This window comes from Arenibacter sp. F26102 (genome assembly GCF_023015865.1).
In the GTDB taxonomy this organism is placed as follows: domain Bacteria; phylum Bacteroidota; class Bacteroidia; order Flavobacteriales; family Flavobacteriaceae; genus Arenibacter.
This window is the reverse complement of record NZ_JALKBC010000003.1, coordinates 346029-403699: the sequence shown is the minus strand read 5'-3', so window position 1 is coordinate 403699 and position 57671 is coordinate 346029. Positions and strand designations below refer to the sequence as shown.

Sequence of the window (57671 nt, the reverse complement as noted above, 5' to 3'; positions counted from 1 at the left end):
GAATAGAAAACCACTCTTTATACTAAATCCTGAAAATACCTCCAGGACCGATGATAAAGGCTATTTCTATGGAAATAGTTTTCAGGTGTTTTATGATGATGTTAAAACATTGGGAGTTTTTGGGGAATTAAATGTAGATGTAAATCGTAATTTTAGCTTGGGTATTAATGTGCAAGTGAACGATTACGATACAGAAACCGATAATCCAGCATGGAACCTGCCCGGTCTTACCGCTTCCACTTTTATGGATTATCAAATAGGGGAGAAGTGGTTCTTGGGTGCCAATCTATTTTACGTAGGGGAACGCGATGATCTATACACTGTGGCGTCTCCTGGAACCCTGCCAGAAAATTTTACCATGGAGGCGAAGACTTTGGACAGCTATTTTGATGCCAATGCACATATAGGCTATCGGGTAAATAATCAATTATCCGTGTTTGCAAAGGCCAATAATATAGCCAACCAGAACTATATGCGTTGGAACAATTATCGGGTACAAGGTTTTCAGGTATTGGCCGGAGCCACGTACAAGTTTGATCTTTAGTATAAAAATGATACTTGGAATTAGCGGTTGGTCATGATTTGCCAAAAACCCCGTGGTATATTGTGGTCGCCGTAAATGTACCTTCTGCCTTTCTGCCTCCTTTTTGGGAAGGTAAAAGGCAGTAAGGTATTTTTATTATCAGTATAGCCTAGTCAATATTTATTGTACTACAACGAATTGGCAGGTCTTGTTTAATGTTGCATTCCCTTTATTTGCTACTTTAGAGGTACTTAAACATATTTAATGGTTCTCGCCATTACCATAAAACGATTTTTAAATGTTGTGTGCATGGGCTGCGCCCTGATTCTTATGTCCCAAAATTTGGTGGAAAACCCCAGTTTTGAATCTTTTTTGGAATGCCCAGATCGTTTAGGGAATTTTGGGCAAGACCTTAAATATTGGTCCGTACCCACTCTCGGTAGCACCGATTATTTTAATGCCTGTAGTCTTAGTATGGGGGTACCCAACAATTTCATGGGAAAACAGATGGGAAAATTTGGGGAGGGTTATTTGGGCTTTTATATGTACGCCCCTGAAGATTATCGGGAATATATACAAGGTGAACTAAGGCATCCTTTGCAAAAAGATCTTACCTATACGCTTTCCTTTTATATTAATTTGGCCGAGAATTCTGACTATGCCGTACGTGATTTTGATATTTTATTGTCTGCCAAACCATTGGAGATCAAAATAAAGAAGGGACTCTCCAAATGGCAACTTTCTAAAATTGAGGGCAACAATTTTACCTTTATTGAGATTTTGGGCGACCAATTCATTATCGATGAGATTTCTTGGACCAAAGTGTCCACTACCTTTGTTGCCAATGGTGGTGAGCAGTTTATTACGGTTGGTAATTTTAAGGACAATGCCTCTACAAGGCGACAGAAATTGGTGAAGGAAAAAAATGTGAAGGGGGCCTATTATTACTTGGATATGATATATGTTGGCGAGGGCATCCAGTCCTATGCCTTGGACGAGGCCCATGTTTTTGAGAACGTATTTTTCAATTTTGATGAGTTTGAACTCGGGAATAATGGCGCACAGGAGATAAAGCGCGTATTCAATTATTTGCAATCCGATAGTACTTTGCAGATCGTTATCAATGGATATACTGATAGTTTGGGCACCAATTCCTACAATATGGAACTTTCCAATAAACGTGCAACTGCTGTTGCCAATAGGTTGATCCAGTTGGGTTTGGCAAGCAAAAGAATTACTTGGAAAGGTTTTGGAGCTGCCAGACCACTTGGAAATAATGTTGATGAGGGGGGAAGGGCGCAAAATAGGAGGGTGGAATTTATAATCTCCAAAACCCTTGAATAGTGAGTATTTTAAAGGGTGGGCGAATTTTTTTTAGTTTCTTGTTAAAATTCTTGGCTTTAAATGATTGTGGTTCAAACTTTTGGAACTATATTTGATTTATAATTAGTAATTAATTTAAATTTTAGTAATGAGTAGAGGAACAGTAAAATTTTTCAACGATGCCAAAGGATTTGGGTTCATCACGGAAGAAGGTTCTAACAAAGAACATTTTGTACACATCTCTGGTTTAATCGACGAAGTTCGCGAAGGCGACGAAGTTGAGTTTGAACTTAAAGAAGGAAAAAAAGGATTAAACGCAGTAAACGTTAAAGTTATTTAATAAATACTTTTTCATTTCTTAAGACCCAAAGCCTATCAGACGATAGGCTTTTTTTATTCGTGAGACCCGTATTTCAAAAGCCGCAGGCGCATTGGAATAGGATAGTCGAACGAACCCCGCCTTTTGACGTGGTTTTCGGTTTAATACCCAGATCTTGACGGTTTAATGCGCCGAGCTTCGGGTACGTCCCTTATAGGAGTCCAGTATTGGGTTTAGGTTTTAATGCCATTTATTAAGTTATGAAGTTGGAAATTGTTGCTCCGCGATGTGCTGATGTGACTATATCCTTTATACCTTCGGGTGGCTATGTTTTTATTCTTTATATTGGATTTTGGAAACATTGGTAGACGTACTGGCACATCCCAATATTAATACGTTTGGTTTCCTTTATTAACTAAATGTAATTGTTCCTATGTTTGAATATTTGGATAAAATAAAATTACTGATAGACAAAATGTCTGTTGATCAACAGAATCAATTGGTCACTGCCTCAAAAATGGTAGCGAAGGTTATTGAGAACGATGGCATAATTCACACTATCGGTACTGGTCATTCCCAAATGATTGGCATGGAAATGTTCGGTAGAGCGTCCAATCTGGCCAATGTAAATGCCATTATGGACGACATGGTACTTATGGCAAGCGGGGCAAGGAGATCTGCAGAAATGGAGCAAGTAAGTGGTCTTGCCCAAATTCTTTGGAACAAATATCAATTTAATAGGGGAGACGTATTGATCGTTGTATCAAACTCTGGTAGAAATGCACTGCCATTGGAGATGGCCATGAAGGCCAAGAAGAAAGGTTTAAGGACGATAGCGATCACTTCTTTGGAACAATCTAGAAAGTATGCTTCTAGGCATGAAAGTGGAAAGAAACTGTATCAGATCGCAGATTTGGTTATTGATAATTGTGTTCCGTCAGGGGATGGGGTTATTTCAACTAAAGATCTTCTGATCGGTCCGGCTTCATCCGTACTTGGAATGATCATTGTCAATATTATTTCAACCGAAGCCATAAAAATTAATCTGGACAAAGGTGTGGATGTCGCTGTTTTTCAAAGTCAGAACATAGATGAGGCGGACAATGAAGCACTCTATCAAAAATATGAATCTCGGGTTAAACACCTTTAACATTCAATTGGGGTTTCTAAAAGAAGTCCAAAAGGGCTACAATTCCATTGTAGGAAATTATAATTGAAAAAAGAAAAGCAGCATATAATCCTATATTTAAGAAGTTATTGGCTTTGTATTGGCCCATTAGCTTTTTGTTATTGATCAGTAAAATAATCCCTAGTATTACCAAGGGCAGTACAAATACATTAAATACTTGGGATAAAATCTGCATTTCTATTGGATTGGCTCCAAAAACAGGGACAATTAGGGCAAAAAGACATGCAACGGCCGTAATTATCTTAAATTGTTTGGAACTGGTGTCCAATTCCCCGGACTGGTAATCGGCCAATAGGATGGGGGCGATCAATAGGCAGGGAAATATAGAGGACAGACCAGCACTTAAGGTTCCGAAGAAAAACAGTGTCAACGCGAATTTTCCTGCGACGGGTTCCAAGGTATTTACCATATCCAATACTTTAGTGACCGGTTGACCTTGATGAAATAGGGCGCCACTGGCTACGGCCATAACCGATGCACTAATGACGAAGACCAGACAGGCGGCTATTATCGAATCCTTTTTTTGTTGCTTAAGGTTGTTGATATTCCATCCTTTACCCTTAACAAATAACGGTCTGGATAAAAAAGTAGCAGCGGCCATGGTGGTACCCACAAAGGCGGCTACCATCATTTTACCACCTTCCACCTCGGGGATGGACGGTATTAACCCTTTAGCAACCTCAATAGGCAAGGGGTAGACCATAAAAAGTGATATAAAAAAGGAAAGTCCCATAATGGTAACGAAAATCACCAATATCTTTTCAAAGAAGGCATATTTTCCCACTAAGAGGAATCCATACATGACTATAATGACCACAATAGCAATTAATAAAACTGCCTCATATTGATAGCCTTGTAAATTGGGAAAATAGATTAGGAATATCTCAAAGATAATGTTCGCAGAAATCCCTAAAATACCCATTAAGGAATTCCATTGTCCAAAAGAGATTCCTATAATAATCATTATGGCAATAATCTTGCCCCATTTCAGGTGCTTCTTAAAAGCGTACAAGGCTGTTTCCCCGGTAACCAGTGCAAAATTGCCATATGCAAACATCAAGATTCCTGAGAACACACAACTTAATAGCAAAACCCATAACAATTGCATACCGTAAGTGCTTCCTGCAACGATCATTGAGGTTACACTCCCCGTACCAATAGTATATCCAATGGCGAATATTCCAGGACCAAAGGCCAATACTAAAGCTAAAATCTTTTTTAGTAATGATTTCTTTTTGGTCGAAGTTGGCATAGCTTTAGTTTCTTAATTTTATGATGGACCCTAAGGTGAGGCGAACGGTATTCTCCAATCCTACAAAATCTTTTTTGTTCAATATATCCTTGCTGATAAGTTGGGAACCCAGTCCTACGCAGGTTACGCCGGCATCAAACCAGCCCTTTAGGTTGGAAACTTCTGTAGTTACTCCTCCAGTAGGCATAATACTTGTCCAAGGTTGTGGTCCTTTAATGGCCTTTACAAAAGAGGGGCCGTAGGTGGATCCAGGAAATAATTTTACGATTTCGCAACCCATTTCCTCGGCTGTATTAATTTCGGTCAGTGAACCGCAGCCCGGTGACCAAAGTACTTTTCTTCGGTTGCAGGCAATGGCAATATCCTCCCTTAGGGAAGGGGTTACAATAAAATTGGCACCCATTTGCATATATAGTGATGCCGCGGCAGCATCTGTTATTGAACCAACTCCCATAATCATGCCCGGCAGTTCTTTAATGGCAAATTTGTTCATTTCAGAAAAGACTTCGTATGCGAAGTCGCCACGTGCGGTAAATTCCATCAACCTGGCACCACCGTCGTAGCAGGCTTGCAACACTTTTTTGCCAAGTTCTATATCTGGATCGTAGAATAAGGGCACCATACCTGATTCCTTCATTGCCGTTGCTACTTCTAATCTTGAATATTGTGCCATTCGCTTTTTATACTTTGTTTAATATCTTGTTGAAATCATAATCCGAGGGATTATCCAAATAAACCTTTGCGCGGTCATAATCTTTTTCCTCCAAATAGTGTAGATTTTGAAAACAAAGTCGGATAAATTCCGAATCGATATCCACCAATCTAGGTGCTATCTTTCCATCCTTATCCTGAAGGTCTTTCAAAAAAAGTGGTGATACTTCTCCTCTCGAATTGGCGGTAACAATACATCCACTAAGGCCTTCATCGAATAATTTCTTGACTCCCAGACCCAAAAGGGTACATAATGTTAGGTCAAAACCAATGGGACGGCAACATCGGAGTTCATAGCCCAGTTCAACGGGCCTACTTTTAATTTGGATATCCAGTTCTTTCAATCTCCGCTGCACCAGCATGTTAAAAATGTGGGATTTACTAACATTGCCCAATTCGGGATGACCGTGATCGTCGTATGTAAAATTTATTCCGCAATGTTTAATTTCAGAATCTGGCATTATATGGAATATGCCTTCACTTACTAGGGCAACGCCATAATTTATATTTTCTATTTTTCTTTTGACCATCGAGGAGATGATCATTCGGACTACCTTATCGAAAGTAATATTGGTCTTATTGAACATTTCAGGAATAATCATCATTGGAAAATGACAGCTAGCTGCAATTCCAAGAGCCAAATGTCCTGCAGACCTTCCCATGGTGGACATAACGAACCAGTTTTCACTGGTACGAGCGTCTTCATAGGTAGTAGTGCCAATTCGCACTCCCTCGTCCTTTGCGGAATGAAAGCCAAAAGTTGGATTCCTGTCCGGTAATGGAAGATCGTTGTCTATGGTCTTGGGAACATGAATATTGGATATGACAATGTTTTCTTCCTTCAAATAACCCGTAATTCTATTGGCAGTAGAGGCTGTGTCATCACCACCAATACTCACCAATAGTTTTACATTATTTTCAGAAAAAAGGGTAGTATTCAATTTTTCATTGCCGGGTTTGAATCGACTCATGATCAAGGTGGACCCTCCTCTGCTAAAAATTCGATCGGCATGGGGGAAATCGAATTCTTTTATTTTGGGATGTTCTGAAAAGATGCCTTTAAAGCCCTCATGTAATCCAATTACCCTATAACCATCCTTTAGAAAAATCTTTGCCACAGTGCCTATTACGGCATTGATACCGGGCGCAGGACCTCCTCCGCAAATAATTAATATGGATTTTTTTTTGGACATTTTTGTTTTTTGGAACATCACTTCAATTACAGAGCTATTGCCACCCTACAATTTTTTTGAAATTGATACTACCCTTTTTAATTTGTTTAATGAATTAAGTGTTAGCTAAATACCAACGCATCATTATTATTAACCTTGCTTACCACAAGGAATGAAATCTCAACGGAATCAAGCTATGCCACCAAGTCCACAACTTCCGTTGCACTACCTTAATCTTATTAGGGGTGTTCCGGAAGCCACTTTGATGTTTGTTAAATCATCGTGAAACCTGGAGGCAATCTTTTCTGTTCTCTATGTTTTTAGATTCCTAAACCTTGTCCTCCACCAATTTGGATAGTTTCGGCTGTAAGGAAAGCAGCATCTTTTCCTGCCAAAAATGAAATTACAGAAGCTACTTCTTCAGGTTGCCCCAATCTTCCCAATAAAATATTGTTTTTCCAAGAAGCGAAAACTTCAGGTTTGGTAGATTTAATTTCAGTATGGAAAGGCGTGTCTATAGTACCTGGAGATACGGCGTTTACTCTAATTCCGTATTCGGCAAGGTCTTTAGCCAATGCCCTGGTTATTGCATGAACACCCGCTTTGGACGTTCCATAAATTCCAGCTCCAGGTCCTCCGGCATTCCAACCGGCAATGGATGTATAGTTAATTATGGTAGGAAGATCTCCCTTTTTAAGATAAGGTATGGCAGCTCTTGAAGCGAAAAACACTGAATCCAGATTTAAAGCCATTACAAATCTGTAAAAATCTGTTGTCATTTCTTCAAACCTAGATCTTCCGCCAAGTCCACCAGCATTATTTACAAGAACATCAATCTTTCCGTATTTCTTGCCAATTTTATTAATGTTTGCTGTTACTTCTTCTTCTTTTGTAACGTCAAATCCATAATATTCAGCGGTGATGCCTTCCGTAGTAAGCTCTTTAATTCTTTGAACTCCTGCTTCATTATCAATACCGTTTAATACCACGGTATATCCGTCTTTACCCAATCTTTTTGCTACTTCGAAACCAATTCCACCGGTAGCTCCGGTTATTACTGCTACTTTTCCGTTTAAATTACTCATATCTCTAATTGTTATTATATTTTAATTAAATTATTCTACTGACTTTATATCTTTTGCGAAATAATAGATAGATCCTATTCCTAGCGGAACAAAAATGGCTATGGCTATAAATACAGGTGTGTATGACACTTTTGCAATTATGGGAACTAAAAAGTTCATAATAATTACAGAAAATACTCCTACCATCCCGCCTAAACCAGCCAATGATCCTACAGATTTACCACTGAAAAAGTCGCTCGGGAGTGTTTGGATATTTCCTATGGCAAATTGAAATCCGAATAAAACTATGAATACAATCGCTACAAATTTTTCTGGTGTGTCCGCAAATAATATTGTGGCAATAAGACCTAACACCATAAGGATGCCACCTATGAAAATAGTGGTTTTCCTACCTTTATTTATTGAATTGGTTTTGGCAATTATAACACCGGATACGTAGCCACCTGCAATACTTCCAATGGCTGCACCTACATAGGGAACCCAGGCAAACATTCCCACCTCTTTTACATTAAAGCCATACACATCAAATAAATATATGGGCATCCAGCCTACAAATAGCCACCAGATAGGTTCTAAAAAAAATCTACTCGCAACAATGGACCATGATTCTTTATGGGAAAGTAATTCTTTAAGGCTTAGTCCTTTTTGGTCTTCAGTGGCATTTTGATCGGCTATACTTTGACCTTCCGAAATAAATTTTTGCTCTTCCTCGGTTATCCAAGGATGCTTTTTAGGTCCTGCCTTGTTAATTAAAAGCCAAGGAATAATCCACAAAAGCCCAATGGCCCCCACTATTATAAACGTAACTTCCCAACCATAGGCCACAAAAAGAAGGGCTATAAGGGGTGGTGCTATAACCGACCCAATTGAAGCCCCGGCATTAAACAACCCTTGGGCTATGGCACGTTCTTTGATCGGAAACCATTCTGCATTACTTTTTACGGCACCTGGCCAGTTTCCAGCTTCAGATAAACCTAATGTTGTTCTAAAAAATGCCAAGGATAAAAAACCTCTAACGGTTGAGTGCAATAAGGTGGACAAACTCCAAATACCAATGCTTATTACATACCCAATTCTAGTGCCAACTTTATCGAACAATTTGCCGGAGAATAATTGTCCCAAGGCATATGCCACCATGAAAATGTTCAGTATATAACTATAGTGTTCTTTGGTTAGGCCCAATGAATGCGATATGGATCCTTCAACATTTTCATTACCCCACATAATGGAAAGAGCACTTCGGTCTATGTAATTAATAACAGTTGCTAAAAAGATAAGACCTATAATGAACCAACGTAATCCTTTAATTTTCATAGTATTTTGCTTTGGTTTGTTATTATTGTTGCTATGTTGTGTATTGGCAATAAAAAGTAGGTAAACGAGTTGCCTGTGCTTATCCAAATACTTGAATTATAACTATAATTTTTATGTCGTATTTAATGGGGTCTTTTAAATACGACAAAAATTTAAATTATTATTCTAAGCATTATTTCCCTTCAGTTATATGTCGAAAGCGATAAAACTGTGCAATTTTATCCTCTTCTAAGTTTTTATTAATCTTTAATGTTGTAACAATATTGGTATAACATTTTAAAATGAATTTTCATTTTTTCCTTGGCCAATTGAGGATCCTGTTCTTTTATGGCCTCATAAATTTCCCTATGTTCCTGTATGCCAATAAATGCAATATTCTTATCACATACATGATATTTGGTAAAATTGGTGATGATCTCCGGAGTAATAGTTAACATAAATGTGTTAATGGTACTGTTGCCACATGCCTTGGCTATGGCCAGGTGGAACAATAAATCTTCCTGTACGGCATCTTCCCCATTTTTCACCTTTTCGGCATAGGCCTCCAAAGCCTCCTCTATTTGTTTCAAATCTTCCTCGGTCCTTCTCAATGCTGCCAACCTTACCGTTTTCAATTCCAATAGTATTCTTGTTTCTACCAATGATTTGAAATCTGATTTTTCCAGCCTCAAAATATCCGTGATCATACCATTCATTGCCACGGGACCGATATCGGCAATAAATGTACCGCTCTGCGGTTTTGATATTAGTAGTCCATAAGACTCCAAGGTCTGAATAGCTTCCCTTACATTTCCTCTACTCACTTCAAATTTTTCCGAAAGCTTTCTTTCAGAGGGTAATTTGTCTCCAGGCTCCAGGTTCTTGTAATTAATATAATCCCTGATTTTGGATATAATCTCTTTCTGTATTGTGTCGTTTTCATTTTTGGGATGTATGTCTATTTTCATGCTAATCTTGTAAGGCTTAAATTGGTTAACCAAATTGGTTTGTCAAATCTACATAAAATCAATAACCAAAAGAAATATAAATAAATCACGATTCCATAATACAAGTATTAGTATTTCGGTTTAAAGAAATTTACCGGCCAGACCTCGAGCCGGTAAATTCCAATTTAAAAACTAACTCTAATTACTTGTATTTAAAATCTTACTAATGTTTAGTAACCATCATTTTGAGTAATAACTCCGTCGCTTGCAAGAATTTCTGAATTTGGTATTGGAAACACATGGTAATTACTGCTAATCGTTGCTCCCATTTCCGCATCTACGGTACCCGTTCTTACCAAATCGAACCATCTATGCCCTTCAAGTGCCAACTCCAATCTTCTTTCGTCAGCAATTGCCTGTCTAACATCGGCTTGTGAGCTAACTGTCCCAGTTAAACTATTTAAACCTGCCCTCGTTCTTATTGGATCCAACAAGGGAAGCACAGTTGTTGCGGGAGCACTATTTTCATTCAGTGCTTCTGCGTACATTAGAACGACATCAGATAATCTCAGTTCAATGAAATCCTGGTCAAATTGATCTGCAGTATATTTTACACCTCTTCTTAATGCCGTATCAATAGTTAAGTCTTTTCTTAAATCCGTACCTCCACCAGCGGCACTACTGGCATCAAAAGCTGCGATTAAGCTCAATGTTACGTTATCTTGGTCAGCCTTTGTGTCTTTGGCTTGAAACCATCCCACGAACGCGGTACCTGTACTTGAGTTTGGAATAGAACTTGACAATTTAGTCGAAAAAAGTATTTCTGAACTCTGATCGAGTACAACATTAGCAAAGTCGTTTTCCAAACTTATTCCTACAGCAGCAGCACCGCTTACAACCGCTCCAAGCGTTGGTGCAGCCTCGTTAAAATTACCTCTGAACATATATACTTTTCCGAGAAAACCCTGAGCAGCTATTTTGGAGGCGCGCCCACTTGCCAATCCAGAATTGCCTAAACCAGCTATTGCGGCCTGGAAGTCTGGAATAATTACGTTATTGTACACGTCGGCAACCTGTTGTCTTGTAAGATCAACATCAGGAATAACTGATACATCTGGCTGAGGAGTTAAAATTACAGGAACATCACCAAAAACCATCACCAATTTAAAGTAGGACAAAGCCCTTAAAAATTTGGCCTCAGCTACCTCAGTAGGGTCAGTAGAATTTTCAATGACATTATTCGCACTTAATATGGACTTGTACAAATCCCTATAGAACGGGCGAAAATATATTTCTGAAATAGCTAACCCTCCTAAATCTGAATTGTAAGTGTGAAAGTCTGGGTATGGTGGTTCGTCATCAAATATAAACGTTAAATTGTCTGCCCTAAAGTCGCCCATTACCGCTTGTGGTGTTACTGCACCTGTGTGGTAGTAATAAGCGGCATTTAAAACGGGTCCAAATTCCTCCAAAGCGCTGGATTCAAGTAATAAAGGCGGCGTTTGGTCCAAATCGTTATCACATGCCGTTATCAACAACACGGACACTATTGCTAGATATATAGTTTTCATTTTTTTCATGATTTCTTAATTAAAAATTTACATTTATACCCAAAGTAAAACTTCTTACAATAGGGCTCGCACCTTCTTGGTATCCGTAGGTGGTTGGACCCGCATAACCATCATTTTCGATCTCTACACCTTCGGGGTTTAATGAGGTATAATCATCGGCCATTATATACAACAAATTGGTAGCTGCTAGGTATATTCTCATGGAACTTAAGCCAATTTTGTCGGTTAAATCCGGATTAAGGGTATACCCTAAAGTTAGGTTTCTCAAGGCTATATAGGAAGCGTCTTGAATCATTGAACCATGTGCCTCTCTGGTCTGTTCATAATGTAGACCATTATTGTCAGCAATACCATCATTATCAGCATCAAAACTAGGTCCAGTAGCATCACGAAATTGAGATTGCCAGTAAATGGGGTCTATATTGTATAGTTCTGCGCCTTGGGATCCTTGGAACTGGAACGACAAATCAATATCCTTGAAGTTCATGGAACTTGAAAGTCCCCAATAAAAATCTGGCGTTGCGGACCCTAATTTAATATAATCACCTTCATAGGTAATTTCGCCATCTCCGTTTTGATCAACTACATAATACAAACCACTTTGATATCCTACATTTCTTGTTGGATCTTCCATATATATTGATTCGACTTGACCGGCAGTTTCATACCCCCACATTTCACCAATTTCACCTCCTACATAGTTTCTAAATTCAGGACCTCTACCACTTGGTCCACCATAAACTTGTCTAGGTAGTTCATCAAGGTTACCTAGACTAGTAATTTCTGATTCAACTGTTGATACGTTGGCATTCACATTCCAAGAGAAGTTTTGATTGGTAACTATTTTTGCATTTAATTCAAACTCCAATCCTGAACTTGTTACATTACCGCGATTAAGTTTTATAGCAGGTGTTCCAAGAACTTCAGAAACACTTTGATTTATCAACATATCTTTGACATCGGAGTTATAATAATCCACACTCAATCTGAAACGGTTATTTATAAACCCTGTATCAACACCATAGTTTGTCTCCTTATTGGTTTGCCAAGTTAGATCTGGGTTTGCTATATCCTCAGGAGTTAGAAATCCTGTCCCGAAAGCGGTCGGAGAGGTACCCAAAAGGCTTAATGAGTTGTATGAGCCTAAGAAAGAAGCAGTTCCTAATGACCCGGTACTAAACCTAAGTTTAAATAGGCTGAACGCATCGGCATCTCCGAAAAAAGATTCATTATGAATATTCCAGCCTAAGGATAGTGCAGGGAATACTGCGTATTTTTCATTGGCTCCAAATCGGGAATCACCATCTCTTCTAATGGATGCCGATAATAGATACCGATCATCAAACGCATAAGCTATTCTTCCAAAATAACCATTTCTGGACTGAGTCTCATCAACCTCATTGGTAATAACGTCTGCAGGATCGAAAAACTCATAATTTAAAGGCAAGGCAAAAGGAACGTTGGATCCATTTGATGTAAGTCCCTTATAATAGGTATTTACAAATTCCATACCCGCAACGGCGGAGATGTCATGCTTCTCAGCAAGTACTTTTGCATAACTCAGGGTAGTCGTACTTAAGACGGTAGATTTTTTTAAATTGGCTATATCCAACTCAGATTGATTGGAGCGTTGTTGGCCATCCGTCAATATTCCATGATATTCGTAAGTCTGAGTATCTTCCAAATCAGCTCCGAAAACGGTTTTTAAATTTAACCCATCTATAATTTCATATTGCAAATAAGAACTTACGTTTCCAAAATATGTCTTTTTCCATCTTCTCGAATTGTCAAACTTAGCCGCTACACCTGCATCTCCTGTTCCTCCAATACCATTTTGATTTCTACCGTATTGCCAATCGTGGACAACATCACCTGGTTGCAAATCATAAATACTTGTAGGGTCTAGACCTATACCTCTATAATCTTGGTCAAATGATCTACCAATATTGTTTCCTGTAAAACCAGAATCGGCTAAGGCCTGTCTATTCCGATCCAATTGTTGAACGAAATCTATGGAGGCTTGGGTATGATATATAGGACTAATGCTATATGATCTCAAAAGATCTCTCATTTCCCAAGGAACAATATCTTGTTTACCATAATAACCATTCATACTCAATCCGGCCTTTAATTTGGAACTCAAGTTCGCATCTAGATTCATACGACCGTTATATCTTTCATAACCTTGTCCCTTTACTATACCATCTGTTTTCAAATAGCCAAGTGAGGCAAAAGCTTTAATATTTTCAGACCCTCCGCTTACACTAAAATCATGATTAGTTGTACTGCCATTTTTGAAAAGCCAATCTTCTATACTTACTACATCGGGCGCATTAGCATATGCATCCAGTCTGTAAGCCAATAAACCTGGGTCGGTTTCGGAAAGGTCATAAGCACTTGTTTGTAATTCACTTGCCCATTCGCCTGCGGTCTTAAGCATCTCAATGTCCTTCACATACTTGCTTGAGGTGCTTGTATATGAATTGTAATTAAAATTAACTTTCCCTGCTTTTCCTTTTTTGGTGGTTACCAAAATAACACCATTGGCACCCAAAGAACCATAAATAGCAGCTGAGGCGGCATCCTTTAGCACCTCTAAACTTTCTATATCGTTTGGGTTAACGGTTGCCAGATTACCTGAAATTGGATAACCATCAACAACAATTAACGGCCCTGAGTCACCTGAAACAGATGAAGCTGCCCTTATTTGGATCTTTGGATCCGCACCAGGTTCTCCACTTTGATTTTGAATCCTTACCCCAGATAACTTTCCTGCCAGGGCATCATCCACACGGGCCACTTGAACAGCGGCAACTTCATCTCCCCCTACTTTCGCTACCGCTCCGGTAAGATGTGATTTTTTAATAGTACCATATCCAACTACCACAACCTCATCAAGTTGACTTGCATCTTCTTGCATGGTGATGTTCAATTGTTGTTGATTTGTAATAGGTATGGATTGGGTCACAAAGCCCAAGGACGAAAACTGTAGTACGTCCCCGTTTTTTACCGTAATTTGGTAATTTCCATCAAAGTCGGTTGCCGTTCCTGTAGTTGTATTGGCAATAATTACATTCACTCCAGGTACTGGCACTTTTGCAGCGTCCGTTACCGTTCCAGACAGTATATAGCCATCTTGGGCGAACAGTGCAACATTCATGAGCAATAATGCTCCTAAAATGAGTTTCTTTTTTAAATTCATTGGTGTTTGTATTGAGTTAGAATTGTCAATTTTAGATTTCAATTTCCACAATTGAGATCAGATTTTAAATGTGTTTGTGCATTCACATTTTTCCCACTATTTACTAATTCACGCAATCTGTATACAAGTCAATGTATTTTTTATCTTTGTAGTAGGCGTGTTATAATAAATTATTACATGTCTAGGTTATTACTTCCCTTCAGAATGAAGTAAATTTTTTACAAAAGGATGGGTGTGCACCCGTCCTTTTTTTTGTCAAATCCTAAGGTTTATTTTTAAGTGTTTTTCTCTTAACATGGTTCTTAAAGTTTTTAGTTTCCTTTGGTAAACCAAATTGGTTAACCAGTTTGGTTTACCAAATATATGTTATTTAATTGTTAATTAAAAATTTAATTGCAATTTTTGTTTGTTAAATTTTTGGAGGTGATAATTTAAAGGTAAAGATATTATCAATTTCGCATTGAAGCAATTTTATGAAAAGACAAGTCCGCCATTAATATCGATGTTTGCACCTGTAATAAATGATGTTTCTGATGAAGCCAGGCAAGCCACTGCATTTGCAATTTCTTATGCTGAGCCTTCTCGACGTAGTGGGGTAATTCCCGCTACTTTCTCCTGTACCTCATCTGTAGTGAACGTATCGTGAAAGGTGGTGGCGAACATTCCAGGGCAAAGGGCATTTACCCGTATGTTCCTAGGGCCTACCTCTTTGGCCAAACCTCTGGTGAAGGCCATAATGGCTCCTTTTGATGTAGCATAAGCAATGAATCCGCCGCCGCCACCATCCCTGCCCGCCTGGGAGGCTATATTTACTATAGAGGCCCCAGATTTCATATGGGGCAGCACTGCTTGTGTTACAAGAAAGGTAGTATTAAGATTTAATTTTATCACCTTGTCAAAAAAGGCTGCGTCCATCTCAGCTAATGTCTTACTGGTCACTAGGCCACCGGCGTTGTTTACCAAAACGTCTATAGTTTCTCCATAGTTGCTAATTGTTTCCTTTATCAGTCTATCAACTTCAGCTTTCTTGGTCACATCCGCCTTGACAATTATGGCTTCGCCACCGGCCGATTTAATTGTGTTCAGTGTTTATTTGGCATTTGCCTCCTTACTGTTGTATTTTACTACAACCTTGGCGCCTTCCTATTCCAATTTTATGGAAATGGCCTTTCCTGTATCCCTGGTTCCAGCAGTAGCAATGTCTGTTTTTCCTTTAAAATTCATATGTGCTGTTTATAACATAAAGTCTTCCCGAAAAGGGCGGCTTTTTTATTATGACTTCTTATCTCCAAAATAAGATACCTCACCACCGCTTAAGAAATCCTCCCTTACAGGACTAAATGTGTCAATTAGTATCCCTTCTTCCAAACAAACTGCACTATGCAATAGATTAGGTTCAATATAAACTCCATCTCCTGCTTCTACAATTTTCTTTTCTCCATTAATTTCAAATTCAAATTTTCCTGAAGCACAATAGGTAGCTTGTGTATGAAAATGTTTATGTGGGGAACCTAATGCTCCTTTTTCAAACTTCACTTTTACCATCATAATTTGGTTATCGTACCCTAAAAACTGTCTTGATACTCCTCCTCCAAGTTCTTCCCATTCCATTTCTTTTGAGGTGATGTACTTTTCACTAAATCGTTGCATTTTTTTTTTTGATTTTAATTAGTCTTTACTCTTTTTTTAATAACGGTCAACTCTTTTATATGAATCAAATCGATTTACTTTGGGGGTGTGCCCTGACCTACGGTTGCTTCCCTAAACCATACTTCCGTATAACATCCGTTTTCGTATTGTTTGGCGATATCGCCTCCGTAGGTTTCCGCACCTGAAAACCAAACCATGTTGGTTTCTGGACTTTTTCCATTGGTCTGGTTATATGCGCCTTGTTTAAAATAATTCAATTCTCCACTATAGGCAGTGGCACGTTCAATGGCGTCTTGCCCTATGGGGGCGAATAAAAGCTTCATCTGTTCTGGGAAGTCCGACTTTTTTACATATTCTGATGAAATTAGATTTTTGGTAAATGTTTTGGTTTCGTGATTTTCACTTTTGAAGGTTAGATACATGATTCCTTTATAAACATTTACTTCATAACTAAATTCTTCACCTAATTCAATGCCATTTTTAGGCTCAGCAGGAAAGTCGTTTTTACCTTTCCCAATGACGGACATATCGTTCCCCCAAACGGCATAGGAATGTTCCCACCGGCCTGTATTATCATCACCTACTGGATTGATTTCATAATTCCAAAAAACGGAACCCTTGGTGTGACCAGGAAACTTCTTGTAGAATATTTTAAGTGGTTCATTTTCATGTCCTTCACCACTGTGAATTTGCCCCACAACAGTGGAATAAGATGCAGCTACTCTGGCATCGCCAGAAATGGATACCTGCATTACCTTGCAGGTACCTGTTAGTTTGCCACCTTCTTCAGGGAGCCATTCTCTTTTTTCGTGTAGCTCGGTTCTTGTATTACTGGAGTTTTTTGACGTGACACCAGAATTGGGAGTTTTGTAGACTACCCAACGCCTTGTACCGTCTATTATAGTGTAGAAGAAATCTTTGTGTTCGAACTGCGTGATATCTTCCACCTCCTTACCGTCACCCAGCAATATTTTAAATTTATCCATAAATGGAATCACCTCATTGGGATAAACCGTTTTGGTACTTAGGCCATCATTTGCTTCGAAATAACCTGCATTTGAAATGGCATCATCGCTGATTGTAATATCTGCTGATTTAAACCATACCTCAGCGTAATTACCATCGGCATATTGTTTTTGTAGATCACCACCATGGGTTTCGGCACCAGAACACCAGACTTTATTGATTTTAGGGTCTTTTCCGTTGGTTTGGTTGTACGTGCCCAATTTGAAAAATAGGCCCTCACCGGTATACGCTTCTTTGCGCTCGAGGCCATCCTGCCCTATGGGTACAAATAATTTTTCGGTTTGCTCTGGCATGTCCGAACGATTTGCATATTCAGAGGAAATAAGATTTTTTGTGAATTTTTTGGTCTCATGGCCTTCACTCGTGAATGTTAGATACATCATACCTTCCTTAATAACTACTTCATAAGTGAATTCTTCACCTAAAGCAATTCCGTCAACTGGTTCAGGTGGATAGGTGTTTTCATCAGTACCGACAACAGAAAAGTCATAGCCCCATATAGGATAGGAGTAATCCCACCTTTTGGAATTATCATCACCTGCAGTATTTATTTCGTAATGCCAAAAGACAGAGCCTTTTTCATGCCCAGGAAATTTTTTATAAAAGATTTTAAGTGGTTCGTTTTCATGCCCATCTGCGCTGTGAATCTGACCCACTACTACTGAATACGTTGAAGCAACGCGGGCATCACCGGTAGTTGACACGTTCATTACCTTTAAGGTAGCTTTCATAGTAGCTTCTGTCATTGGTGACCACTTCTTTAATTGGGCCAATTCGGTTCTTGTATTATTGGAGGTGCCATGGGTATTTCCAGCATTTGGAGATTTAAATACGACCCAATCCCCATGATCATCACTCGCAGTATAAAAGAAATTCTTGTTCTCATAGTCAAGAGCCTGGCCTACATTAGAGCCATCACCTAGGATCAAATTCCAATGTTGAAAAAATGGAATGATGTCGTTTGGACTACGACCTATAGCTGCGTTTTCAGTATTGTCTGTAGATTTTTGTTTTTTGTTCTCGGCACAACCAAAAATTAGCAAAAATGTACTTATCATGAGAAAATAATGTACGGTAGCCGAATGGAATATTTTAAAGTTCATATTATATGGGTTATGTTAACTATAAAAACCGTTTAAAGTCAAGTTTTTTTTTGACTGTTAGGATAATTTCTTCATTATGTAAACGAAACCTACTAACAAATGGTTTTACCTGCAATTATACCATAGCGAAAGCCACGAAAGAACCAAGCGAAAGTACATTTGTAAAATTGGTTTACCAGATTGGTTTACCAAAAATACACAAATTTATGGCACCACCAAATATTTAACATTAAATCGACCTATTTTATCCCTAATTAATAATATTCTATCCGTGAAATTAGTAATTCGGCAAATGTTAATTTTACGTAGGGCGAATGTTGTATTAGGGGACTTAAAAAGGAATTTATAAATAAGATACTTTCTTCTTAAAATTCGCTTTCTTCAGCCATTTTTACGACACCGACAGTTAGTATCAAATTAGCGAATCGTCGCTGTTCACCTGTTTGAATAATTAAAGTGGTGGCAGGTTCTCTGATTTTGTCGTAGAAAGCCCATCGTTCCATCTCGATCCACGATACTTCACCCAGTAATTTTTTATAGGCACCATGTATTTCTGCATTTGCTTCAGCAGGCTTTTCCATAACGATCGCACCTTGAACAGGGCAGACTTCCAGTATGCCTTCAAGTACTGTGAGAGCATCTAATAGTCCTGGACGAAAGTTGAGGTGTACGGTTGTCGAGTTAGGGCCCTTCATAGCACCGACTGGCAAATTTCCGTCAGCAATGACAACTTGTGCAAAATGACCTGAACGTGCAAGCGCCTCCATAATTGTTGGGTGTATTACGGGTGTTTTTAGCATAATATTATCCTTAAAAAAGGTGAATTAAAAAACATGAGTAGCTTTATAACACCTTGGTGTTTTATTTATAACAATCAATTATATATGATTCAATAGGGAACTACATATTGTAAACACCACCGTTAATGTCTAGTGTTGCGCCTGTAATAAAGCCATCGTATTCGGACGCCAGATACAAAACTGCTCGTGCTACGTCGGCTGCATTACCAGCTCGTTGGATCGGAATGCCTGCTGTTGTTGCAGCTGCTGATTCTTTGGATGTGTGGGTGTTGTGAAATGAAGTGCCCAAAATAAGCCCTGGGGCAACCGCGTTGACGCGTATGCCTTGAGGTCCTAATTCTGCGGACAGCGCCCGCGTGAACGTTAAAATAGCACCTTTGCTGGTAGAATAAACCAACGACCCTGGGTGCCCACCTTTACGCCCAGCCAGTGATGCCAAATTAACAATACTACTGTTCTCATTTTTTGCTAGGTAAGGAGCTGCAGCCCGTGTTACAAACATCATGGATGTAAGATTAATATCCATAACCTTGTGCCAGAACTCAGCCTCCATTTCACTTAGCATTTTACGTGCAACAAGTGACCCCGCGTTATTAATCAGTATGTCTAGGCCACCAAATGCTTCAATTGTTTTTTCGACCATTGCCTTTGAATCGGCTTCCTTTGTTAAGTCACCAGATATAGCAAGCGCTTTTTGCCCTTTGCCAGCTGCGTGTTCGACCAGTTGGTTGGCTGTATCTGCACTGGAAAAATAGTGGATGGCTACATTAGCCCCGCTGTCGATAAAGTGTCTGGTGATCGATTCTCCAATTCCTTGAGCACCAGCGGTTATGAGAACATTTTTGCCAGCTAATTTATTATTGTTTTTCATTTTTTTTATTAATTAATTTAATTTAGTCATTTTTAGTGAAATAGCCTTCATCCGACACGGAGTCGTCACGTACAGATATACTTGCAGCTGTTAAATATTAGGAAAAGACAAAGGACTAAGAACATTGCTACTGATGAGATAATTTTTTATGGTTTGGATTCAATTTTATTTTTGGTTCAAAACTCAATTTCCATAGGCTCAGATACTTTAACAAGTATTTTATTAGGTTATAATTTTAGTTTAATTCTTTTTAATTAGAAACATTGGATGTAACCCATGCAAGATGCGTTAATGATAGGGAGATTGGTTTAATACATTAATTTCATTTCTAAATTCTCCTCAACCCTGATTTGTCCGGAATTGTTTATCCGATTGTCTGAATGTGAATTGTTTTTGGCTCCCCAAAGTAACGCCACCAGTTTTACCGGATTGTTGTTAAACGTATTATTGGAAATATCTACATTTACAATTCCGTGGGAATTAATCAGAATGCCAGTTTTTTCTTCTGATCCACATTGGGTGAAGGTGCTATTGGTGACCAACAGATTTCCGCCAATGGTAGATTCGTCATAACCCCCGCGATAGTAATCTATCACATTGCTTTTTACATGGTTGAACCTGCAATTGTTTATTGTGAGATATTCAGTGTTATAATCTCCTTTATCATTGGTTTCTTCGGATAGTTCCAAACCATTTTCACAATTTGATATTGAAGTATTTTCAAAGGTGATACGCTCTGCAAAGGACTCTTTATAGACTTTTAATACATAATTAAAATCGCTGATGTCACAATCGGAAACTGTTAATCCAAAATGTGTAAACATATTATCTTTTAAACTGGCGAATGCATATTGGGAATTATTTCCTTTTAAGGTTACATTTTTTAGGTTTAAGAATCCTTTAGGGTGAAGTTCGAATAATGGCGAATTTTCTGTTCCTGAATAATTTAGCACAACTTTTGACTCATCTGAAGATTGAATGGTCAACTTTTTGTTGATTATCAAGGATTTCTCGATTTCATAAATTCCTTCTTCCAGCAAAATAATATCCCCATTATTCGCTTCATTGATTTTTGATTGTAGATTTTCTGCTTTGCCTACAGCTATAGTTTTAGGTTCAGAAGCTTCAGCTTTAGTTGAATACCAGCTTGGACCATATTTGGACCTGTCCAAAATGTTCGGGTCTTTAAAATCCGTAGTGGCAAAGGCTCCAATGGAGTTGTTTTTAGCTCTGGAATTGCCGACCAAATCTTTGGATATTTTTTCAAATTCGAACCCGTGGTATGGTTCAATAGCAATTTTGGAGGAAGGGATAAGGATATTTTCTGCAATTTCTTTAACCTCAAAACTTACGGCCTCCAATCCATCATAAGCTTGAATGTTGACACCATGATTATTGATGGCATTGCTTCTAAAGGTAACACCATCGGCCTTATCGTGTTCCACAATCGGTGAAGTATCACCTTTTTCATTATATATTACATTGTTTGCAATAATGGTCCTTATTGGTCTGGCAGAGCGAATCTCAGAGGAAGGCAGAACATCTTCCTGACTTAAATTTTGACCAACTCCGAATTGCCAGGGGGAATCGCAATTGATGTAGGTATTATAAGCGACCACTACATCTGTAACCTGATTGTATCTATTAAGGGGCGATTTTGGAATTCCGTTCATCACGGCCAAGGCACTTCTAAAATTCTTTCCTTTTATATTATAGAAGTAATTGTTGGTTACCCAATGCCCTGTGTTGATTATTCTGATACCTCCTACGTTTTCGTTTTTACCATCGCCAATGAAGTAATTGCCATCAATAGTGCAGTAATTGCCATGTCTTGTTACCAAAGAACCTTCGCTTTTATAAAAGACATTATTTCTGAACTCATTGAAGTTGGTTTTGCTGGAAATAATTTCAACTTCACCGTTGCACTCTTCAAATAAATTATTGGCAACCATTGTAAAACTTGGGGACATAGAAGAAAAACTGTTGCCAATTTGAATGGTCTCGCCACTGGCACCTCCCTTAGGGGGTCTTGGCCCAAAATGGTTATTAATTATTTTATGGTAATTATTTATGCTCTCATTGCCTTCCAAGTCTACCCTAATCGTTGGTCCACGATTTGTTTTTCCGGCAATGTAATTGTTGCTCAGAGTATTGTGTCTTCCCCAGAATAGAACCCAGAGATCTGTGTCATCGCGATGCATTTTATTAAAATCCTCAATAACGCAATTGGTAATGGTGCAGTGATTGCCTATTGTATTTTCGTCCACCCTAAATTCTACTACTGCATCACTTGGAGAATGACCATTTCTAAAGTGTAGACCATCGACTACTAAATACTTTCCTCCAAATTTTAAATCGGATACGCCTTCAATAAAAACTTTTCCAGGTGTTTCAGCCTTAATTGTAATTGGCTTGTCTTCTGTGCCTTCGCCTAAAAATTTAATTTGGACATCCTTCCATATACCATTCGCCAACACAATGTCATCACCAGCTTGTACATTTTTTATAGCTACTTCAAGTTCTTCAGGAGTGCTTACTGTTTTAGTATTAACATTGGATTTACCCCCACAAGCACCGATAAGAAACAAAAAGCACATTAATGTTACTAGTCTTGTCATAATTAATACATTTAGGTAGCACTTAGAATTAAAATTGGTTAACCAGTTTGGTTTACCAAATATATGTATATTTGTTGGACTGACAAATTTTTAACAAAAAAACTGTGTAATAACCTATAAAGTGACCTAAAAAATGAAGAATAAGATTATTTATGACAGAAGAGATTTTGTTAAGCTTGCCGCCATAGCCGGTACTGCCATACCGCTAATGGCATTTGATAAAGCAATGTTCAATTCTAATATGCCTTTTAAGAATTCCTTGGAAGTGCATTTGTTTTCTAAACATCTGCAATTTCTAGATTATAATGATATGTCGGAAGCAGCGGCGGAAATGGGTTTTGATGGATTGGATTTGACCGTAAGGCCCCAAGGGCACGTGTTGCCTGAGAAAGTAGCTGATGATTTGCCCAAGGCAGTTTCTGCCATGAAAAAACATGGTCTGAATCCTAAGATGATGACCACAAACGTCCTTGATGTTGAAAATAAGGAACAAAGAACTGTATTGGAAATAGCCAGTAAGTTGGGACTTTCCCATTATCGCACAGGATGGTTAAGCTATCCGGAGAATAGGGAAATTTCGGAAAGTCAGGCCATCTATGGCCAACAGTTTAAAAATTTGGAGGAGTTTAATAAGAATCTGGGTCTTATCGGCTGTTATCAAAATCATGCTGGGAACCATGTAGGGGCCCCCATTTGGGATTTGCCACCTATTCTTCAGGCTACCAAAAATGTAAATATTGGTTGCCAATATGACATAAGACACGCTGTTGTGGAAGGGGGCAGTTGTTGGGAACTCGGGTTGCGACTTATTAGTCCTTATATCAAATCCATAGTCATTAAAGATTTTAAATGGGGAACCGTGAATGGGCAGTGGAAGCCTATCAATACTCCGCTAGGGGAAGGGATGGTAGATTTTGACCGCTACTTTTCCTTGCTTAAAAAATACAACATAAACGTGCCCGTATCCCTACACCTGGAGTACGGATTGGGTGGTGCGGAGCACGGAGCGAAAGAGATTACCATAGACAAAAAAGTAGTCTTTGCCCAAATGAAAAAAGATTTGACCTTTCTTCAGGAAGCTTGGCAAAGAGCGGAATAAATAGGGACAACAAAGGCATAACAAAATGGAACACACAACAAATTCTACAAAAGAGAAATTAAGAAAAGTTAGTACCGCTACCATTGCTACTTGTCTTTTTAAGAAAGGGTTGAAAAAACAATTTATTCAGGACATTAAACCCTTAAAACTGGGAAAGCCTACCATGGTAGGGGAGGCCTATACCCTACGATATATACCGGCCCGTGAAGATTTAAATACGATTGAAGTCTTCAAAGATCCTAAACATTTGCAGAGGGTTGCAGTTGAAGAGTGTCCAAAAGGCGCTATTTTGGTTATTGATAGTAGAAAGGATGCCCGAGCCGCTTCTGCGGGATCCATATTGGTTACGCGATTAATGGTAAGAGGGGTATCTGGAATTGTAACAGATGGGGGTTTCCGTGATTCCGCTGAAATTGCCGAGTTGAATATTCCCTCATATCACAATAGACCATCAGCACCTACCAATCTTACCTTGCATCAGGCAATTGCTATTAACGAACCCATCGGATGTGGCGATGTAGCTGTTTTTCCGGGGGATATTTTGGTTGGGGACGATGATGGGGTTATGGTAATCCCTGCCGGTATTGCCGATGAGGTGGCCGACGAATGTTTGCAAATGACCTTATTCGAGGAATTTGTGATGGAAAATGTGCAAAATGGTCGATCAATTATTGGACTGTACCCTTTGGTGGATAATAAAATTGCCGAAGAGTTTAAGGTTTGGAGTGCTAATAAAAATAAAGAATAACATAACTATAGTATTCTTGAACAGGGGTAACTAAGCAAAAGGACTGTCCTATTTCTACAGGGTTTTAGCTCGATTCTGGAAGTGTAAAATTATTTTCCTATAATGTCTGGTACCCTGTGTTCGTGTATCAATTGGTTTTATATCAATTAATCAATTCAATACTAAAGTAATTACTAAGAATTGGTTCCTATTTTTTCTGTTACCAACATATGATTATGGGATGGTATTTTCTTTTTTTTTAACGCATATATTTTATAATTTAGGAAGTTTACATAGCAGAAGATTTTTTACAGGCTATTGTCCGTTGAAATATTATGATTTATAAGTGATAAAGTTTGGGGAAGCGATTATGACAAACCAACCTTTAATAAATGGCAACATTAATCAAATCCAAGCCCATAGAAATGAAAAAAGCAATAGTTGGTACCATATCATTTATAATCTTTTTTGTCACTTTTAATAGCATTTCGCAGAACCAGCCAAAAGGAATCAAAGTATCCCAGATCTATTCCGATGATAATTACAACGCCTTTACTTCCCTAATCAAGTTTAAAGGTGATTTTTATTGTGCATTTCGATCAGGTGAAAAACATGTGTATGGAAAGGATGGAGTAATAAAAATTATTGCCTCTAAAGATGGCAAGGCTTGGAAAGAAGTTGATCAAATTGCCCTCAACGGATTTGATTTAAGGGATCCCAAATTATCGGTTACGCCTGAGGGACTCATTATGGCCACAATGGGGGGGTCTATTTATGAAGGCAAGACCTTGTTGGGGGGGATACCCCATGTAGCTTTCTCCAATAGTAAAGGGACCAAATTTTCCACGCCACAACCCATTAAATATGATTCCATTATGAAAACTAAGTTCGATTGGCTCTGGAGTCTTACCTGGCATGAGGGTACGGGATATGGAGGCATGTATTCCAGAAAGGAAAATGAGGCAGGAGAAAATGAGACGACCATAAAATTGGTTAAAACCACCAACGGGGTGGATTATGAAATAATTGCGGATCTGGGAATTGAAGGAAATCCCAATGAATCTACAATCCGCTTTTTGAACAATGGGGAGTTGTTAATGCTGGTTAGGCGGGAAAAAGGAAATGGTTTGGCGTATTTGGGGAAAAGTAGTCCTCCTTATACGGACTGGAACTTTACGGAATCGCCATACTTTATTGGAGGTCCTGACTTTGTAGCAATAGGCGGGGGCCAATATATTGGAGGGGGAAGAATTAATAGGGAGTATACCGGACTGATTTCTTTTGGTAAAAATGGAGATTTTAAGGAGGTGTTGAAATTGCCATCGAATTCCGATAGCAGTTATCCCGGTTTTGTTTTCGAAAATGATACCCTTTATATGAGCTACTATTCTTCTCACGAGACCGAAAAAACCTCTATTTATTTTGCTGAAATCCCCTTGGTTGAACTTAAATGATTAACATAACATAAGTTTACCTTCTAAAATCCAACAATGAATATAAAAATTCTTCCAAGTACCATACTTATCTGGGTGTTGTTAGGAATTGCTTTCTCTTGCAAAACCAATAAGGCAAACAACAAAATATCGCACTCCAAAGGGCCTGAAACAGTATTGAGTCTAAGGCCTTCGGCGGATAACCCCCGCAACAGCGAGGGCGATTTCATTAGGTTAAAAAATGGTAATCTTTTATTTGTATATACCCATTATACTCAAGGTACTGGGTCCGACCATGACCCTGCACATTTGGCAAGTAGGTATTCACAGGATAATGGAAATACATGGAGTGCGCAGGATGAGGTGGTGTTGTCCAATGAAGGCGGAATGAACGTAATGTCGGTTTCCTTGTTACGACTTCAAAATGGTGCTATTGCCTTATTTTACCTGAGGAAGAATAGTACGGTAGATTGTATTCCCATGATGCGGATATCTACCGATGAAGCCAAGAGCTGGAGCTCACCTATTCCGTGTATCACAGACAAAGAAGGATATTTTGTTCTGAATAATGACAGGGTTATTCAGTTGGAGGATGGGCGTTTGATGTTTGCAGTGGCGGAACACCCCACTACAGAAAAGGGCTTCAGTGGACGGGGCAATTTATTTTCTTATTACTCCGATGATAATGGTGAAACTTGGACTTCTAGCGCAATGGTACCTAATAATACCGAAATAATTACCCAGGAACCAGGTCTTATAGAATTGAATGATGGCCGTATAATGATGTATATTAGGGCAAGCGGTGGCGTACAGCAGCTGTCTTTTTCAAAAGATCGAGGGGCAAGCTGGAGTCACATTGAGCCCAGTTCTATTTATTCCCCGCTTTCGCCAGCTACTATAGAGAAAGTACCTGGAACTAAGGACTGGGTCATGGTGTGGAACAACAACGATGGTTCCGATACCACTATAAAAGGTAAAAGAACCCCTTTAACCATTGCCATCTCCAAGGACGAGGGAAAAACATGGGAAAACATTAAAAATATTGCAACAGACCCTGAAGGTTGGTATTGTTATACCGCCTTGTATTTTACGGATCCGCGAAATCTTATATTAGGGCACTGCGCTGGTAACAGGGTACATGGTACTGGGTTGGCGGTAACCGATTTAACCACCCTGAATTGGGATTGGATAGTTAAACCTGAAAATAATTAATAGCATTTCTTGCTTTTAAATAGGCATTTAACATAGATTTATTGGAAATTAGGTAATCTGTATTCCAATTTCATTAAAAAAAATAATCAACAAAACCTGAAACCAACAATTATGAACTTAAAGCATTGGCATTGTATTTTTCTCTTAATGATTTTGGGGCTTACTTCTATTGGCTATGCCCAGAAGAATCAACGTCCCAATGTAATTTTGATTATTACAGATGATCAGGGCTATGGGGATCTGGGGTTTACCGGAAACCCACATGTAAAAACTCCGGTTATAGACGCTTTGGCCAGGGAGAGTGTGCGGTTCAATAATTTTTATGTTTCTCCTGTCTGTGCCCCAACCAGGTCTAGTTTAATGACAGGGCGTTATTCGCTAAGGACAGGCATGAGGGATACCTATAATGGCGGAGCCATTATGGCTTCCAATGAGGTTACCATAGCCGAGATGTTGAAGCAGGCCAATTATAGTACCGGGGCTTTTGGTAAATGGCATTTGGGGGATAATTATCCAAGTAGACCCAGTGACCAAGGTTTTGACGAGTCAGTAATCCATCTATCGGGAGGTATGGGACAGGTTGGAGATATTACCACTTATTTCCAAGGGGATAAAAGTTATTTTGACCCTGTACTTTGGCACAATAACCAACAGGAACCCTTTGACGGGTATTGCTCGGATATTTTTACCGATCAAGCCATCAATTTTATAGATAAAAATAAGGAGTCCCCTTTTTTCTGTTATTTGGCATTTAATGCACCGCATACTCCTTTGCAAGTTCCTGATTCCTTTTATCAAAAGTACAAGGACATAGATCCTTCTTCCGGTTTTGACAAGGACGGAAAGCCATTTTCAAAAATGAGCGAAAAAGATAAGGAAGATGCAAGAAAGGTCTATGCCATGGTCAATAATATTGATGACAATCTAGGGAAGCTCTTCAAAAAATTGAAAGACTTGAAGCTAACAGAAAACACGCTTGTAATTTTCATGACAGATAATGGTCCCCAACAAACAAGATATGTAGGAGGTATGCGCGGCCTTAAGGGAGATGTATACAATGGAGGGGTTCGGGTACCTTTTTATTTGAAATATCCCGCAATTACCAAGGGCAACAAAGATGTGGAAACCATGACCGCCCATTTGGATGTCTTTCCTACCTTATCGGACCTATGTAGTGTAGATATGCCTAAAGACAGGGTAATCGACGGAAGGAGTTTACTTCCGTTAATAAAGGGGCAGCGTGTGGATTGGGCCGATCGGTCATTGTTTTTTTATTGGTCCCGTCGTTATCCAGAGTTGTATAATAATATGGCCATACAGAAGGGAGGGTATAAATTGGTGGGGAAAACCGATTACAATGCCGCAATTGAAGATTTTGAGTTGTTTCACCTTAATAAAGATCCATATGAACAATGGGACTTGGTGAACGAAAACAAGGCATTGGCAATGGACCTTAAAGGGGAAATGGACAAAATATACAATGAGTTGATCCTCTCGGAAAATTTGGTACACCCTCCAAGAATTAGGGTAGGTACCCCAAATGAAAACCCAATAATACTCAATAGGAACGATGCTGGGGGCGAAAGGGGTATATGGAATCAGGAAGAAGTTTACGGTAACTGGGATGTTGAGATTGAAGAAGGTTATTATGATATTACCTATAAGTTTGTAAAACCGGTAATGGGGAATGGAAGAATGGTTTTGGAAGCCAATACCCTGGTTAGACAGATAGAGAATAAAAATGGCAATACAGATGTTATTCAAATGAAAAAGGTCTATTTCCCTAAAATGGTTGGTAATCTTATACCTTTTTATGCAGTGGATAATAAGAATATATTCCCTTTTTGGATGGAAATGGAAAAAGTGGATTAGCCAATTTTGTTATTATTTAAGGTCCTTTTCAAATTGCTGTTTCCCATTAACTTTAGGTCATGAATTATCTTATCGTAACTTAGGCAATATTTGTTGAACCATACCTTTATTGGTGTACCTTCGCGCAAAAAAAAATAATGTCTATAGAACGTAGGGTAAAAGAAGTTGAGGAGTTATTTGCTGGTTTAGATCAGGAAATCGCTACTTTTCAATCCCAAACGGGTCTGGGCTGTAAGGCTGGTTGTGGCAAGTGTTGCACCCATCCAGATATTGATGCTTCCCCATTGGAATTTTTGCCTTGGGCTTTTAACCTTTTTTTGAATGGGAAGGCAGAAACTACTTTAGAGGAATTAAAGGTTAGTGAAAGTTCCATTTGCCATTTATATCGTCCAATATCTGTTTTGGATAATAATAGTGGCAAATGTGATGATTATAAGTATAGAGGACTAATATGCCGACTATTTGGATTTGGGGCAAGTAGGGACAAACTGGGAGAACTTCGCTTGGCCACCTGTAAGATTATAAAGGAAAACCAGTCCGAACTATATGAAAATTCCAAGGAGGCAATGAAAAATGGGCTATACGTGCCAATTTTTACAGACTACTATATGAACCTTAATCAAATCGACTTTAGGTTGGGCAATAGTATTCTTCCAATCAATAAGGCCATGAAGGCCGCTATTGAGGAAGTGCTTCAGTATTATGCCTACCGTCCCTTTCCTGAAGGGTATAAGGTTATAGCATAATCTTTAATTTGTACTTAATTGGTGTGTTCAAAGTTTTTGTGGGGAAAATCTATATACCCCACTCTGAATTCATTTTATATGGTTTGTTAACTGTGTTTTGTCTTTTTTTCCTAGTTTTGAAAATGGTATCTATTAGGGCAATTTAATGGAGATAGAATCTGTCTCTTCCTAAAATTGGGGTACATAACCAAACTAAATATTAGAATAGGTTTAAAAGATAATTGCATGAAAATGAGACGAATTTTGACTGTGCTGGTAGTTCTATTTACTGTATTTGGTGCATTTGCATCGCAGGTGGATACTTTACATGTCAATAGCAAATCCATGAATAAATCCATTGCCAATCTGGTATTTTTACCGGATAGTTACGTACTGAAAAAGGAACGTTTAGCGGTACTCTATTTGCTGCATGGGGCAGGAGGGAATCATAAGGATTGGGCAACTAAAGTCTCGGCTATAAAGGATTATGCCGACACCTATAATATAATTATTGTTTGCCCGGATGGCGGCAAAACAAGTTGGTATTTTGATAGCCCCATAGACGAGGAAATGAAATATGAGACTTATATTTCAAGGGAGCTTATAAGTGCTATAGATACAAAATACAGTACTTTGGCAAAGCGGGAGTCGAGGGCAATTACTGGTTTGAGTATGGGTGGTCATGGCGCATTTTATTTAGCCTTTAGGCATCAGGATGTTTGGGGTGCAGCCGGAAGTATGAGCGGGGGCCTGGATATACGTCCTTTTCCTGAAAATTGGGACCTGTCCAAACGCTTGGGCGATTATGCCGTAAATCGAGGCAATTGGGAAGATAATACCGTAATCAATATGGTGAATTTGTTAAAAGGGGACAATTTGAAACTCATATTTGATTGCGGGATAAATGATTTCTTTTATGACGGCAATAAAAGAATGCACCAAAAATTGATGGAACGAAATATACCTCATGATTATATAGAACGCCCGGGAAGCCATAATTGGGATTATTGGGCAAATGCCATTCAATACCAATTATTATATTTTGATGCCTTCTTTAAATCTTGACGCTGGCCATAGATTTTTATTACCCTTGCCTATTTTGACGGTTCGGATTTGAGATTGGACATTTATGCCTTTAAATCTATTTCCTTTAGACTCTCAATTCGGTTACGCACCAAGAAAGCATCAATGGTCTCGAAATGTTCTATGACCCGTTTGTCCTTAAATTCGAAGACTTTTTGGGAAAGTCCTTGTAGGAAATCCCGGTCGTGGGAGACCAATATTAATGTGCCGTCAAAAGTGAGAAGTGCTTCCTTAAGTACGTCTTTGGATTTTAGATCTAAATGATTTGTGGGCTCATCCAAGATCAAAAGATTAACGGGTTCCAAAAGTAATTTTACCATTGCCAATCGGGTTTTTTCTCCGCCGGAAAGTACACTTACCTTTTTTTCCAGGTCATCTCCACCAAACATAAATCGACCTAAAATATTTTTGATCTGTGTACGTACGTCTCCTTCTGCCACTTCATCTACGGTTTGGAAGATAGTTAGTTCAGGGTCTAACAAGGAGGCCTGGTTTTGCGCAAAATAACCAACTTTTACATTGTGTCCCAAACTACATACACCTTCTACCTCAATTTCACCCAAAATGGCTTTGATCATGGTAGATTTTCCTTCACCGTTCCTGCCCACAAAAGAAACCTTTTCGCCACGGGAAATGGAGAGATTGGCATCTTTAAATACAACATGGTCGCCATAACTTTTGGAAAGTCCTTCTGCGGTAACGGGGTAGTCACCCGAGCGTATGGAAGGAGGGAACCTTAACTTTAGTGCTGTTGTATCTATTTCATCAATTTCTATGATCTGTAATTTCTCCAACATCCTTTCTCTAGACGTTACCTGATTGGTCTTGGAATAGGTGCCTTTAAATCGGTCAATGAATGCTTGGTTGTCCGCTATAAATTTTTGCTGCTCCTGATAGGCTTTTATTTGATGACTTCGTCGGTCTTCCCTCAATTGCAGGTAATGGCTGTAGTTAGCCTTGTAGTCATAGATACGGCCCATGGTTACCTCTATGGTTCTATTGGTGATATTGTCTATAAAGGTCTTGTCATGCGAGATTACCACAACTGCCTTGGCCTTATTCAATAAGAAATCCTCCAGCCATATTACAGATTCAATATCCACGTGGTTGGTGGGCTCATCCAAAAGTATTAAGTCGGGCTTTTGCAATAATATTTTTGCAAGCTCTATCCTCATACGCCAACCGCCACTAAATTCGCTGGTAAGGCGATGAAAGTCTTCCCGTTTAAATCCTAGTCCCCTTAGTGCCTTTTCAACTTCTGCCTCATAGTTGATTTCTTCCAAGGAGTAGAATTTTTCCCCCAAATCCGAAACTTTTTCAATGATGGACATATAGGCGTTCGATTCATAATCTGTTCGGGTTTCCAATTCCTTGTTCAGACGGTCCATTTCATCGCGCATACTAAAGATTTCCTTAAAAGCCTTGGAAGCTTCCTCGAAAACGGTACAGTTGTCATCCGTTAGTAGATGCTGGGGCAAATATGCTATTACTGCATCCTTTGGAAAACGAATATGTCCACGGGTTGCTTTTTGCTCCCCGGCAATAATCTTCATCATGGTAGATTTTCCTGCCCCATTCTTCCCCATCAAGGCAATCTTATCGTTTTCGTTGATAACGAAGGAAACATCACTGAACAAGGTGTCGCCACTGAACTCTACCGCTATTGCATCTACAGAAATCATATTTCATTTTTAAGTTTGCAAAACTATAAAAAAGCGGGATACCAAGGACATTTAATTAGTGACTCGGAAGCATTGTTATTTTAAGGCTTGGGGGTTGGATAATTTTAAACCTTTGCTGTACCATGGAAACCCCAATGTTATTCCTTTTTTAATGAACAAGAAGTCTAAAGTGTATTATTTAGTTGATTAGTGGAACGGCGCCACTTTGCGATAATCGGCTGAGCATAAATAGACATTGGGTTTTTGGCCAAAAATTAAATACACCTAAGCAGTAAGCATTTGATTCTGAATAATTATTTAGTTCTAGTCCGCTTCTTAAGTTTGCTAAGTCTGTCTTTATAGTACGATTTTAATTCATCCAGAAAGGTCATTGGATTTTCGTATTCCGTCAATACTTTGTATGTGTGCCTGTTTTTGGCCAGCGATAACTCTTCTTGTACTTTTTTAAGTTCCATTAGTATATAATCAAGACCTGAACCCTTGGTTTGTATGGTGCCCAAAGGCTGTAATGAAGTGTTTCCATTAAAAATATGTGCGTGATACGCTTTAAGGGATGCCAAATCTCCGGATTGATAGATTTCTATGAGTTTAGCAGTTATTTCGGTAGCCAGGTCCAATTTGTCTTTTTGCATTGAAAACTTGTCGGGATGCACATGTAACATGGCCTCACGATATAAGTGCTTTTTCTGTAGTTGTTCATTTGTATTTTTTTCGGGCAACATTGTACTTTTCGTGGTTTGGATGCCCGTAGGTTCCTGAAAGTTTTTACCAAGTTTTTTCTGGAGATGCCTTTTTTCCTTCTTTGCTTTTTTCTGTAGTTTGTATAATTGGGAAAGTTCTTGTTCCTGAATCAATTCATCTTCAATTTTTGAACGAAGAATGTTTTCGAAGGCTGAGGTTTTTTGTATAATTTCATTAACTTCAAGTCGCAGGGCATCTATCTCTTTCTGTATAAGTTGGACTTGGGAGGGAAGTTCGCTGGGGAGATAATTGTCACTCATGGTTTCCGCAGAAATGTATTATTATTTTTGGTGGCAATTTAAACAATAAAAAATGGCCAATAGGAGTTCTTATATTGATGTATGCCCAAATGGAATCAGTATTACAATTGTCGTTGGAATTTCATCGAAAGAGAATTAATTGTAGATTTAGATGTCATAATAGTTATAGTTATAAAAAAAATAGATAGATGGGAAATTATAAAGGATTTATCAGGATTGGTTTTTTGGTATGTACCATGCTAATTAGTCTTTCTGCCATGGCTAATGCGAATGCAAATCAATTGAATATTGGGGTTGATAATGATTCCACTCCTTTTGGTGAGGAAAATTTTATTGGTAATTGGAAATATTCAGCCGAAAATGTTCCTTATGCGTATGCCAAGGGGATTTTGTTTATTTCTAAAAAAGAAGGTTCATTAAGGGTTTTGGTCGCCTTACAAGGTGTTGAGAGCAAGGCTGATGACGTTAAGGTGAAAGATAATACATTGACATTTTCCCTTAATCTTGAGGGGCAATTGGTCTCTGTTAGTATTACTGTAGAAGGTGATAAAATAAGTGGAAAAGCCAGCTCTGAAGACGGCATTTTTGAGTTGAGCGGAGAGAGGCGATTGGATCCGGAATAAGATCTGCTATTAAAGACTAGTATTGAAGGCCTTTATTGGCGCGCTTGATAATAAAAAAAACCGAAGTGCTGAACTTCGGTTTTTTTTATTTGTAAACCTGGATTCTTTTAAAAAGTAATAGGTAAGGAAACCCTGGTGTTTCCCCATCCAAATACCATATGGGTGCCATTGTCTACATCCTTGTATGCAATAGAAAAAGCATCCAATGATTCGGATGCAGTGCTAACACTGGCAGGAACCCGTACTACGTCATCACCTTCTTGATAGGAATAAGCGCCCCATTGATTTAAGTTTTTGTTCAAAATTACTGTCCATTCCTTATCTCCCGGGATAGTGAATAGAGAATATGTACCGGCGGCAACAGGTTTTCCACCCACAGTAGCATCCTTATAAAATATAATTTCCGGGGCTTCATTGGCTCCAGTTCTCCATACTTTTCCGGCCGGGGCAAGTTCGGATATTGATCGTCCTTTTAATTGCGGGCGACTATAAGTAATTCGAACTAATTTTTGTGAAACTTTATAATCAGTAGGGTAAGAGGCAATGTCTGCTGGACTCTTGTCCAATCCACTGAATTTCTGTGCTGTTGCTTCAAAGCTAAAGGTCAAAGCAACAACCATAAGCGCAATAGTAAATAAGTTTTTCATTTTTTTCATTTTTAGAGATTGTCAAATTTAAGTAGTATTCCTTTTATTCTGAATTAAAAGTCGGTAATTTTTGGACAACTTACAAAATAGTGCGTTGCTGTAAGTGAAATCCTAATTATTGTAATATATTGTTATTATAATTGACTTTATGATTTCAATTTATAATTAATATTGCATTTTATATTTTATTATGTATATATAAAGTTGATATTTGCTTTAAAATTGACATAAATATTATTATATGTGTGGAATTGTATGTGCATTTGATGTAAAGGAGAGTACAGAGGCATTAAGGCCTCAATTATTGGAGATGTCTAAGAAAATTAGACATAGGGGACCTGATTGGAGTGGAATATATGCTAATGATAAAGCTATTTTGGCGCATGAACGTTTGTCCATTGTGGACCCTGCTTCAGGGAAACAACCATTATTTAGTGAGGATAAAAAATTAGTGCTTGCGGCAAATGGTGAAATTTATAACCATAGGGAGTTGCGCAAGCAATTTGCCGGAACCTATAATTTTCAGACACAGTCGGATTGTGAAGTGATTTTGGCCTTGTACCAAAAAAAAGGAGTCGACTTCTTGGATGAAATGAATGGTATCTTCGGCTTTGCTATCTATGATGCTGAAAAAGATGAGTACTTTATCGCTAGAGATCATATGGGAATCATTCCCCTGTATATAGGTTGGGATGTTAATGGTACTTTTTATGTGGCTTCCGAATTAAAAGCGTTGGAAGGAACTTGTACCAAAATACAGTTATTTCCTCCAGGCCATTACTTACATAGTAAGGATGGGGAATTTAAAAGATGGTATTCCCGTGATTGGATGGAATATGATGCAGTAAAGGATAATGAAACCAGTATTAAGGCCATTAAAGAAGCCTTGGAAGCTGCTGTCCACAGACAATTAATGTCCGATGTTCCCTATGGTGTACTGCTTTCAGGGGGATTGGATTCTTCGGTAACGTCTGCCATTGCAAAGAAATACGCTCAGAAAAGAATTGAATCGGACGATACTACCGATGCTTGGTGGCCACAATTGCATTCCTTTTCGGTAGGATTGGAAGGATCACCTGATTTGGCAGCGGCACAAAAGGTGGCCGAACATATTGGTACGGTGCACCACGAGATAAAATTTACAATTCAAGAAGGATTGGATGCCATAAAAGATGTAGTTTATAACCTGGAAACCTATGATATAACAACAATTAGGGCATCCACGCCAATGTATCTAATGGCCAGAGTGATAAAATCCATGGGTATTAAAATGGTTTTATCAGGAGAAGGAGCTGACGAATTATTTGGGGGCTATTTGTACTTCCATAAAGCGCCAAATGCTAAGGAATTCCATGAGGAAACTGTCCGTAAATTGGACAAGCTGCATATGTACGATTGTCTAAGGGCCAATAAATCTTTGGCAGCTTGGGGTATAGAAGGGCGAGTGCCATTTTTGGATAAGGAATTTATGGACGTGGCTATGAGGATCAATCCGCAGGATAAGATGATCAACGGTGAACGTATGGAGAAATGGGTAGTGCGAAAGGCATTTGAGGATATGTTGCCAGAAAGTGTTGCATGGAGGCAAAAGGAACAATTTTCGGATGGAGTTGGTTATAGCTGGATAGATACCTTAAAAGAGGTGGTTAAGAACGAGGTTACGGATGATCAATTGGCAAATGCCAAATATAGATTTCCTTTACAGACACCTACATCTAAAGAAGAATTTTATTATCGCTCAATTTTTGAGGAACATTTCCCTTCAGATGCAGCGGCACTTTGCGTGCCACAGGAGCCATCGGTTGCCTGTAGTACTAGAATTGCCCTGGAATGGGATGAGGCCTTTAAGAACATGAACGACCCCTCTGGTAGGGCTGTTTCAAAGGTTCACTCGGATGCTTACGTAAAATAATCCTACGGGGTTAGGTGGCGAGAATTCGATGAATAAAGTTTTAGTTTATTTAGTACGCAAGAGGCATCCTTTGGGGGTGTCTCTTTTGTTTAGGGGGATCCTAAGGTATCTAGGTAGGTATTTGGGGTATTGTGTTGTTGTTAATTGCTAGAGGTTAGTAATGTTGAGTAACTTAAGCCTGATTGTAGTTCCACGGCAACATTGAACAGATGGCAATTATGTTTAGTGTAGGGGAATAAGGGTATAGATATTAGGTTTAAACAAACTACTTGAGCTGACCTGATTACAAGCTTATTTTTAGGCTTGATATTTTAATTTTATGCCAATAGTTTCATAGTTTATTAAAGTGTTTAACCTTGTTCTGGCCGAATCGTCAATGGCATGAAGAGCACTCCTGTGCAACATATATATCGATTGGTATTTTTCCACAATTTTTGTTGATAACTTAGTGACTAATATTGTCCATCAACCCCATATTTCATAGGGTATTGCCTATATTTGTAGGATTGCTAAAATTATAATGAAATAAGTATTTATTTATGAGCGAAGAAGCAAATAAAGACGAGCAAAAAAAGAACAATTATTCTGCAGATAGTATCCAGGCACTGGAAGGAATGGAACATGTGCGCATGCGCCCATCCATGTATATTGGGGATATTGGTGTGCGAGGGTTGCATCACTTGGTTTACGAAGTGGTCGATAATTCCATTGATGAAGCTATGGGAGGCCATTGTAATGCTATTCATATTACCATTAATGAGGATAATTCGGTTACGACCAAGGATAACGGAAGGGGTATTCCAGTAGATTTACATAAAAAAGAAGGCATTTCCGCTTTAGAGGTGGTAATGACCAAAATTGGAGCAGGTGGTAAATTCGATAAGGATTCCTACAAGGTTTCCGGTGGACTCCACGGTGTTGGTGTTTCGGTAGTGAATGCGCTATCCAACCATTTAAAGGCCACTGTTTATAGGGATGGAAAAATTTGGGAACAGGAGTACGAAAGAGGGAAATCGTTATACCCGGTAAAAAGCATAGGTGTTTCAGATGATCGTGGAACCGAGGTTACCTTTCATCCTGACGATACCATCTTCACCCAAACCATAGAATTCAGTTATGAGACCTTGGCGAACAGAATGCGCGAGCTTTCATTTTTGAACAAAGGGGTGACCATTTCCTTGACGGATAGACGTGTAAAGGATGAGAAAGGGGAGTTTCTTTCGGAAACCTTCTATTCCGATGAGGGACTAAAAGAATTTGTCCGCTTTTTGGATGGCAATCGCGAGCAATTGATTCGCAATGTTATCGCCATGGAAGGAGAAAAGAACGATATTCCTGTGGAAGTAGCCATGACCTACAATACCAGCTATACCGAAAATTTGCATTCCTATGTAAACAATATCAATACCCATGAAGGGGGTACGCATTTGTCCGGTTTCCGTAGGGGTCTTACAAGTACCTTAAAAAAATATGCCGACGCATCTGGAATGCTCGACAAATTAAAATTTGAAATTCAAGGTGACGATTTTAGGGAAGGACTAACCGCGATAGTTTCTGTTAAGGTTGCCGAACCACAATTTGAAGGTCAGACGAAGACTAAATTAGGTAACAGGGAGGTTTCTGCAGCTGTAAGTCAGGCGGTTTCCGAAATGTTGACCAATTATTTGGAGGAAAATCCCGATGATGCCAAGGTTATTGTCCAAAAGGTAATTTTGGCGGCTCAAGCCCGTCATGCAGCAACCAAGGCACGTGAAATGGTTCAACGAAAAACCGTGATGAGCATTGGAGGATTACCTGGTAAACTATCGGATTGTTCAGAACAAGATCCTAGCTTGTGTGAAGTGTTTCTTGTCGAGGGAGATTCTGCGGGAGGTACCGCTAAGCAGGGAAGGGATAGGGCTTTTCAGGCCATTCTGCCGCTTAGAGGTAAGATTCTGAACGTTGAAAAGGCCATGCCACACCGAGTATTCGAAAATGAAGAGATCAAGAATATTTATACAGCACTTGGAGTTACTATCGGTACCGAGGATGATAGTAAGGCCTTGAACCTGGATAAGTTGCGCTATCACAAAGTAGTGATTATGTGTGATGCGGATGTGGATGGAAGTCATATTGAAACCTTGATACTCACCTTTTTCTTTAGATATATGCGCGAATTGATTGAAGGCGGGCATGTTTATATAGCAACGCCACCGCTTTATTTGGTAAAGAAAGGAACTAAGAAAAGGTACGCATGGACCGATAAGGAACGTGATGAAATTGCCGAGAGTTTTAATGGAAGCGTAGGTATTCAGCGTTATAAGGGTCTTGGGGAGATGAATGCGGAACAATTGTGGGATACTACAATGAATCCGGAATTCAGGACCTTAAGACAGATTACCATTGACAATGCTACCGAGACAGATCGCGTATTCTCTATGTTGATGGGTGACGAGGTACCTCCACGAAGGGAGTTTATTGAGAAAAATGCCGTCTATGCGAACATTGATGCATAAAAAATAGTGTTTACACAACAAAAACTCGCACCACTGGTGCGAGTTTTTTAGTTTTAACCAAAATCTATTAGTCATGAAGTATTTAATTTTAACAGGTATCTTGTTTTTAAGTGCAATCGGATATTCACAATCCAATGTGAATGAATTATTTGCTGCAGGGATTGATGATGCGGAAAAATTTAGCGATAGTTATTTTGGACCTGTGTCTGAAGGTGCGATCTATAGCCTTGCCAACGGTTGGTACAATTCTGCTGATTCAAAACCTTTAGGAGGTTTTGAGATTTCAATAATCGGGAATATGACGTCGTTTAAGAATAAGGAGGATAAAAAGTCTTTCGTATTAAATACGGCCGACTATGAGAATCTTCAGTTCGTGGATGGTAGTAGCTCAAAGCCAGTTTCAACCGCTTTAGGGGATTTGGAGGGCATACGTGTCTTTGTGGAAGGAGAGGTTGGTCCTCTTACAACAAGGGAAGAATTTGAATTGCCGACGGGACTGGCTTCTGAAAATATTAATTTTATACCTACGGCCTTTTTGCAGGTCAGTGTAGGTTTGATAAAAGGGTTGGAAGTGAAGGCGAGATTTTTGCCTAAAATAGATACGGATGATGTTGCTGTTGGATTATATGGGGTAGGCCTACAATACGACTTTTCTAAATTGTTGCCTGCCGATAAAATATTGCCAGTTGCACTTTCTGGGGTGATTGGTTATACGCAATTGAATGCTACTTACGATTTTACCAATAGTAGTATTGTGGACGGGAGTGACCAGAAGATAGATATAGATATGAATGTTTTAACATTTCAGGCAATTGCCTCGACTAAACTTCCTGTGATTAATTTTTATGGGGGCATTGGATATGTCTCCGGTAAATCTACAACAGATGTTTTAGGGACATACAGAGTGCAATCGGGTCCTTTTCAAGAAACCTATGTGGATCCTTTTTCTTTGACCAGAAAGGCAAGTGGAGTCTCGGGAACTTTGGGTGCCAAGTTAAAACTTGGATTCTTCAGGCTACATGCAGATTATTCATTGGCCGAATTCAATAACCTTACAATAGGAGTAAATTTTGGATTTAGATAAATCCAAAATTTACCCTTTGTTTTTTATTCCCTAATGGCTAAAACGTTGCCGTCATTGTCGGCCAGTATTACTCCGATTTCAGATTCTGTCATAAGTACTACATCCTCTTCTTTTTCCAAACCAGGGTAGGAAATAAAGTATAGGCTGTCTTTCCGAACCCATTTAAAATCAGAAATAATAGTTAACTTTTTGTTCTGATAGGTGTGGTATCTGCCTAAATAGGCATCGTTAAAAATCCACTCCTGTCTAAGGGTCTGTTTTTGGGTGGTGCCACCATCTGCCGAGAGATGGGACCATATCCCAATGACCGGGTCATTGTTCTCTGTAATTCTAGTGCAATTACTGGCAAGTAGGATGCCAATTATTGCAAAGAATGAAAATACTTTTTTCATTTTGTAGGATTTTTCTTAAGATTTGGTACTTAATAGTGAACGTGGACTCTTAGCTGTCTATTGTATAAATTCGATGTATGGAACGGTATTTTAACTTTTTTCGATAAAAGGTCATTTTATTACGTTCAGTATAAATTGGTAAAGGCCGCATTTGGCCATCCAATTTTGTAAACACTACTGAAAAATGATAAAATCTACCTTCCAATAAAATTTAGGTGGTTTCTATGGATATGGTGGTATTGTTCTGTTAAAAATCAGTATTTTTGGGCATAAAATTTAACTTAAAATAACCTTATAATGAAAGTTACCGTTGTTGGGGCAGGTGCTGTTGGCGCAAGTTGTGCAGAGTACATTGCTATAAAGAATTTTGCATCAGAAGTAGTTGTGTTGGATATTAAGGAAGGTTTTGCTGAAGGTAAGGCCATGGATTTAATGCAAACAGCTTCATTGAATGGTTTTGATACCAAAATAACAGGAGTCACAAATGATTATAGCAAAACCGCAGGAAGCGACGTGGCTATTATTACATCAGGTATTCCTCGTAAGCCTGGAATGACCCGCGAGGAGTTGATCGGAATAAACGCAGGTATTGTAAAAACGGTATCTTCAAATTTAATTGAACATTCTCCAAATGTAATTCTGATTGTAGTTAGTAATCCAATGGATACCATGACCTATTTGGTGCACAAAACTACCGATTTACCAAAGAATAGGATAATAGGAATGGGTGGTGCTTTGGATAGTGCAAGGTTTAAATACAGATTGGCCGAGGCATTGGAGGCTCCTATTTCTGATGTAGATGGAATGGTAATTGGCGGGCATAGTGATACTGGAATGGTACCCCTTACGGCCCATGCCACAAGAAATAGTATTAAGGTATCAGAATTTTTGTCGGAAGATCGATTGGCCCAAGTTTCTGAGGATACCAAAGTAGGAGGTGCTACCCTTACCAAATTATTGGGTACAAGTGCTTGGTATGCGCCGGGTGCAGCTGTTTCTTCTATGGTACAGGCTATTGCTTGCGATCAAAAGAAGATGTTCCCATGTTCTGCCTTCCTGGAAGGTGAGTACGGTTTAAATGATATTTGTATAGGTGTTCCGGTACTTTTGGGTAAAAATGGTATCGAAAAAATTGTAAAAATAGATTTGGCCGATGCTGAAAAAGCAAAAATGAAAGAAAGTGCAGAAGGTGTAAGAAAGACAAATAGCTTATTGGCCCTTTAATTCATTGGGGTTGACAAATATTTAGGGCATCCGTCCCATAGGTTTCCGAGTAACATCGGAACGGGGCGGATGCCCTCATTTTATAAAACTGATAAATATATTGTTAGTTCCTATGGGAAATAATATATTTGCACGCTATTTAAGAATACCATTTTAAAATAAAATAACCAATGCAAAATAAAGGACTTATAAAGCTTTTCGCTTTTTTGTTTGGGCTAGTTAGTATTTATCAGCTATCCTACACTTTTATCACCAATAAAGTAGAAAAGGATGCAACTGTCTTTGCTACGAACAAAATTTCAGAATCTGAAGAAGATTACCTTGAGAAAAGGGAGGCGCTGGAAGCACAATATTTAGACTCCATAGGAAGTAATTCAATTTTAGGATTTACCAGCTATGACGAAGCCAAGAAAAAGGAGCTAAATAAAGGTCTGGATTTAAAGGGAGGTATTAATGTTACCCTTCAAATATCTATTAAGGACATTTTAAAAGGTCTTGCCAACAATACAAAGAATCCGGTTTTCAACAAAGCCTTGGCAGATGCCGATAACGCTTCTAAAAGTAGTGATGCTACCTATATAGATTTGTTTTTTGAATCTTTCGACAAGTTAAAAGGAGATACCAAATTAGCTTCCCCTGATATTTTTGCGAATAAAGGTCTTAGTGATGTCATTAATTTTCAAATGACCGACGACCAGGTAAAACCAATCATTAGAACTAAGATTGATGAGTCCATTGTTTCTGCTTTCGAAGTACTTCGTGAGCGTATAGATGGTTTTGGTGTTACTCAACCCAATATTCAGCGTGAAGGAAATTCTGGCCGTATTTTGGTGGAATTGCCAGGTGCAAGGGATATTGGACGTGCGCAGGATTTGTTGTCCAGTACGGCTCAATTGGAATTTTGGGAAACTTATAAGCAAAGTAATCCTAGTTTAAGCACTTTTTTACAGGCGGCGAATGAAAGATTAAAGACGTTGGTGGAGGTAGAGAAACCTGAAGCGGCAGTAAAACCGGAATCGGAATTGGATTCCTTGTTGTCCGATGTTGCCCAAGATTCATTGGATTTTTCCCAAGACGTTAATCCTTTGTTTAGTTTGTTGATACCTGCGAATCCTAACGGAAATGCTTTGGTTAGTGCAGCTATTCAGGATACGGCTAAAATAGGGGAGTACCTTAGAATGAAAGAAATCCGTCGTTTAATTCCGGCAGATATACAGTTCGTTAAATTTGTTTGGGAACGTCCTACTGAAGGTTCGGAAGTAGTTGAATTATATGCCTTGAAATCAAACAGGGATAATACTCCAAGAATCAGTGGAGATGTTGTTTCCGATGCTTCGGATACTTTTGATCAATATAACAAACCTGCGGTTTCAATGACCATGAATACCAAAGGGGCAAAGGAATGGGAGAAATTAACCGGTGATGCTTTTAATAATCAGACCGGTATAGCCATTGTTTTGGATAATAAGGTATATACCGCTCCTGGAGTTTCTTCAGGACCTATTTCTGGTGGTCGCTCAGAGATTACGGGAACTTTTACCATTAATGAGACCAAGGATATTGCCAACGTTTTAAGAGCTGGTAAATTACCTGCCTCTGCCGAAATTATTCAATCTGAAATTGTAGGACCTTCCTTAGGACAGGAAGCCATCAGCAGTGGATTCTTTTCCTTTATGATCGCCATGGCCATCGTATTGGTATGGATGGTTTTTTACTACGGTAAAGCAGGAATTTTTGCAGATATGGCCCTGCTTCTGAACATCTTGTTGATTTTTGGAGTATTGGTTAGCCTAAATGCGGTATTGACCCTTCCAGGAATTGCCGGTATCGTATTGACCATAGGTATGTCCGTGGATGCTAACGTACTTATCTTTGAACGTATTAAGGAGGAGTTGGCAAAAGGTAAAGGACAGAGTCAGGCTATTGCAGATGGTTTTGGAAATGCATTGTCTTCCATATTGGATGCCAACATAACCACTGGTTTAACGGCGCTTATATTATTTGTTTTTGGTTCAGGGCCTATTAAAGGTTTTGCCACTACTTTATTAATAGGTATTGTTACCTCATTGTTTACGGCTATATTTATTACCAGACTTTTGGTTGATTGGTATGTTAGCGGAAAAGGAAGAAAATTGGATTTCTCCACGGCAATGACCAAAAACCTGTTCAAGAATATCAGTATCGATTTCTTGTCCAAGAGAAAGATTGCTTACATAGTTTCTTCAATTTTGGTGGCAATAGGTCTATTTTCATTATTTACCCAAGGTTTACAGCAAGGCGTGGATTTTGTTGGAGGTCGTTCTTATACAGTAAGATTTGAGAAAATGGTTAATCCATCCGAGATTGCTTCTGAGCTAAATGCCGTTTTCGGTAGTGGTACCAATGTTAAGACATATGGAGAGGCCAATCAAATAAAAATTACCACTCCTTATAAAGTGGATGTTGAAGGAATAGAAGTGGATAATGAAATTCAGAATAAACTTTATACTTCCCTACAAAAATACCTACCGGATGGTACCAGTTTTGAAGATTTTACTATCGGTAGTGGTGATAAAGCCTTAGGTATCCTTCAATCCGTTAAAGTGGGTCCAACCATAGCGGATGATATTAAAAAGAATGCCTTCCTGGCCATTATTGGTTCTTTGGCTGTAGTATTCCTTTATATTCTTTTTAGGTTCCGTAAATGGCAGTTCTCATTAGGTGCTGTAGCAGCTGTATTCCATGATATATTGATCGTATTGGGTGTGTTCTCCATTTTTGGTAAGCTAATGCCTTTTAATATGGAGATCGATCAGGCCTTTATCGCTGCAATATTAACTGTTATTGGTTATTCCTTGAATGATACCGTGGTAGTATTCGACCGTATTAGGGAGATTATAGCCGAGAAAGGATGGAAAGCAGGTGAAAACACCAACTTGGCCTTGAACAGTACCTTAAGTAGAACCTTAAATACCTCCATGACTACCTTAGTGGTATTGTTGTCGATATTTATTTTTGGAGGTGAATCCTTAAGAGGATTTATGTTCGCGATGATTATTGGTGTCATTGTGGGTACTTATTCATCTTTGTTCATTGCTACTCCAGTAATGTACGATACATTGAAAAGAAAAACCCAAACTGGCGAAGAGGATAAATAAGTCTCTCTGACCATCGACTATATTAAAAAAAAAAAGGCCGCTGTTCAGCGGCCTTTTTTTATATCATTTTTCCAATGGAACCTTCGTGGGACATTTTTAACTCGTAGATATATTGGGGTTTCAATCCTGGTTCTTTCCTATGGGATACAAAAACAATGGCAGTTTTGCTTTCCCTGGCAATTTTATTGACAAGGGATATAAAAAGCATGGCGCTTTCATCATCCAGACCTGCAGTAGGTTCATCCAAAATTAGTAATGGCGGATGTTTTATCATGGCTCTTGCCGTCATAATCATACGTTGTTGGCCCGTTGATAGGTCGGCGAAATAAACGTCCCTTAGGTGCCACATATCCAAAATAAGCAACCATTCTTTGGCAAGAGCTCTTTGGTTTTCCGTGGCCAATAAATAGAGTCCAACGGAATCGTTCATCCCCGAGATGACCATGTTGAGGGCGGAATGCAGACCCGAAAACTTGTCGGTCATGGAGGGGGTGTAATACCCAATTCTTTTCTTTATGTCCCAAACACTTTCCCCAGTTCCCTTTTGTTGGCCAAAAAGGTATAGTTCCTGTCCGTATCCTTTATGGTTATCGCCGGTGATCATTGATAATAAGGTTGATTTCCCACTTCCATTTTTACCTATAAGTTGCCAGAATTCTCCCTTTCTTATCGTCCAATTAATATTGTTCAGTATATGTTTATTCCCATAGGCTACACTGATGTCCCTGCAGTCTATTAAAACGGACTCTTCATAATCCGTAGGTGTAATAGGCATTGGTATTCTACCAGAAAATGAAGAATTTGGTGATGGAGTGCCTTTTTTATCTTCAGATAAACCATTGGAAATAGATATTATGGTGGAATTGTCCAAAATCAGCCTATGGGTTATAAAAGGTAGTAGGTCGGCTCTTCTGCTTATGAGTTGGACGATAAATGTGCTATTGGAAATAAGATCGAGGGAGGCTTTTAAGTCCTTTTGGGAGTTTTTGTCCAAATTGTCGAAGGGATTGTCCAAAACAATAAAATCTGGCTTTAAATGAAATATATATTGTAATAGCGCCTTTTTTTGTTCTCCGCTGGACATGGACTTTAGGCTCTGCTTTGCATTTTGATTAATTATCTTGATGCCATGCCTTTCCTCTTCGTCCATAAACTCATTTAAGGAAGTTTTGGAATATAGGGCGCCCTCTAAATTCTTAAGGGCTTCAAATCCTGCCGGTAGTGGGCCCTCCAATAAATTTTTTATGAACTTATCTTTTTGGGAACTGTTATTTATAAATACGGCCCAATGTATTTTGCGATTCATGTATAATGCCTTTTTGTAAAATTTAAAAGAAAATGATTTATGGTTAGGGTCTTGTTGGTTTACCGAGTTTATTTGTTGAACCAATATGTAAATTTTAAGGTCAAGGCCCAATTTCGGCCTTCAAATGGTTCTATAAGGTAGTTGTTGCTATACACCAAAAATAAGTCCGAGGCAGGCTTATAACGCCATTGAAAACGGGAATTTAGATTAAAGTTCTTGGACTGTTCATTGTATTGGAACAAGGTGGCAAAGAATAGTTTGTTGGTAAAGGTAACATCTATCTCTGAACCAATTAGCCAAAATTCTGTATTGTTCCATGGCGCAGGTAAGTTAATGTTGTTATAACTTAGATTAGTGCTTAAGCTAACAAAGGGTTGAAATCGGTAGCCCACTTCGCTGATAAGACTGGTTCTGTTACCTCCCGAATAATATCCTCCGAAACGGCCGCCCAAGGAATAGGTAAACATACTTTGGGGTTTTGAAATAAAATCCATAGTGTAGGCATTCCAATGATGTTGGGTGCCAATGTCCAGGGATACCTTGCCTGATCTTGTGGGGTCAAAAGGGGATAGTAGTTCCACATATTCATCGGATACGCCAAGGTTTAATTTGGAACGATCCCGAAAGTCCAACAGATATTCAAAAAGATTAATATTGTCTGTACGCTCCAATTTTTCATTGAAAAAATAGCTGGTGCTAAATTTGGGGCCATGACTTAGAATAGTGCTCTTCTTTGGGAAGAATAAATGCCCTACATAAGAGGTTACATTGATATACCCATTTCGTGGCACAAAACCAACCTCGGCAGTATAGTCATCTTCTACCGATTCTTCCTGTAATCGCCAATTCCATTTACGACTTTTATACTCCAAATGTGCCGCTTGCGTAATACCGTTTCCGTTCTTATTGGGAGCGAACGACTTTAGGAAAAAGGCTTTTCCTGTCCATTGATTATTGGCGGAAGCCAAATTATATTCCAAGCCCACATTTCGGTTAAACTTTGGGAAAACGGTTCTTAGGGAATCCGTATCCTGTGGGTAATTAATAGATTCCTTATTTACAAACATGAGACCAATGCTAGACCTTGCAAATACTTTTCTTTGTAGTGAGAGTACGCCAAAATTCTGACTAGGTAGCCCTGTTTCCTCTATGCTGGCGGTTTGCATATCCATTAGGCCTAAACGCCATTTTTTATTGAGGTTTCCGCTAACTCTGGCGCCAGCTCTTATAGGAACCCCCAATCCTATTCTTCTTGAGAAGAAAGGGCGTATGGTGGCATATCCAAAGTTGGCAAACAGATCTCCGTTCTCTAGGAAAAATTGTCTTTTTTCGGGAAAAAAAAGTTCAAATCGGTCTAGATTGGTGACTTGTCGATCTACTTCTACCTGTGAGAAATCTGGATTAACGGTGAGGTCTAAATTCAAGGAAGTACTTAGGCTAAATTTAACATCACCTCCAATTTTTTTATCATACTTGGTCCCAGTGTTATTTTCCATGTCCTCGCTAATACTGCCCAAGACATAAGGAATAACAGAAAAATTTGTTTTTGGGGAGGGTGGAGGGGAGTCCCAGACCAAGGTACCGGTATAGGCTAGGGAGGCTGTGGGAAATTGTCGTGGGATGGGCGTCCAGCTCGATTTTTCTCCCGATTTTAAATCCAATCTGCTAAAATTGATGCCCCATTCCGTAACCCCGTCTTCATACCGAATGGATTTGAACGGGATAGCCATTTCAAAGACCCATTTTTCCTCATCACTTGTTACTGCCGATATCCATTTGCTGTCCCAATTTAAATCTACACTTCCACCGCCGTACATAGTTCCGTCCCATTGGGCCCCTGCAGCGTTGGATCCAAAGGAGTAGCCAGTAGTCTGATTGTTAAAGGGGTCCATAAACAACAAAAAGTTGTCATTTTTTCCAAAACTAAAATCCCTCCGTAGCGATTCTACATAGTAAGAGCCTTTGGTGGCATTATAAAAAGTAGCTAAAAGGTAAAGGTTGTTTTCGTCATAGGTCATGCGAATTTCAGATGGTTCATTGGCCATTCCAGTGTCCATGGGCAATACCATATAAAAGTTAGTTGCCACGTCAGTATTTTGCCAGGCCAAATCGTTCCCAATTCCATCTATTTCAATGAGCGCGTTAGTCTTGCGAATATTAAGTCGGAAGGACTCGTTTTTTTTCTGAGCGGCACTGGGTAGGGCTAAGGCAAAGATTAGGAAAGTTAAGTATACTCTTTTGGTGGCTGGCAATGGAATGGTCTTTTGTTGGTTGAACTCACTAAATTAGGTATTTTATGAGAATCAAATCCATAGGGTAAGAACTACTTTTTAAGCCATCCTCTAATCTTTCTCATAGGATATAGAATCCCCAAGTTCCAAGGACCACTTATCGGACATTCCGGAAATTACTTCTAGAACGTACTTTACGGGAACTTTGGACGATAAACTATTTTCGTTAAGGGGTTGTGCATTTTTCTGCAAACTGGCGATCTTCATTTGATCGTCAATAAAGATGAGGTCTAATGGGAACTCTGTATTTTTCATATAAAAATAATGCATGGATACATCATCAAAAACAAATAGCATCCCTTGGTCAGGTTCCATGGAACTGCGGTACATTAGTCCTGTTTCCCTTTCATAGTCGGTATCCGCTATCTCAATGTCCAAATTAACAATAAGGGAGTCCGATTCATTTTTTAGAATGCTAAGCTTACCTTCTTTTTTGAAGGTAACAGGTGCTGTTTCTATTGCTTTTTTGGTTTCTTCCTTGCAGGACAGCTGGATAATAAGAATAACAACTAAAACTAGATAGATTTTATTATTTCTCATTTTGCAAAGGCTCCGAGTTATTTATACGTCTTTAATTTTACGCTGTTTACTTCCTTGAGGTTCCTGATTTTGGTCTTAGTATATAATAGAACCCCACTAGAATAAAAGGTATGCTCAACCATTGTCCGGTAGATAATAACCCAAGTGACTCCTCAAAACCTCCTTGACTCTTCTTTACGTACTCCACAAAGAAGCGCACAGTCCACAATAATACCAGGAATACGCCAAAAAGATATCCAAGCTTCTCTTTTTTATCTGTTTTCCAATAAAGAAAATACAAAATAGCAAAGACGAAAATATAACATAAACCTTCGTATAATTGGGCTGGATGCCTATAGGGTATGGCCTCCAAATACTCCGAGAATCTCGGGTCCTTTTCAATAAGGTTATAGGCGGCGTTCACGGTTTTTTCTTTAGTAATGGACAAAGCCTTGTAAGCGGGCATATCGTCAGAATCGCGCACGAACCTTGTGGCAAGGGCGAAAGATTTTTCTACAGGTTTCCCGTTGATCTCGGAATTGAAAAAATTCCCCAATCGAACACAGAAAGCGCCAATGGACACTGGTATAACGATACGGTCCAAAATCCATAGAATCTTAAATTCGGGATATTTTCTGGTATAGAGGTACATGCCTATTATAATTCCGATCGCCGCTCCGTGACTTGCCAAGCCGGTAAATCCTGTAAACTCGTAACCATTTATAAATCCGAAAAGTGTGCTATCTGCACTTTCCCTTATGGGGAGTAAAATTTCCAACAAATGGTTCTGGTAATAGGGCCAGTCATAAAAGATTACATGACCTAATCGTGCACCCAACATGGTGGCTAAAACGGTATATATAAAAAGGGAGTCTAACTGCTCCAGGGATTTTTTTTCTTTTAAAAAAATCTTCTTCATAATATACCAGCCCAGTGCGAAGGCAATTATCCAAAGAAGATTGTAATATTTTATTTGTATTACCCCAATTTTAAAAAGTGTATCGGCGGGATTCCAAGTAAAGCCTAAAAAGTACATCAACGATTTTTTAAGGGACTAAGATAAGTAAATACTGAAATAAAAGTGGACGGAAATGTTTAAATATGATAAATAGAAATCTACTAAAGTCCCATTGGATAATTATGTCAATGTTGATGCCGTTAATTATGTGTAAGCCAGAAACCTCAATCCAGAAACCAGAAATCCAGGAAAAGGAATTTATGGAACAGGGTCGTAGCCACTACCTCCCCATGGGTGACAGCTAAAAATTCTTTTTAGGGACAGCCATCCTCCTTTGAACAAACCATGTTTTTGCAATGCTTCTAAGGTGTAGTGTGAACATGTGGGGGAATAACGACAAGACGCAGGGGTAAGAGGGGAGATAAAATTCTGGTAAAATTTCACCAATAGAATAAATGGGGCAATTAATATTTTTTTCATCTACTTAAAAAATTGGTATAAATCTGAAAAGAATTTAATAAGAATTTTTAGCATGAATCAAACACCTCGCTTTCGTATAAAAAATGTTATTATTTCGCTTGGGAGAAAAAAAATCAATTTGATTTATACTCGTATCGTAAATGCCATTTTTTTAAAAGATACGGTTTAATTTAAGAGAGGCTAAAAGTTGTGCCGTCTTTACCGTCATTTAATTGAATGCCCATCTCTGCCAACTGGTCCCTTATTTTGTCCGATGTGGAAAAATCCTTATTGGCACGCGCTTCATTCCGCAACTGAATTAGAAGTCCAACCACATTGCTCAATTTATCCGAATTTTGTTCTGCATTATTTTGATCTTCCAATCCTAATATGTCAAAAACAAAATTGTGCATGGTCTCTGTTAGGAGCTCCTTGTCTTTTTCGGTTATAGTTTCCTTCCCTTCTTTTATTAAATTGATGTGTTTTACGGCTTCAAATAAATTGGCAGTTAGCATTGGGGTGTTAAAATCATCGTTCATGGCATCGTACCCCTTCTGTTTCCATTTCTCCACATTAAAGCTGGTTGATGTGGCCGTAGACAGTTTTTCCAAGTTGCTAATTGCATCCATCAGCTTTTGATACCCTTTTTCAGATGCCAACAGGGCTTCGTCGCTTAGGTCCAAAATACTGGTATAATGTGCCTGCATCATAAAAAAGCGTACTGCCGATGGTGTGTATGGTTTGCTGAGGATGTTATTCTCCCCAGAAAACATCTCATTGGGCAATATGTTGTTACCGGTAGATTTGGCCATTTTTTTGCCATTCAAGGTCAGCATGTTGGCGTGTAACCAGTATTTTACTGGAGCATGTCCATTACAAGCTTCAGCTTGGGCAATTTCACATTCATGATGTGGAAATTTAAGATCCATACCGCCACCATGTATGTCAAAAGTTTCTCCCAAGTATTTTGTGCTCATGGCTGTGCATTCCAAATGCCAGCCGGGAAAACCATCTCCCCATGGTGAAGGCCAGCGCATAATATGCTGAACTTCCGCCTTTTTCCATAAAGCAAAATCCTGTGGACTCTTTTTTTCGTCCTGTGCAGCCAATTCACGGGTATTGGCGATCATATCTTCCAATTTCCGCCCGCTCAGTTTGCCATACTCATTGGTTTTATTGAATTTTTCAACATCGAAATATACAGAACCATTGATTTCATAAGCATATCCCTTTTCTAGAATATTTTTTATGATTTCAATTTGCTCAATAATATGTCCCGTTGCAGTTGGTTCAATGCTGGGGGGTAAAAAATTGAATTTTTGCAGAATGTTGTGGAAATCCAATGTGTATTGTTGTACTACTTCCATGGGTTCCAATTGTTCCAATCGCGCTTTTTTTGCGATCTTATCCTCGCCGTCTTCTGCATCGTTTTCCAAATGCCCGGCGTCTGTAATATTCCGGACGTAGCGTACCTTGTATCCCAAATGCTTTAAATACCTGAAAATCATATCGAAAGACATGAAGGTTCGGCAGTTACCCAAGTGAACATTGCTGTAAACGGTAGGTCCGCAGACGTACATGCCCACATGTCCCTCGTTTAACGGTTCAAAATCTTCCTTTTTTCCTGAAAGGGAATTATAAACTTTTAATTTTTGAGTTCGGTACAAAGGCATTTTTATGCGGGACGATTAAAATTTAGTATCAATGTTTATATAGTCCAAAAATTCACGTCTTACGGCCTCGTCTTTAAATTTTCCGCCGTATTCGGCTGTTACCGTACTACTTTCAATATCGCGTATGCCTCGAGAGTTTACACATAAATGTTTGGCGTCTATAACACAGGCAACGTCTTCCGTGCCCAAAACCTGTTGAAGTTCCCGCACAATCTGAATGGTAAGTCGCTCTTGTACCTGTGGTCTTTTGGCGTAAAAATCTACGATCCTGTTCATTTTGGACAAGCCTACCACAGTGCCTTTGGAAATATAGGCAACATGGGCTTTGCCAACTATAGGTAGTAAATGGTGTTCACAGGTGGAGTAGAGTGTAATGTTTTTTTCAACTAACATTTCACCATACTTGTATTTATTATCGAAGGTGGAAGATTTTGGCCGTCGTTTTGGATTTAGTCCTCCAAAAATTTCTTGTACGAACATTTTGGCTACCCTATTCGGAGTTCCCTTTAGGCTGTCGTCATCAAGGTCGAGGCCCAAAGTCAGCATTATTTCGTTTACGCTGCCTCTTATACGAGCTATTTTTTCTTCATCACTTAGCACAAATGCATCCTTACGTAAAGGTGTGTCTTCAGCAGCGGAAACGTGATCGTCTCCCAGCTCTTCAAAATGCTTTTCCAATGCGTTGTCGATTTTCATTAAAATATTGCTTTTTAAGGCAGCAAAGATATACATTATATGCCACTTTATACCATGTTTGCCTTGTTACACAACATAAATTAGTGTTAACTGGAATAGGAGGTTACTTTTGAAATTCCCAAATATTGTAGGTATTCATGAACAGGTTGGTTGTCGTTTTTGGTGTTATTTGGTTTCTAGGTACCGCTTTGGCCACGGCCCAAGTGGCATCGGATTGTTCAAATGCAGTGCCTATCTGTAATAGTACTCCAGTGAATGGAGGTACCAACGGTTTTGGGGCCGACGACTTTAAAGGGGCTGCCAAATCCGGTTGTTTGGAAAAAACACTTTCCGGGGCAATTGAATCAAACGCTGCTTGGTATAGATTTAGGACAGGTGCTTCTGGGCAATTGGGGTTTAATATTGGGTTTGATTCCAAAGAGGATTGGGACTTTGCACTTTATAAAGCCAGTGATTGCAATTCTCTCGGCGACCCAGTTAGATGTAATTTTTTTGATAATAGAGAGGCCAATAGTTTTATTGGTGTAGGGGAGGATCCCAAAGGTGCTGTCAATAACGTTCAATATGAGGAATGGTTGGAGGTATTGCCGGGGGAGGATTATTACTTATTGGTCAACAATTTTAGTAATATCAATTCGGGATTTTCTATACAATTCACAGGTCAAATTTTTGTCAGCAACCCCTATGATGCATTGGACTGCTCAATAATAAGTAATCTTTTGGGACCCCCAATTGCGGCTTGTGACAACGAAAACATTGTTTTGGATGCCACTACTGCTGATGTGGTGAGTTATACATGGTACAAGGATATTGGAAATGGTTATTCCCTAATTTCAGGAGAGGTTTCTGCTACACTAACGGTCTTGGTTGCTGCTTTTTACAGGGTGGAAGTAATTACACAATCCCAGAATAATATAATTAGCGATGTTCAGGTAGGTTTTTCTACAGCACCTACAACATCTAGCGTAAATGATGAAAACACCTGCCTGGATGCCCAATACTATGATTTAAGTAAAAAGGACCAAATGGCATTGGGTGGGCAATCCGAAGAAGAGGTAATTATATCTTATCACGCCAATAGTGCCAATGCTGATGCAGGAATAGATGCATTGCCTTTGGAATATAAATTGGTGACAGGGGAACAACAGATTTATATTAGGGCAACCTCAGTGCAGAATCCTAGATGTTACGATGCTTCCCAAGACTTTAAATTAACCGTGCATGAACCTTTGGTTCCAGATTTTCCTTTGGAGGTCTTTCTGTGTGAAGGGGAGCTTAGTGCTGTTATAGGAGAGTTGTCCCCAGATCCAGACTACGATTATCAATGGAATACCGGCGAAATAACTTCCAGTATAATAGTTACTCAAGGCGGGGAATATTCTTTGAATATAAGTGATAAACTAGGTGTGTCCAAGTGCGAAAATACTTTTGTTATTACCGTTTATGCATCCAAGACGCCGCATATTAAGGAGGTTATTGTTGACGATTTGCAGGATAACAATACCGTTACCATTATACCTGAGAGGGAGGGTGATTTTGAATATCGTTTGGATGATGGGGCATATCAATCGGGAAATATATTCTATAACGTACTTCCCGGTGCGCATACAATAACTTTAAACGATTTAAATGGTTGCGGTTCTGCCACGGAAAGCATTGTTGTGGTGGGGTTTCCTAAATTTTTTACTCCCAACGGGGATGGGGCCAACGACGTTTGGAATATTGTAGGTATTTCAAGTTTGGAAGAGCCTATGCTTTTTGTATATGACAGATATGGAAAGTTGCTAAAACAACTGTCCCAAAATAGTATGGGTTGGGACGGAACCTATAATGGTGTGGCTTTGCCTTCCGGAGATTATTGGTTCAAGTTGAGCTTTCTGGATCAGAACGGGCAACGGACAATTGCAAAATATGTGAATAATCATTTTTCTTTAAAGCGTTAGTAGTGGTAGGTTAAAGGCCTCGGTCAAATTGTTTTTTAGTTAGGGTAAAAACTGAGTGGTCTGGGCAGGTAAAACACAGCATCCGCAGATTATGTTTTTGAGGATGTTTATTAATTTCAGCAGGAACAAGGGATGGCTCCTGTTTTGCGATAATTTATACCCTATTTATACTAAATCTTTTTCATAAGAGTTATTATACTTGACTTAAGTATATATTTAGCCCCAATACCTATGCGAACACTTGCCTGTTCTATTTGTCTTATATTTCTGTTTGTCAGTAATATAGGTGCGCAAAATTCACCTGATTGTAGGAGTGCTATTCCTGTTTGTGCCGATGGCCAGCCAATTATGCCAATTGTTGATGGCAGTGGTGATATAGACGATTTTGACCCTGATGAAATTCGGCAAAGTGGTTGTTTGGAGAAAGGAAGTGTAAGTTCTGCGAACATCGAAAACAACACCTCTTGGTTCGTTTTTAGAGCAGGTACAGGCGGTCAGGTAGGTTTTGATATTGAGGCTTTGCCGGTAACGGGTTCTACAATAACCGCGGAGTGGGACTTTGCTGTTTATGGTCCTTATGATCAGACCAGTGGGCAAAATTTCTGTTCGATTATAGGAAGTGGAGCAGAACCTATCCGTTGTAATTATGAAGCCAATAATACGCGTTTCACGGGAATAGGGATTAATCCGGAGAATGGGGATGTGGGTGCTCCTTTTTTAAAGCAAAGCCAAAACACATATGACGAATGGTTGGATGTACTCCCAGGAGAAATCTACTATATTTTCATTAATAATTTCAACACCAATTTCGATGATGATGCCGAGCAATTTTCATTGACTTTTACGGGTAGTTCGGTTGATGCCGATCAAGATAATGCGTTGGATTGTACCTTACGTGACGAATTTTTGGGATTGGATATAATTGCATGTGAGGATGATCCGGACATCACTTTATCTGCACAAAATTCTCCTTTTGGGCCGGATATAGCCAGTGTTGTTTGGACCGTAGATTATGAGGATGATGGTGTTATTGATGCAACCTTACCTGGGTCGGGACCTTCCAATGCCGAATTGGTGGTGAGCAGTCCTGATTCAGGTCGATATTTTGTTGAATTAACCAATAGTTTTGGAAATAATGTTGGCGATGATATATTGATCACCTTTTTCGGAACACCTGTCTTGCAGGAGGTAATCGTCAGGGACGACCTTTCTGATAATAATATTGTGGAAATAGTGGTGGCCAACCCGGATGGAAGTTACGAATATGCCTTAAACGGAGGTGAGTTTCAGGATGATCCTGTTTTTAACAATGTACCTCCAGGTGTAAATACAGTAATTATAAACGATAAAAATGGTTGTGGTACTACCGAGCCCATAGAATTCTTGGTGGTAGGTTACCCCAAGTTTTTTACGCCCAATGCCGATGGAATTCACGACCGGTGGAACGTATATGGTATTTCGACTTTGATAGACCCCGTAGTTTTTATATTTGATCGATATGGAAAACTGTTGAAGCAGATAGATGAAACAACTATTGGATGGGACGGTACCTTTAATGGAAGGCCTATGCCGTCATCGGACTATTGGTTTAGGATGGACTATTCCCGTGACGAAGATGGTATTATAGTGGCGCGATCTATTAGGACCCACTTTACTTTGAAGCGATAAATATATAACTCTAAAACAAAAAAAAAGACGGGACTTACCCGTCTTTTTTTTTGTTTGTAAATATTGTGTTAGTTAGAAATTAAGGGTGTATCCTAAACTTACTACAGAGTTCTTATTGGTAATGCTTGCCGGGGTAGGAAGTCCAACATCATAAAGTTGTTTGTTTATATCCTGTGTGGCGTAGTTGTAGGATAAGTCTAGCCTGCTCCCTCCAAAATTATAGCCAATTCCACCGGAATAACCATTCAAATCGCCTATGGTTCCTCCATTGGCATACGGACTTTGTTCAAATCTATATCCGGCCCTTAAGCTAAGTGCTTGAATTCTGTACTCCCCACCCAATCTAAAAGTGGATACAGTGCTTAATTTGTCTGATATAAATTGGTTTTCCGAGGCAAAACTTGGATCTGAACCAGGTCTTAATTCGGCCTTGGACATATCTTGATATCCATAGTCAAAACTTATTAGTCCATCCTGACCGAAAATTATGGCTAAACTGCCTGTTAGTTTAGCAGGTATTTTAATAGTGTAATCCTCGAAAACGTTAATGATATTAAAATTGATAAATGAAATATCACTATCTGCCAGATCTGAATTTATTCTTTGAGAGGTTTCATCCGATAATCGGTACCAGGTAGGGGATTGATAACTACCGCCAATCCTGAATGTCTCATTTAGTTTGCCAATGGCACCCACACTAAAGGAAAATCCACTTCCTTGAGTTCTTAAAAAGTTGTCGAAAGTTATGGTTTGAATTTCCGAATCGGCATCGAAACCTCTTTCCGTCAATTGGGTAAGTTTGTCTAGAAATACACTATGTATGTTCATCGAGGCTCCCAAATATAGATTGTCGCCATACTGCGAGGCCAGATTGGCCGTAAACTTGCTATTGTATCCAGAGCTGCTCTGCGAGTAATTCTGGTTAACGTTACTGTAGTTGGCGTTGGAGATGTAATCGGTATTGTTGTCGTCCGAAAAATCTACAGGGTCTATAATACCGCCATAGTAACCTAAAAATGCCTGTTGGTCCACAAACCCTAAGTTAGAACCGATGTCTAGATAGGCTTCTTCTATAAACTCATCATCCTGAATTAAAAGTGGTCCAAAAGGTACGCCATTGGCTAAATCCAAAAAGTAATTGTCGATACCCTGATT

Annotated in this window: 45 protein-coding genes (2 of these 45 cut by a window edge); 19 read left to right on the top strand and 26 right to left on the bottom strand. The window is 39.0% G+C overall.

The annotated features are described in order from the left end of the window. The 4 genes from MWU78_RS06010 to MWU78_RS05995 all read left to right on the top strand — a co-directional run. Positions 1-544: the 3' end of a TonB-dependent receptor gene (locus MWU78_RS06010; protein WP_246995928.1), read on the top strand. Its footprint begins 1208 nt before the window's first position; the window shows 544 of its 1752 coding nt (coding positions 1209-1752); the start codon falls outside the window, past its left edge; it ends in the stop codon at positions 542-544. A gap of 243 nt (positions 545-787) precedes the next feature. After that, positions 788-1867 carry an OmpA family protein gene (locus tag MWU78_RS06005; RefSeq protein WP_246995926.1) on the top strand — a complete coding sequence of 360 codons (1080 nt, stop codon included), beginning with the start codon at positions 788-790 and terminating at the stop codon, positions 1865-1867. Between the two features lie 127 nt (positions 1868-1994). Continuing rightward, the gene (locus tag MWU78_RS06000) at positions 1995-2186 is read left to right on the top strand and encodes a cold shock domain-containing protein (protein ID WP_103440382.1); all 192 of its coding nucleotides are present in this window, start codon (positions 1995-1997) and stop codon (positions 2184-2186) included. A gap of 412 nt (positions 2187-2598) precedes the next feature. Beyond that, positions 2599-3315: an SIS domain-containing protein gene (locus MWU78_RS05995; protein ID WP_246995924.1), complete on the top strand. Its 717-nt coding sequence runs from the start codon at positions 2599-2601 to the stop codon at positions 3313-3315. A 16-nt stretch (positions 3316-3331) separates the two neighbouring features. Here MWU78_RS05995 and MWU78_RS05990 read toward each other — a convergent pair whose 3' ends face one another. The 14 genes from MWU78_RS05990 to MWU78_RS05920 all read right to left on the bottom strand — a co-directional run bounded on the left by MWU78_RS05990 (position 3332) and on the right by MWU78_RS05920 (position 22655). Further along, positions 3332-4606 (bottom strand): divalent metal cation transporter, encoded by a 1275-nt coding sequence (locus MWU78_RS05990; protein ID WP_246995922.1) that lies wholly within the window; start codon positions 4604-4606, stop codon positions 3332-3334. 4 nt (positions 4607-4610) lie between these two features. After that, a complete protein-coding gene (locus tag MWU78_RS05985; RefSeq protein ID WP_246995920.1) occupies positions 4611-5279 on the bottom strand; it encodes a bifunctional 4-hydroxy-2-oxoglutarate aldolase/2-dehydro-3-deoxy-phosphogluconate aldolase in 669 nt (222 codons plus the stop codon). 7 nt (positions 5280-5286) lie between these two features. Next, positions 5287-6510 (bottom strand): 6-phosphofructokinase, encoded by a 1224-nt coding sequence (locus MWU78_RS05980; RefSeq protein WP_246995918.1) that lies wholly within the window; start codon positions 6508-6510, stop codon positions 5287-5289. A 299-nt stretch (positions 6511-6809) separates the two neighbouring features. Further along, on the bottom strand, positions 6810-7574 hold the full coding sequence (locus MWU78_RS05975) for an SDR family NAD(P)-dependent oxidoreductase (protein ID WP_246995916.1): 765 nt from the start codon (positions 7572-7574) through the stop codon (positions 6810-6812). Between the two features lie 30 nt (positions 7575-7604). After that, positions 7605-8888 (bottom strand): MFS transporter, encoded by a 1284-nt coding sequence (locus MWU78_RS05970; protein ID WP_246995914.1) that lies wholly within the window; start codon positions 8886-8888, stop codon positions 7605-7607. Between the two features lie 239 nt (positions 8889-9127). After that, positions 9128-9835 (bottom strand): FadR/GntR family transcriptional regulator, encoded by a 708-nt coding sequence (locus MWU78_RS05965; RefSeq protein WP_246995912.1) that lies wholly within the window; start codon positions 9833-9835, stop codon positions 9128-9130. Between the two features lie 209 nt (positions 9836-10044). Then, positions 10045-11394, bottom strand: coding sequence for a RagB/SusD family nutrient uptake outer membrane protein (locus tag MWU78_RS05960; protein WP_246995910.1), 1350 nt, complete (start codon positions 11392-11394; stop codon positions 10045-10047). A 10-nt stretch (positions 11395-11404) separates the two neighbouring features. Next, a complete protein-coding gene (locus MWU78_RS05955) occupies positions 11405-14587 on the bottom strand; it encodes a TonB-dependent receptor (protein WP_246995908.1) in 3183 nt (1060 codons plus the stop codon). Positions 14588-15154: 567 nt separating this feature from the next. Beyond that, positions 15155-15664 carry an SDR family oxidoreductase gene (locus MWU78_RS05950; protein ID WP_348647062.1) on the bottom strand — a complete coding sequence of 170 codons (510 nt, stop codon included), beginning with the start codon at positions 15662-15664 and terminating at the stop codon, positions 15155-15157. A 195-nt stretch (positions 15665-15859) separates the two neighbouring features. Then, positions 15860-16237, bottom strand: coding sequence for a cupin domain-containing protein (locus MWU78_RS05945; RefSeq protein ID WP_246995905.1), 378 nt, complete (start codon positions 16235-16237; stop codon positions 15860-15862). Between the two features lie 74 nt (positions 16238-16311). Beyond that, positions 16312-18366 (bottom strand): polysaccharide lyase family 7 protein, encoded by a 2055-nt coding sequence (locus MWU78_RS22545; RefSeq protein ID WP_348647058.1) that lies wholly within the window; start codon positions 18364-18366, stop codon positions 16312-16314. Between the two features lie 365 nt (positions 18367-18731). Further along, complete coding sequence (locus MWU78_RS05930) at positions 18732-19166, bottom strand: RbsD/FucU family protein (RefSeq protein ID WP_281503798.1); 435 nt, start codon at positions 19164-19166, stop codon at positions 18732-18734. 100 nt (positions 19167-19266) lie between these two features. Further along, positions 19267-20037: a 3-oxoacyl-ACP reductase FabG gene (gene fabG, locus MWU78_RS05925; RefSeq protein WP_246995901.1), complete on the bottom strand. Its 771-nt coding sequence runs from the start codon at positions 20035-20037 to the stop codon at positions 19267-19269. A gap of 308 nt (positions 20038-20345) precedes the next feature. Next, complete coding sequence (locus MWU78_RS05920; RefSeq protein WP_246995899.1) at positions 20346-22655, bottom strand: chondroitinase-B domain-containing protein; 2310 nt, start codon at positions 22653-22655, stop codon at positions 20346-20348. A gap of 133 nt (positions 22656-22788) precedes the next feature. Between MWU78_RS05920 and MWU78_RS05915 the strand changes: the two genes are divergently transcribed. The 7 genes from MWU78_RS05915 to MWU78_RS05885 all read left to right on the top strand — a co-directional run bounded on the left by MWU78_RS05915 (position 22789) and on the right by MWU78_RS05885 (position 30788). Beyond that, the gene (locus MWU78_RS05915; RefSeq protein ID WP_246995897.1) at positions 22789-23754 is read left to right on the top strand and encodes a TIM barrel protein; all 966 of its coding nucleotides are present in this window, start codon (positions 22789-22791) and stop codon (positions 23752-23754) included. Positions 23755-23779: 25 nt separating this feature from the next. Next, positions 23780-24502, top strand: coding sequence for a ribonuclease activity regulator RraA (locus tag MWU78_RS05910; protein WP_246995895.1), 723 nt, complete (start codon positions 23780-23782; stop codon positions 24500-24502). 371 nt (positions 24503-24873) lie between these two features. Next, complete coding sequence (locus MWU78_RS05905; protein WP_246995893.1) at positions 24874-25935, top strand: sialidase family protein; 1062 nt, start codon at positions 24874-24876, stop codon at positions 25933-25935. 36 nt (positions 25936-25971) lie between these two features. Then, positions 25972-27126 carry a sialidase family protein gene (locus MWU78_RS05900; RefSeq protein ID WP_246995891.1) on the top strand — a complete coding sequence of 385 codons (1155 nt, stop codon included), beginning with the start codon at positions 25972-25974 and terminating at the stop codon, positions 27124-27126. A gap of 111 nt (positions 27127-27237) precedes the next feature. Continuing rightward, on the top strand, positions 27238-28998 hold the full coding sequence (locus MWU78_RS05895; RefSeq protein WP_246995889.1) for an arylsulfatase: 1761 nt from the start codon (positions 27238-27240) through the stop codon (positions 28996-28998). 137 nt (positions 28999-29135) lie between these two features. Beyond that, positions 29136-29744 carry a YkgJ family cysteine cluster protein gene (locus MWU78_RS05890; protein WP_246995887.1) on the top strand — a complete coding sequence of 203 codons (609 nt, stop codon included), beginning with the start codon at positions 29136-29138 and terminating at the stop codon, positions 29742-29744. A gap of 231 nt (positions 29745-29975) precedes the next feature. Then, the gene (locus tag MWU78_RS05885) at positions 29976-30788 is read left to right on the top strand and encodes an alpha/beta hydrolase family protein (RefSeq protein WP_246995885.1); all 813 of its coding nucleotides are present in this window, start codon (positions 29976-29978) and stop codon (positions 30786-30788) included. Positions 30789-30850: 62 nt separating this feature from the next. Here MWU78_RS05885 and MWU78_RS05880 read toward each other — a convergent pair whose 3' ends face one another. Together MWU78_RS05880 and MWU78_RS05875 are read right to left on the bottom strand one after the other, a co-directional pair. Next, positions 30851-32488, bottom strand: a complete 1638-nt coding sequence (locus MWU78_RS05880; protein ID WP_246995883.1) for an ABC-F family ATP-binding cassette domain-containing protein — start codon at positions 32486-32488, stop codon at positions 30851-30853. Positions 32489-32781: 293 nt separating this feature from the next. Then, a complete protein-coding gene (locus MWU78_RS05875; protein WP_246995881.1) occupies positions 32782-33489 on the bottom strand; it encodes a hypothetical protein in 708 nt (235 codons plus the stop codon). A 188-nt stretch (positions 33490-33677) separates the two neighbouring features. Here MWU78_RS05875 and MWU78_RS05870 point away from each other — a divergent pair, with 188 nt between their 5' ends. Continuing rightward, positions 33678-34112 carry a hypothetical protein gene (locus MWU78_RS05870; protein ID WP_246995880.1) on the top strand — a complete coding sequence of 145 codons (435 nt, stop codon included), beginning with the start codon at positions 33678-33680 and terminating at the stop codon, positions 34110-34112. 107 nt (positions 34113-34219) lie between these two features. Here the strand turns inward: MWU78_RS05870 and MWU78_RS05865 are convergent, their stop codons facing one another. After that, a complete protein-coding gene (locus MWU78_RS05865) occupies positions 34220-34759 on the bottom strand; it encodes a DUF2911 domain-containing protein (protein ID WP_246995878.1) in 540 nt (179 codons plus the stop codon). 241 nt (positions 34760-35000) lie between these two features. Between MWU78_RS05865 and asnB the strand changes: the two genes are divergently transcribed. The 3 genes from asnB to MWU78_RS05850 all read left to right on the top strand — a co-directional run bounded on the left by asnB (position 35001) and on the right by MWU78_RS05850 (position 40250). Continuing rightward, positions 35001-36671 (top strand): asparagine synthase B, encoded by a 1671-nt coding sequence (asnB, locus tag MWU78_RS05860; RefSeq protein WP_246995876.1) that lies wholly within the window; start codon positions 35001-35003, stop codon positions 36669-36671. Positions 36672-37210: 539 nt separating this feature from the next. Continuing rightward, on the top strand, positions 37211-39166 hold the full coding sequence (gene gyrB / locus MWU78_RS05855) for a DNA topoisomerase (ATP-hydrolyzing) subunit B (RefSeq protein ID WP_246995874.1): 1956 nt from the start codon (positions 37211-37213) through the stop codon (positions 39164-39166). 73 nt (positions 39167-39239) lie between these two features. Then, positions 39240-40250: a DUF6588 family protein gene (locus tag MWU78_RS05850; protein WP_246995872.1), complete on the top strand. Its 1011-nt coding sequence runs from the start codon at positions 39240-39242 to the stop codon at positions 40248-40250. 23 nt (positions 40251-40273) lie between these two features. Here MWU78_RS05850 and MWU78_RS05845 read toward each other — a convergent pair whose 3' ends face one another. Then, positions 40274-40642 (bottom strand): hypothetical protein, encoded by a 369-nt coding sequence (locus tag MWU78_RS05845; protein WP_246995870.1) that lies wholly within the window; start codon positions 40640-40642, stop codon positions 40274-40276. A 297-nt stretch (positions 40643-40939) separates the two neighbouring features. Between MWU78_RS05845 and mdh the strand changes: the two genes are divergently transcribed. Beyond that, the gene (gene mdh, locus MWU78_RS05840) at positions 40940-41866 is read left to right on the top strand and encodes a malate dehydrogenase (protein WP_103440350.1); all 927 of its coding nucleotides are present in this window, start codon (positions 40940-40942) and stop codon (positions 41864-41866) included. A 170-nt stretch (positions 41867-42036) separates the two neighbouring features. Next, positions 42037-45003, top strand: a complete 2967-nt coding sequence (gene secDF, locus MWU78_RS05835) for a protein translocase subunit SecDF (protein WP_246995868.1) — start codon at positions 42037-42039, stop codon at positions 45001-45003. Positions 45004-45061: 58 nt separating this feature from the next. Here secDF and MWU78_RS05830 read toward each other — a convergent pair whose 3' ends face one another. The 7 genes from MWU78_RS05830 to folE form a co-directional block, all read right to left on the bottom strand. Beyond that, positions 45062-46309 carry an ATP-binding cassette domain-containing protein gene (locus MWU78_RS05830; RefSeq protein WP_246995866.1) on the bottom strand — a complete coding sequence of 416 codons (1248 nt, stop codon included), beginning with the start codon at positions 46307-46309 and terminating at the stop codon, positions 45062-45064. A 68-nt stretch (positions 46310-46377) separates the two neighbouring features. After that, positions 46378-48561: a DUF5916 domain-containing protein gene (locus MWU78_RS05825; protein ID WP_246995864.1), complete on the bottom strand. Its 2184-nt coding sequence runs from the start codon at positions 48559-48561 to the stop codon at positions 46378-46380. 90 nt (positions 48562-48651) lie between these two features. Continuing rightward, positions 48652-49140: a DUF192 domain-containing protein gene (locus MWU78_RS05820; protein WP_246995862.1), complete on the bottom strand. Its 489-nt coding sequence runs from the start codon at positions 49138-49140 to the stop codon at positions 48652-48654. 46 nt (positions 49141-49186) lie between these two features. Next, on the bottom strand, positions 49187-50155 hold the full coding sequence (gene lgt / locus MWU78_RS05815) for a prolipoprotein diacylglyceryl transferase (protein WP_246995860.1): 969 nt from the start codon (positions 50153-50155) through the stop codon (positions 49187-49189). Between the two features lie 180 nt (positions 50156-50335). Beyond that, positions 50336-50557, bottom strand: a complete 222-nt coding sequence (gene yidD, locus MWU78_RS05810) for a membrane protein insertion efficiency factor YidD (protein WP_246995858.1) — start codon at positions 50555-50557, stop codon at positions 50336-50338. A gap of 170 nt (positions 50558-50727) precedes the next feature. Next, positions 50728-52209, bottom strand: a complete 1482-nt coding sequence (cysS, locus tag MWU78_RS05805; protein WP_246995856.1) for a cysteine--tRNA ligase — start codon at positions 52207-52209, stop codon at positions 50728-50730. A gap of 15 nt (positions 52210-52224) precedes the next feature. Next, positions 52225-52905, bottom strand: a complete 681-nt coding sequence (folE, locus tag MWU78_RS05800) for a GTP cyclohydrolase I FolE (protein WP_246995854.1) — start codon at positions 52903-52905, stop codon at positions 52225-52227. Between the two features lie 137 nt (positions 52906-53042). Between folE and MWU78_RS05795 the strand changes: the two genes are divergently transcribed. Then, the gene (locus tag MWU78_RS05795; RefSeq protein ID WP_246995852.1) at positions 53043-54848 is read left to right on the top strand and encodes a T9SS type B sorting domain-containing protein; all 1806 of its coding nucleotides are present in this window, start codon (positions 53043-53045) and stop codon (positions 54846-54848) included. A 231-nt stretch (positions 54849-55079) separates the two neighbouring features. Then, positions 55080-56516: a T9SS type B sorting domain-containing protein gene (locus tag MWU78_RS05790; protein ID WP_246995850.1), complete on the top strand. Its 1437-nt coding sequence runs from the start codon at positions 55080-55082 to the stop codon at positions 56514-56516. A 72-nt stretch (positions 56517-56588) separates the two neighbouring features. Here MWU78_RS05790 and MWU78_RS05785 read toward each other — a convergent pair whose 3' ends face one another. After that, positions 56589-57671 carry the 3' portion of an outer membrane protein transport protein gene (locus tag MWU78_RS05785; protein ID WP_246995848.1) on the bottom strand. Its footprint extends 426 nt past the window's final position, so 1083 of the gene's 1509 nt are visible here — the last part of the coding sequence; its start codon lies off the right edge, out of view; its stop codon occupies positions 56589-56591.

Coding starts and splice junctions, on each gene's coding strand:
- MWU78_RS06005 (WP_246995926.1), top strand. CDS start 788: ATGGTTCTCGCCATTACCATAAAACGATTTTTAAATGTTGTGTGCATG.
- MWU78_RS06000 (WP_103440382.1), top strand. CDS start 1,995: ATGAGTAGAGGAACAGTAAAATTTTTCAACGATGCCAAAGGATTTGGG.
- MWU78_RS05995 (WP_246995924.1), top strand. CDS start 2,599: ATGTTTGAATATTTGGATAAAATAAAATTACTGATAGACAAAATGTCT.
- MWU78_RS05990 (WP_246995922.1), bottom strand. CDS start 4,606: ATGCCAACTTCGACCAAAAAGAAATCATTACTAAAAAAGATTTTAGCT.
- MWU78_RS05985 (WP_246995920.1), bottom strand. CDS start 5,279: ATGGCACAATATTCAAGATTAGAAGTAGCAACGGCAATGAAGGAATCA.
- MWU78_RS05980 (WP_246995918.1), bottom strand. CDS start 6,510: ATGTCCAAAAAAAAATCCATATTAATTATTTGCGGAGGAGGTCCTGCG.
- MWU78_RS05975 (WP_246995916.1), bottom strand. CDS start 7,574: ATGAGTAATTTAAACGGAAAAGTAGCAGTAATAACCGGAGCTACCGGT.
- MWU78_RS05970 (WP_246995914.1), bottom strand. CDS start 8,888: ATGAAAATTAAAGGATTACGTTGGTTCATTATAGGTCTTATCTTTTTA.
- MWU78_RS05965 (WP_246995912.1), bottom strand. CDS start 9,835: ATGAAAATAGACATACATCCCAAAAATGAAAACGACACAATACAGAAA.
- MWU78_RS05960 (WP_246995910.1), bottom strand. CDS start 11,394: ATGAAAAAAATGAAAACTATATATCTAGCAATAGTGTCCGTGTTGTTG.
- MWU78_RS05955 (WP_246995908.1), bottom strand. CDS start 14,587: ATGAATTTAAAAAAGAAACTCATTTTAGGAGCATTATTGCTCATGAAT.
- MWU78_RS05945 (WP_246995905.1), bottom strand. CDS start 16,237: ATGCAACGATTTAGTGAAAAGTACATCACCTCAAAAGAAATGGAATGG.
- MWU78_RS22545 (WP_348647058.1), bottom strand. CDS start 18,366: ATGAACTTTAAAATATTCCATTCGGCTACCGTACATTATTTTCTCATG.
- MWU78_RS05930 (WP_281503798.1), bottom strand. CDS start 19,166: ATGCTAAAAACACCCGTAATACACCCAACAATTATGGAGGCGCTTGCA.
- fabG (WP_246995901.1), bottom strand. CDS start 20,037: ATGAAAAACAATAATAAATTAGCTGGCAAAAATGTTCTCATAACCGCT.
- MWU78_RS05920 (WP_246995899.1), bottom strand. CDS start 22,655: ATGACAAGACTAGTAACATTAATGTGCTTTTTGTTTCTTATCGGTGCT.
- MWU78_RS05915 (WP_246995897.1), top strand. CDS start 22,789: ATGAAGAATAAGATTATTTATGACAGAAGAGATTTTGTTAAGCTTGCC.
- MWU78_RS05910 (WP_246995895.1), top strand. CDS start 23,780: ATGGAACACACAACAAATTCTACAAAAGAGAAATTAAGAAAAGTTAGT.
- MWU78_RS05905 (WP_246995893.1), top strand. CDS start 24,874: ATGGCAACATTAATCAAATCCAAGCCCATAGAAATGAAAAAAGCAATA.
- MWU78_RS05900 (WP_246995891.1), top strand. CDS start 25,972: ATGAATATAAAAATTCTTCCAAGTACCATACTTATCTGGGTGTTGTTA.
- MWU78_RS05895 (WP_246995889.1), top strand. CDS start 27,238: ATGAACTTAAAGCATTGGCATTGTATTTTTCTCTTAATGATTTTGGGG.
- MWU78_RS05890 (WP_246995887.1), top strand. CDS start 29,136: ATGTCTATAGAACGTAGGGTAAAAGAAGTTGAGGAGTTATTTGCTGGT.
- MWU78_RS05885 (WP_246995885.1), top strand. CDS start 29,976: ATGAGACGAATTTTGACTGTGCTGGTAGTTCTATTTACTGTATTTGGT.
- MWU78_RS05880 (WP_246995883.1), bottom strand. CDS start 32,488: ATGATTTCTGTAGATGCAATAGCGGTAGAGTTCAGTGGCGACACCTTG.
- MWU78_RS05875 (WP_246995881.1), bottom strand. CDS start 33,489: ATGAGTGACAATTATCTCCCCAGCGAACTTCCCTCCCAAGTCCAACTT.
- MWU78_RS05870 (WP_246995880.1), top strand. CDS start 33,678: ATGGGAAATTATAAAGGATTTATCAGGATTGGTTTTTTGGTATGTACC.
- MWU78_RS05865 (WP_246995878.1), bottom strand. CDS start 34,759: ATGAAAAACTTATTTACTATTGCGCTTATGGTTGTTGCTTTGACCTTT.
- asnB (WP_246995876.1), top strand. CDS start 35,001: ATGTGTGGAATTGTATGTGCATTTGATGTAAAGGAGAGTACAGAGGCA.
- gyrB (WP_246995874.1), top strand. CDS start 37,211: ATGAGCGAAGAAGCAAATAAAGACGAGCAAAAAAAGAACAATTATTCT.
- MWU78_RS05850 (WP_246995872.1), top strand. CDS start 39,240: ATGAAGTATTTAATTTTAACAGGTATCTTGTTTTTAAGTGCAATCGGA.
- MWU78_RS05845 (WP_246995870.1), bottom strand. CDS start 40,642: ATGAAAAAAGTATTTTCATTCTTTGCAATAATTGGCATCCTACTTGCC.
- mdh (WP_103440350.1), top strand. CDS start 40,940: ATGAAAGTTACCGTTGTTGGGGCAGGTGCTGTTGGCGCAAGTTGTGCA.
- secDF (WP_246995868.1), top strand. CDS start 42,037: ATGCAAAATAAAGGACTTATAAAGCTTTTCGCTTTTTTGTTTGGGCTA.
- MWU78_RS05830 (WP_246995866.1), bottom strand. CDS start 46,309: ATGAATCGCAAAATACATTGGGCCGTATTTATAAATAACAGTTCCCAA.
- MWU78_RS05820 (WP_246995862.1), bottom strand. CDS start 49,140: ATGAGAAATAATAAAATCTATCTAGTTTTAGTTGTTATTCTTATTATC.
- lgt (WP_246995860.1), bottom strand. CDS start 50,155: ATGTACTTTTTAGGCTTTACTTGGAATCCCGCCGATACACTTTTTAAA.
- yidD (WP_246995858.1), bottom strand. CDS start 50,557: ATGAAAAAAATATTAATTGCCCCATTTATTCTATTGGTGAAATTTTAC.
- cysS (WP_246995856.1), bottom strand. CDS start 52,209: ATGCCTTTGTACCGAACTCAAAAATTAAAAGTTTATAATTCCCTTTCA.
- folE (WP_246995854.1), bottom strand. CDS start 52,905: ATGAAAATCGACAACGCATTGGAAAAGCATTTTGAAGAGCTGGGAGAC.
- MWU78_RS05795 (WP_246995852.1), top strand. CDS start 53,043: ATGAACAGGTTGGTTGTCGTTTTTGGTGTTATTTGGTTTCTAGGTACC.
- MWU78_RS05790 (WP_246995850.1), top strand. CDS start 55,080: ATGCGAACACTTGCCTGTTCTATTTGTCTTATATTTCTGTTTGTCAGT.